The organism is Peribacillus saganii (assembly GCF_003429095.1).
GTDB lineage: Bacteria > Bacillota > Bacilli > Bacillales > DSM-1321 > Peribacillus > Peribacillus saganii.
In genome coordinates, this window is record NZ_QVTE01000015.1 from 57,672 (window position 1) to 115,342 (window position 57,671).

At 37.6% G+C, this 57,671-nt stretch carries 49 protein-coding genes, 1 pseudogene and 1 riboswitch (1 of these 51 only partly in view); of the genes and pseudogenes, 15 read left to right on the forward strand and 35 right to left on the reverse strand.

Features of this window, described 5'->3' with window-relative positions:
- Window positions 1-539 carry the 5' portion of a thiaminase II gene (gene tenA / locus D0469_RS06160; RefSeq protein WP_117325767.1) on the reverse strand. Its footprint begins 166 nt before the window's first position, so 539 of the gene's 705 nt are visible here — the first part of the coding sequence; the start codon lies at window positions 537-539; its stop codon lies beyond the left edge, outside the window.
- A 122-nt stretch (window positions 540-661) separates the two neighbouring features.
- Window positions 662-770: riboswitch (TPP riboswitch) on the reverse strand.
- Between the two features lie 102 nt (window positions 771-872).
- Entirely contained in the window at window positions 873-1,652 is a 780-nt protein-coding gene (locus D0469_RS06165) for a DUF4931 domain-containing protein (RefSeq protein ID WP_117325768.1), read from the reverse strand.
- Between the two features lie 405 nt (window positions 1,653-2,057).
- Here D0469_RS06165 and D0469_RS06170 point away from each other — a divergent pair, with 405 nt between their 5' ends.
- A complete protein-coding gene (locus tag D0469_RS06170; RefSeq protein ID WP_117325769.1) occupies window positions 2,058-2,615 on the forward strand; it encodes a hypothetical protein in 558 nt (185 codons plus the stop codon).
- Window positions 2,616-2,803: 188 nt separating this feature from the next.
- Here the strand turns inward: D0469_RS06170 and D0469_RS06175 are convergent, their stop codons facing one another.
- From D0469_RS06175 to D0469_RS06200, 6 genes are all read right to left on the reverse strand, one after another.
- Window positions 2,804-3,274, reverse strand: coding sequence for a YkvA family protein (locus D0469_RS06175; RefSeq protein ID WP_117325770.1), 471 nt, complete (start codon window positions 3,272-3,274; stop codon window positions 2,804-2,806).
- Window positions 3,275-3,759: 485 nt separating this feature from the next.
- On the reverse strand, window positions 3,760-4,551 hold the full coding sequence (locus D0469_RS06180; RefSeq protein ID WP_117325771.1) for an HAD family hydrolase: 792 nt from the start codon (window positions 4,549-4,551) through the stop codon (window positions 3,760-3,762).
- A 46-nt stretch (window positions 4,552-4,597) separates the two neighbouring features.
- Complete coding sequence (locus D0469_RS06185; RefSeq protein WP_158553367.1) at window positions 4,598-4,996, reverse strand: DUF2243 domain-containing protein; 399 nt, start codon at window positions 4,994-4,996, stop codon at window positions 4,598-4,600.
- A gap of 86 nt (window positions 4,997-5,082) precedes the next feature.
- Window positions 5,083-5,586 carry a GNAT family N-acetyltransferase gene (locus tag D0469_RS06190; protein ID WP_117325773.1) on the reverse strand — a complete coding sequence of 168 codons (504 nt, stop codon included), beginning with the start codon at window positions 5,584-5,586 and terminating at the stop codon, window positions 5,083-5,085.
- A 1,282-nt stretch (window positions 5,587-6,868) separates the two neighbouring features.
- Complete coding sequence (locus tag D0469_RS06195; protein WP_117325774.1) at window positions 6,869-8,386, reverse strand: sodium:solute symporter family protein; 1,518 nt, start codon at window positions 8,384-8,386, stop codon at window positions 6,869-6,871.
- 1 nt (window position 8,387) lies between these two features.
- Complete coding sequence (locus D0469_RS06200; protein ID WP_117325775.1) at window positions 8,388-8,570, reverse strand: hypothetical protein; 183 nt, start codon at window positions 8,568-8,570, stop codon at window positions 8,388-8,390.
- A gap of 350 nt (window positions 8,571-8,920) precedes the next feature.
- On the opposite strand from D0469_RS06200, the gene D0469_RS06205 reads away from it, so the two are divergent.
- On the forward strand, window positions 8,921-9,235 hold the full coding sequence (locus D0469_RS06205; RefSeq protein WP_117325776.1) for a helix-turn-helix domain-containing protein: 315 nt from the start codon (window positions 8,921-8,923) through the stop codon (window positions 9,233-9,235).
- 185 nt (window positions 9,236-9,420) lie between these two features.
- Window positions 9,421-9,639, forward strand: a complete 219-nt coding sequence (locus D0469_RS22085; protein ID WP_407675731.1) for an IclR family transcriptional regulator domain-containing protein — start codon at window positions 9,421-9,423, stop codon at window positions 9,637-9,639.
- A 135-nt stretch (window positions 9,640-9,774) separates the two neighbouring features.
- On the opposite strand, the gene D0469_RS06215 is transcribed toward D0469_RS22085, so the two are convergent.
- From D0469_RS06215 to D0469_RS06250, 8 genes are all read right to left on the reverse strand, one after another.
- Window positions 9,775-10,464: a GntR family transcriptional regulator gene (locus tag D0469_RS06215; protein WP_117325778.1), complete on the reverse strand. Its 690-nt coding sequence runs from the start codon at window positions 10,462-10,464 to the stop codon at window positions 9,775-9,777.
- A 72-nt stretch (window positions 10,465-10,536) separates the two neighbouring features.
- Window positions 10,537-11,844: an FAD-dependent monooxygenase gene (locus D0469_RS06220; protein WP_117325779.1), complete on the reverse strand. Its 1,308-nt coding sequence runs from the start codon at window positions 11,842-11,844 to the stop codon at window positions 10,537-10,539.
- Between the two features lie 350 nt (window positions 11,845-12,194).
- Window positions 12,195-14,534 (reverse strand): xanthine dehydrogenase family protein molybdopterin-binding subunit, encoded by a 2,340-nt coding sequence (locus D0469_RS06225; protein ID WP_117325780.1) that lies wholly within the window; start codon window positions 14,532-14,534, stop codon window positions 12,195-12,197.
- Window positions 14,531-16,828: a xanthine dehydrogenase family protein molybdopterin-binding subunit gene (locus tag D0469_RS06230; protein ID WP_158553368.1), complete on the reverse strand. Its 2,298-nt coding sequence runs from the start codon at window positions 16,826-16,828 to the stop codon at window positions 14,531-14,533. The genes D0469_RS06225 and D0469_RS06230 overlap by 4 nt, the downstream gene beginning before the upstream one ends.
- An 8-nt stretch (window positions 16,829-16,836) precedes the next feature.
- A complete protein-coding gene (locus D0469_RS06235; protein ID WP_117325782.1) occupies window positions 16,837-17,385 on the reverse strand; it encodes a (2Fe-2S)-binding protein in 549 nt (182 codons plus the stop codon).
- Window positions 17,386-17,416: 31 nt separating this feature from the next.
- On the reverse strand, window positions 17,417-18,295 hold the full coding sequence (locus tag D0469_RS06240; RefSeq protein ID WP_117325783.1) for an FAD binding domain-containing protein: 879 nt from the start codon (window positions 18,293-18,295) through the stop codon (window positions 17,417-17,419).
- A gap of 208 nt (window positions 18,296-18,503) precedes the next feature.
- Window positions 18,504-18,953, reverse strand: coding sequence for a CoxG family protein (locus D0469_RS06245; RefSeq protein ID WP_158553369.1), 450 nt, complete (start codon window positions 18,951-18,953; stop codon window positions 18,504-18,506).
- Window positions 18,954-19,427: 474 nt separating this feature from the next.
- The gene (locus D0469_RS06250; RefSeq protein WP_117325785.1) at window positions 19,428-20,747 is read right to left on the reverse strand and encodes a cytosine permease; all 1,320 of its coding nucleotides are present in this window, start codon (window positions 20,745-20,747) and stop codon (window positions 19,428-19,430) included.
- A 459-nt stretch (window positions 20,748-21,206) separates the two neighbouring features.
- Here D0469_RS06250 and D0469_RS06255 point away from each other — a divergent pair, with 459 nt between their 5' ends.
- Window positions 21,207-22,085, forward strand: coding sequence for a LysR family transcriptional regulator (locus D0469_RS06255; protein ID WP_117325786.1), 879 nt, complete (start codon window positions 21,207-21,209; stop codon window positions 22,083-22,085).
- A 508-nt stretch (window positions 22,086-22,593) separates the two neighbouring features.
- On the opposite strand, the gene D0469_RS20830 is transcribed toward D0469_RS06255, so the two are convergent.
- Complete coding sequence (locus D0469_RS20830) at window positions 22,594-22,875, reverse strand: hypothetical protein (RefSeq protein ID WP_142919166.1); 282 nt, start codon at window positions 22,873-22,875, stop codon at window positions 22,594-22,596.
- Between the two features lie 310 nt (window positions 22,876-23,185).
- Between D0469_RS20830 and D0469_RS21520 the strand changes: the two are divergent.
- Window positions 23,186-23,462 (forward strand): annotated as a pseudogene (locus D0469_RS21520) (hypothetical protein).
- Between the two features lie 263 nt (window positions 23,463-23,725).
- Here D0469_RS21520 and D0469_RS06265 read toward each other — a convergent pair.
- The 3 genes from D0469_RS06265 to D0469_RS06275 form a co-directional block, all read right to left on the reverse strand.
- Window positions 23,726-25,081 (reverse strand): TrkH family potassium uptake protein, encoded by a 1,356-nt coding sequence (locus tag D0469_RS06265; RefSeq protein ID WP_117325787.1) that lies wholly within the window; start codon window positions 25,079-25,081, stop codon window positions 23,726-23,728.
- An 837-nt stretch (window positions 25,082-25,918) separates the two neighbouring features.
- Window positions 25,919-26,338 (reverse strand): universal stress protein, encoded by a 420-nt coding sequence (locus D0469_RS06270; protein ID WP_117325788.1) that lies wholly within the window; start codon window positions 26,336-26,338, stop codon window positions 25,919-25,921.
- A gap of 18 nt (window positions 26,339-26,356) precedes the next feature.
- The gene (locus D0469_RS06275) at window positions 26,357-27,820 is read right to left on the reverse strand and encodes a SulP family inorganic anion transporter (protein WP_117325789.1); all 1,464 of its coding nucleotides are present in this window, start codon (window positions 27,818-27,820) and stop codon (window positions 26,357-26,359) included.
- Between the two features lie 177 nt (window positions 27,821-27,997).
- Between D0469_RS06275 and D0469_RS06280 the strand changes: the two genes are divergently transcribed.
- On the forward strand, window positions 27,998-28,540 hold the full coding sequence (locus D0469_RS06280; RefSeq protein ID WP_117325790.1) for a recombinase family protein: 543 nt from the start codon (window positions 27,998-28,000) through the stop codon (window positions 28,538-28,540).
- A gap of 286 nt (window positions 28,541-28,826) precedes the next feature.
- Here the strand turns inward: D0469_RS06280 and D0469_RS06285 are convergent, their stop codons facing one another.
- Both D0469_RS06285 and D0469_RS06290 read right to left on the reverse strand, forming a co-directional pair.
- Window positions 28,827-29,435, reverse strand: coding sequence for a flavin reductase family protein (locus D0469_RS06285; RefSeq protein WP_117325791.1), 609 nt, complete (start codon window positions 29,433-29,435; stop codon window positions 28,827-28,829).
- A 34-nt stretch (window positions 29,436-29,469) separates the two neighbouring features.
- A complete protein-coding gene (locus D0469_RS06290) occupies window positions 29,470-29,958 on the reverse strand; it encodes an SRPBCC family protein (RefSeq protein WP_117325792.1) in 489 nt (162 codons plus the stop codon).
- A gap of 206 nt (window positions 29,959-30,164) precedes the next feature.
- Between D0469_RS06290 and D0469_RS21525 the strand changes: the two genes are divergently transcribed.
- Window positions 30,165-30,296: an ArsR/SmtB family transcription factor gene (locus tag D0469_RS21525; protein ID WP_267897288.1), complete on the forward strand. Its 132-nt coding sequence runs from the start codon at window positions 30,165-30,167 to the stop codon at window positions 30,294-30,296.
- A 465-nt stretch (window positions 30,297-30,761) separates the two neighbouring features.
- On the opposite strand, the gene D0469_RS06305 is transcribed toward D0469_RS21525, so the two are convergent.
- On the reverse strand, window positions 30,762-31,631 hold the full coding sequence (locus D0469_RS06305) for an SDR family oxidoreductase (RefSeq protein ID WP_117325793.1): 870 nt from the start codon (window positions 31,629-31,631) through the stop codon (window positions 30,762-30,764).
- A 306-nt stretch (window positions 31,632-31,937) separates the two neighbouring features.
- On the opposite strand from D0469_RS06305, the gene D0469_RS06310 reads away from it, so the two are divergent.
- Both D0469_RS06310 and D0469_RS06315 read left to right on the forward strand, forming a co-directional pair.
- Window positions 31,938-32,288 carry a winged helix-turn-helix transcriptional regulator gene (locus tag D0469_RS06310; protein WP_117325794.1) on the forward strand — a complete coding sequence of 117 codons (351 nt, stop codon included), beginning with the start codon at window positions 31,938-31,940 and terminating at the stop codon, window positions 32,286-32,288.
- 1,201 nt (window positions 32,289-33,489) lie between these two features.
- Window positions 33,490-34,905, forward strand: coding sequence for a sensor histidine kinase (locus tag D0469_RS06315; protein WP_117325795.1), 1,416 nt, complete (start codon window positions 33,490-33,492; stop codon window positions 34,903-34,905).
- A 305-nt stretch (window positions 34,906-35,210) separates the two neighbouring features.
- Here the strand turns inward: D0469_RS06315 and D0469_RS06320 are convergent, their stop codons facing one another.
- From D0469_RS06320 to D0469_RS06340, 5 genes are all read right to left on the reverse strand, one after another.
- The gene (locus D0469_RS06320; protein WP_267897289.1) at window positions 35,211-36,413 is read right to left on the reverse strand and encodes an ATP-binding protein; all 1,203 of its coding nucleotides are present in this window, start codon (window positions 36,411-36,413) and stop codon (window positions 35,211-35,213) included.
- Between the two features lie 779 nt (window positions 36,414-37,192).
- Window positions 37,193-37,918 carry a TPM domain-containing protein gene (locus D0469_RS06325; RefSeq protein ID WP_117325797.1) on the reverse strand — a complete coding sequence of 242 codons (726 nt, stop codon included), beginning with the start codon at window positions 37,916-37,918 and terminating at the stop codon, window positions 37,193-37,195.
- Window positions 37,915-38,493 carry a LemA family protein gene (locus D0469_RS06330; RefSeq protein ID WP_117325798.1) on the reverse strand — a complete coding sequence of 193 codons (579 nt, stop codon included), beginning with the start codon at window positions 38,491-38,493 and terminating at the stop codon, window positions 37,915-37,917. The genes D0469_RS06325 and D0469_RS06330 overlap by 4 nt, the downstream gene beginning before the upstream one ends.
- Before the next feature lie 96 nt (window positions 38,494-38,589).
- On the reverse strand, window positions 38,590-38,880 hold the full coding sequence (locus D0469_RS06335; protein WP_117325799.1) for a hypothetical protein: 291 nt from the start codon (window positions 38,878-38,880) through the stop codon (window positions 38,590-38,592).
- A gap of 294 nt (window positions 38,881-39,174) precedes the next feature.
- Window positions 39,175-39,423 carry a hypothetical protein gene (locus tag D0469_RS06340; protein ID WP_117325800.1) on the reverse strand — a complete coding sequence of 83 codons (249 nt, stop codon included), beginning with the start codon at window positions 39,421-39,423 and terminating at the stop codon, window positions 39,175-39,177.
- A 1,204-nt stretch (window positions 39,424-40,627) separates the two neighbouring features.
- Here D0469_RS06340 and D0469_RS06345 point away from each other — a divergent pair.
- A complete protein-coding gene (locus tag D0469_RS06345; protein ID WP_233522960.1) occupies window positions 40,628-41,638 on the forward strand; it encodes a C40 family peptidase in 1,011 nt (336 codons plus the stop codon).
- Window positions 41,639-41,733: 95 nt separating this feature from the next.
- Here the strand turns inward: D0469_RS06345 and D0469_RS06350 are convergent, their stop codons facing one another.
- The 3 genes from D0469_RS06350 to D0469_RS06365 form a co-directional block, all read right to left on the reverse strand.
- Window positions 41,734-42,279 carry a GNAT family N-acetyltransferase gene (locus tag D0469_RS06350; protein WP_117325853.1) on the reverse strand — a complete coding sequence of 182 codons (546 nt, stop codon included), beginning with the start codon at window positions 42,277-42,279 and terminating at the stop codon, window positions 41,734-41,736.
- A 461-nt stretch (window positions 42,280-42,740) separates the two neighbouring features.
- Window positions 42,741-43,169, reverse strand: coding sequence for a DUF4275 family protein (locus D0469_RS06360; protein ID WP_117325801.1), 429 nt, complete (start codon window positions 43,167-43,169; stop codon window positions 42,741-42,743).
- A 562-nt stretch (window positions 43,170-43,731) separates the two neighbouring features.
- Window positions 43,732-45,042 carry an MFS transporter gene (locus D0469_RS06365; protein WP_233522961.1) on the reverse strand — a complete coding sequence of 437 codons (1,311 nt, stop codon included), beginning with the start codon at window positions 45,040-45,042 and terminating at the stop codon, window positions 43,732-43,734.
- Between the two features lie 815 nt (window positions 45,043-45,857).
- Between D0469_RS06365 and D0469_RS06370 the strand changes: the two genes are divergently transcribed.
- Complete coding sequence (locus D0469_RS06370; RefSeq protein WP_117325803.1) at window positions 45,858-46,703, forward strand: manganese catalase family protein; 846 nt, start codon at window positions 45,858-45,860, stop codon at window positions 46,701-46,703.
- Between the two features lie 704 nt (window positions 46,704-47,407).
- Here D0469_RS06370 and D0469_RS06375 read toward each other — a convergent pair.
- Window positions 47,408-49,120: an amylo-alpha-1,6-glucosidase gene (locus D0469_RS06375; protein WP_117325804.1), complete on the reverse strand. Its 1,713-nt coding sequence runs from the start codon at window positions 49,118-49,120 to the stop codon at window positions 47,408-47,410.
- A 173-nt stretch (window positions 49,121-49,293) separates the two neighbouring features.
- Between D0469_RS06375 and D0469_RS06380 the strand changes: the two genes are divergently transcribed.
- Entirely contained in the window at window positions 49,294-50,715 is a 1,422-nt protein-coding gene (locus D0469_RS06380; RefSeq protein WP_199478390.1) for a PTS transporter subunit EIIC, read from the forward strand.
- Between the two features lie 159 nt (window positions 50,716-50,874).
- Here the strand turns inward: D0469_RS06380 and D0469_RS06385 are convergent, their stop codons facing one another.
- Window positions 50,875-52,029, reverse strand: a complete 1,155-nt coding sequence (locus D0469_RS06385; RefSeq protein ID WP_325048930.1) for a M20 family metallopeptidase — start codon at window positions 52,027-52,029, stop codon at window positions 50,875-50,877.
- Window positions 52,030-52,156: 127 nt separating this feature from the next.
- A complete protein-coding gene (ggt, locus tag D0469_RS06390; RefSeq protein WP_233522962.1) occupies window positions 52,157-53,854 on the reverse strand; it encodes a gamma-glutamyltransferase in 1,698 nt (565 codons plus the stop codon).
- A gap of 420 nt (window positions 53,855-54,274) precedes the next feature.
- On the opposite strand from ggt, the gene D0469_RS06395 reads away from it, so the two are divergent.
- Entirely contained in the window at window positions 54,275-54,622 is a 348-nt protein-coding gene (locus D0469_RS06395; RefSeq protein ID WP_117325807.1) for a hypothetical protein, read from the forward strand.
- A gap of 555 nt (window positions 54,623-55,177) precedes the next feature.
- Here the strand turns inward: D0469_RS06395 and D0469_RS06400 are convergent.
- Window positions 55,178-56,059, reverse strand: a complete 882-nt coding sequence (locus D0469_RS06400) for an HAD family hydrolase (protein WP_158553370.1) — start codon at window positions 56,057-56,059, stop codon at window positions 55,178-55,180.
- A 239-nt stretch (window positions 56,060-56,298) separates the two neighbouring features.
- Here D0469_RS06400 and D0469_RS06405 point away from each other — a divergent pair, with 239 nt between their 5' ends.
- Entirely contained in the window at window positions 56,299-56,991 is a 693-nt protein-coding gene (locus D0469_RS06405) for a glycoside hydrolase domain-containing protein (protein ID WP_117325855.1), read from the forward strand.
- A 215-nt stretch (window positions 56,992-57,206) separates the two neighbouring features.
- Window positions 57,207-57,455: a hypothetical protein gene (locus tag D0469_RS06410; RefSeq protein WP_117325809.1), complete on the forward strand. Its 249-nt coding sequence runs from the start codon at window positions 57,207-57,209 to the stop codon at window positions 57,453-57,455.
- Window positions 57,456-57,671 lie beyond the last annotated feature (216 nt).

A 57,671-nucleotide genomic window follows, 5' to 3' on the forward strand; every position in this document is an offset into this window, starting at 1 on the left:
TCGAGTCGTTGGATCTGCTCTTCCACAAGACCTCTAAACCATTCACCTCCATATGCAGCAATCCATTCTTGGTAAATGGGCTCCTGTGGTGTGCATTGCTTCAGCCTTTCACCGATTTCGTAATAAAGCCAGTAGCATGGAAGCAATGCTGCAATTATGTCACCGATATGCCCTGTTGAAGCAGATCGATACAAATGTGACGTATAGGCATATGCAGTAGGCGAAGGAATGAAATCTTCTTTTTCCTTATCAGTAATTCCAAGCTGTTTTGAAAATTTTTCATGCAAGGCTAATTCGGCCTCATACGTCCCTTGAGCATGGGCAGCCATCCTTGAGGTTGTATGTAAGTCTTCTGCTTTTGCTGCGGCAAGTGCCTGAACTTTTGCAAAATGAGATAAGTAGTATGCATCCTGCTTTACATAATAATTAAAGCATTCAAGAGATAATGAACCATCCCCTATACCTTTCACAAATGGATGCTGAAAGCTCGCTTCCCAAACATGATCAGCCGCCAAACGTAATTCTTTAGTAAAACTCATATTTTTCTCCTCCCTCAGCAGAACATCCATCCATCTGATAAAAGTGCATGCAAAAAGCCACTTTCTTTTTATTTACCTAAGAAAGTGGCTTAGCTTATTAGGACATATAATCCGATGATCCTATTAACCAATTTCCACTTCCCTACGCTGGTTTAAACCAGATCAGGTTCTAAGAGTCTTAAAGTATAACTTTAATCTCAGCCTTTAATGAAGGCACCCCTAGTGAATGGTTCATGCTATTTAGTTTTGTATATGACTTAATCGTACCATTATCGAGGTGATTGTCAAATAATTCAGAAAAAATTGTATATCTTTAATATTATTTTTGCATTTTTATTGTGCAGTCTGTTCAGGAATATCAGTTAAATATTTTGAAACTCTGTTTGCTACCTCACGTAAATTATCCGGTACTTGTGGAAGTGAATATCCAATAAACAACGGAGTAGTGACGAACCGAGGGGTAATTTTACATATAATATCTTCACCTATTTTATAAAAGAAGAGATTATAGCTGTTACATTTAAAATGAAAATGATTTAATATAAAGTCTGCTGCTGTCTGAATGCAATCAGCCATTTGTTCTATGCAGGTAATATCCTTCAAAATGACGTTAAATTCATAAAAACCTATGCGGGGTTTTGTTGAAAGGTTAAATTCAACCTTTTCATTTTTGTGTATAGTTTCCCCTTCAAAATCTTCAAATTGAATATTTTTTCGATAATCTATATTTTTTAAGCCTATAATTTGCATGTGCGGATGCCGTATGGAACCCCCTGAAAACGGACCATGGTTCTTGGTAAGTATGACAGAAGCGTAATCTCCGCTTTTTTCATATTGCAGCCAATGGTGAATGGCAAAGCGCAAAACTTTATATAAATGTTCTTTACTATACTCACTTAATTCGGACGAACATTGATCCGTTTCAATCAGTACTGTCTGTAATGTATCCTTTAGAGTTTCATATTTATTTTTTAATAAAATAATGGAATCTTCCACAGCAATGATGTTTTCAAGCTTTTCAACTGCGCAAAAAGGGCATTCAGCGGTTGTATTCCTTATTGTTTCCGGCTTTTTTATGCCAGTTTGTGTAACAAAGTGCAAATGTGTATCCAAATGCAGCCCCCCTACTGAATCTTTCTGTAGTGGATTAATTATCTCCTATTTTTCCCTTTATTGACAACCAATGAGTAACCATTTTTATAAATTTTTCATGGCATACAGCCCGAATGACTAAAATACTTCTAGTCCAAAAGGGTTTTTTTCTGTTCATTCGCGTTACAATCTCTTTATAGTTTTGTCACAACATCCTCTTCTCAGTACATTTTTATTAGCTGCAATGTTCCTGTTGATGTGCATTAGAAGATAGGTATCTGACAGGTCCCACACCTTAAAATTACATGGACATACGTAAGGATAAGACATTTATACCTAAAGTCAAAGAAAATTTATCAAAAACAGGGCGCGTGTCCACTCTCTTACCCAAGCACATGAATACCTTACTAAAAAGGAGTGATGAAAATGATCAAAAAGAGCAGAAAAAGCAGGGTTCAATTAAATCCTAATCAGGAAGGATACAGTAATGAGGTGGCAAAGGATAATAAGGCAAACCAAGTCTGGCTCAATCCTAACGGGGGAAGTTATAAGCACCCAGCGTCAATGCAAACGGAAGTGCGAATTTTTAAGAATAAAGACAGCAAGGTATGGTTGAACCAGCAAGGAAAAGATGAGAATATTGAATTACATGAAAGTATTCTTCCAGAAGTTCAAGAAAGCCTTCAGGCGGAACTGCATGAATCGTTGAACCCACAAGGAAAAGATGAGAACCTTGAGTTACAAGACAACAATATTGTTCCAGAAGTTACTGAAGTTTTAGAAGTTCAAGAAAGCCTGCAAGATGAACTACATTCGCATTTGAAGGAAATGGAAGAAAACTCGCAGCCTGTTTTAGAAGATACTATACAAAATGATGATCAACATCAGCAAGAGGAACTTGTTTCGGATACCCAGAAGCATAATAGACGGTCGCGCTTACCATTTTGGATGAGTAAAAGACGAAAAAAAACAAACACCATGTAACAATGGTGTTTGTTTTTGGATGGCTTAAAAGCACACTTTTTTTCATCCATGTGTCTAATGGATATATTACAAAATGAAAATTTTGAATTAGGGTTTCTGAATCTGCTAAATAAATACTTGTTGATTGTTCCCATCAACAGAAGCAAATTTTGATCAAATATGTCCACATACACAAAAAGCACTTTGATTTACTCTTTATCTGTTAAGTCGCTATTTTTTAGATCATGTGTGTTTTTCCATTCTAAAAATTTATCGATATCCTCTTTTACTTTCTTAAGCGTAAAAGCAATAACCGCGGCGTCATCAGTAAATCCTAATGCAGCGATAATATCTGGGATGGCATCAGCTGGCATGACGAAATAAAGGACAGTGCCCACGATGAGAGCAAGAGATCCATAGGGAATATTTCTATAATCGCCCTTGATATAGGCCTTGATAAGTTCAAACATGTTCTTTAGGTTGTCCCATGTCTCTTGTACAATGCCATTTTTGTTTTGATTCAGGTCTGCCTTTTGTTCAGCTTCCTTAATTAAATTTTGCAATTTATCTTTATCATTTATATAATCTTGAGCTTTGCTCACGGCTTCTTCTTTCTTTTTTTCTATCACTGAGTCATCTTGTGTTAAGGTTGCTTGATCATTGTTACGTTTCCAGAACATTTATATCCCTCCATTTCTCCAATTTTGATAATTACCCAAATATCCAGCTTCTATTATTTTACCATAATTACAAACTTGTATTGCTCTCGGCACAATTTGAATTCATATTAAAAAGCCTTTCTAACCCTTTATCGATAATAAATTAATGAAAAGTTTCTTTGGAATTAATATCATTATGGATTAATTCGAACGCTCATTCCATATCAATATGTTTTCAACAAGTCATACCCACTCGCTATATCAAATTAACATATAAAATCAGCTTTTGGGATGGTATCCATTCAGATACGCACTTCAAACGTTTGGTACTTATTTCATTGCATCTTGCAGGAACTTATCTATCAGAATATTAACAAGTCATACCGCAAAGTAACTGCATTCTTTTGGGGGGGATTTTGAGACTCCGGTAAAACGTTTGCAGCAAAACAAGCCTGCAGACTCATTTCTATGTCTGCAGGCTTTTAATCATAATGGAATTTTACTCCCTACCTTTCCTTCAGTTCCTCCAAAATCGAAAACAGCTCTTCTAAATGATGAATTTCATATGCAGGAGCCACTTCTTCCAGCGGTTTATTATGACGGTTAATCCAGACCGATTTGATGCCCGCACGATTTGCACCAAGAATATCTGTCATTAAGTTATCCCCTACCATGATCACTTCATCTTTGTTTAAAGACATACGTTCTAATGCATGTTCAAAAAGAGAAGCATCCGGCTTTCCTCTTCCAAAATCACCGGAAATAACGATTTGGTCAAAATAAGGAACCAATTCTGAAGTTATCTCCAGTTTTGTGTTTTGGAGGTCTGGCGAGCCATTTGTCAAAAGCAGAAGCTTATATTTCCCTTTTAATTTATCAAGCGTTTCAAAGGTTTCCTCGTATACAAATGGAACCTGCCTTCGTTCCTGAGGGAATCTTTCCGCCAATTCATATCCAAATTCAGGATCATCAATACCCATCCTTTTAAGGCCTCTTGTCCACGCTTCTTTTCTGTAATTGGGAACTATATCTTTCAATTTCCTAAAATCATCATGATCATCTAAAAAATTACCCCATAATCCCTCAAACGGGTTAATGCCAATCATTTGTGTAAAAGGGAATGTCTCATAAGTGGAGTATATTGTTCGTGCTTCTTCCCGAACCGCTTCTTCAAGCTTGCCAGGATCTATCCCATAGCGTTCCTGGGCTACTTTACATGTAGCCACAAACGCTTCCTTTACACTTTTTTGATCCCATAGAAGTGTGTCATCCAAATCGAAAAATATTGCTTTAATCATGATAGCCTCCGTTTTTTTATCTTTATTAAGGGGAAATAAACTCCCATTATCCCTGGAACATATTTGTCGTTGTTTCAATCCTGGTTTTCTTTCGCTCCTTGATTATCCCGTACCACACAAAAAGGCTGCCGAATATAACCATTATGGGTTCCAGCCAATTCGCTTCAGGTCCATTCGTAATTCTGTGAAGCTGAAAAACCCAGTGGAATACGATGATATCAAAGCTTAGAAATAATCCAGTTGCCACAAGAAAGCCGTGGAAAAAAGATGAAGAGAAAAACCGCTTAAAAAACCACATTAGAGTGGTTAGTACAACCATTCCGAATACTACTGCACCAATTCTTTCTGCAGGGCTTTCAGCTTTTAATCCTGCTGCGAAACCATCCACTATATGAAAAAATGAATCTGCCACAAGAAAGCCCGCTAATACTCCTAAAAATCTCAAAGAATCAAACCTCTTCCTGTTATGTAAAATCATTTACCGCTAAGAAATGAAAAAGAAAATGGCAGTAAAAAATCTGCCATAATAACTTATTTTAAAGTAAGTCGATAGGCTTTTACAATAATGCCATCGTTTGCTGGCTCAAAATCAAATTGCGGTTCCCTGATAAACCCCATAGATTCATACAGTCCCATGGCACTAGCCATGAATTCTCCAGTATGCAGTCCAACGGATGAGAACCCTTTCGCCTCAGCTCTCCTGATACACTCTGAAACAAGACCCTTGGCTGCACCTTTTCCACGAGCTTCAGGCGCAACAGCAAGCATTCTAATTTCAGGATAATCGAGCTCATCAAGATACCCTTCGTATGCATCACTCTTTGCAGGAAACAAAGCAACACTGCCGACAATTTGACCATCGACCTCAGCAACAATCAGTGCAACGCCATCGTGTGAATCCGCATCAGATGATATTGCTTTTTTTAAGGCATTCCAATGATCTGCAGGTATTTTTGCTGCATGTTCTTCGTATGCGCTGACTCTCTGCTTGCGGATAAAAGCCAACTCCCGGGTCGCTGCGTCACGAATAATCATAGCTTTCCCCCTCACATTTAATTGTTATCTGATTAAAACTTTTTCTGTCTTCCCGCTTAATGCTTGACGATTATGTATTGCTTGAAGTCCTGAAAGGTCAGGCCCCTTTGGAAAAATATTCTTGCTCTAGTGGTAATCACTTGCTATATGGTTTGATAGATGATAATGGACCTTTAATGCATAAAATTAGGTATATTCCCAAAGCATGTGTTCTTATACATATCCCTTACAAAACCCCATAAATTCGGGGAACTCAACAAAACGATTCCTGTTAGCCTAAATGGCTGATAAATATGCAGCATCAAAGCGGATGAGTGTGGCATAGACCTGACATCTGAATCTGTAATATAGTCACCAAATAAAATACGACTTTCTGATAGAGCTGCTGCTCTAAATCATCTAATCTGGCATACAGGGTATAGCCAGATTCATTCTGATGTCTTAGATTCACCTCCTGATTTTTATCCTAATATTACACTAGACTGGGTTGTTTAGCTACATTTAAAATGATATCCAAAGTATGCTTCATAGTCATTTATTTCCAGTTTTATATCCAAATTAGCTCCACCTAGAAGGTTTATTTTTCCTATAGTCATGTTCATTTTACACGATAGGACATTGTGTGGAGCCAATTTTTTTAGGGTGATAATACATGTATAGGAAGAAACAGATAATTAAATCCAAAAGACACAAAGGGGTAAAGTTTTAAGGTATGAGAGATACCAATCTAATCAAATAAACCGTTTCTTGGATCGAAATACTGATAAGTAGTATTTTGCTGCTTTCAGATCAATGACTTCCGTTAACAAAGTAATAAGTGACAACAAACTGTCTCCCCCCCAAACCGAATACTAACTAAAAAACACCTCCACAATTATATAGAGGCTGCTGAAAAACTTACGTTTTTTTTAGTGGTAATACTTCCCTATTTTTTAAGTGATGTGGCGTCTAACAAAAACCAGAGCGCAGCATGAATCTTTATAAATGTTGAAGTTGTATAGCAAATGACGGTTACACCTTTACCGTCGAGCATTAAAAAGGTCTAATTCCAGATTAGGCGCTCCACAGACAGATATTATTATTCATAAAACTAATAGCAACTAGCTCCTAAAATGGGCCCAACTATAGACAGGCATCTATAATTTACAGTATTGAAAATAAAAGCGACCTACCAAAAGTAGATCGCCTGCGTAATAGTATATAATTTTTTGCTTCCCTTTTTATTATTTCCTCTTGGATGTATACAATAAGTCTTCACTTCAATAAATCCTAATTCTTAAATCTATGAAATTTTCTTGCTGGAATCTTCCGCTCCATTTCTAAATGTAGATTTTAAATTACTTTTCAATTCTTTACTAATATAATTCATGAATTCTGTTGCCTTTTCTGTTGGGGCTTTTGTGATCAAACTGACTCCCACAAATAAAATGGTAGCTACAGCTATTGCCCATACACCTGAGCCAAGCCCCAATGGTTTGAGTTTCAGCATTTCTAAAATGAGCACCAGTAAACCACTAAATATAACACTCGTTAATACACCAGCAGCTGTTCCTCTTTTCCAGAAAAATGCACCAATTAACGCAGGGACCGTTACACTTAACCCTGCCGATGAGGCAACTGATAACACAGCTATTAGATCTAATTGGAGTTGTGCAAAAGCATATGCCATGATTGCAATAATAGGAATCACTATTTTTCCTATGGCGAGCTGACGCACGTCATCCGAACCTTTTTTAAAATTCCCATAGACATCACGAGCAAAAAGGGAAGCAAGAGTCAATAGGATTGAATCTATAGTTGAAATTGCTGCTGCAATAATTCCGACCATTACAATAACACCCAGGACTGGCGGAACAAGGTCCGAAGATAATAAGCTTGGAGTGGCTACATCTGGATTTTCAAGATTAGGATACATGATAAGTGCCGAGTATCCCCATATTACTGAAACCAATGTGTAAATTAGACCAAAAGCCAAAAATCCGATTAACATATGTCGCAGACTGGTTAACGATGAGGGCATAAATAATCGCTGGCTTACTTGCGGATTAGAAAGACTGAAGAATAGCCATGGGATTGTTAATGATAAGAATGTAGCAAAATTGAAAAACCCGTTGCCAGGGACAACTAATGATTCTGCTTGTTTGGCTTCCAATGTTCCAAAAAATTGACCGAATCCTCCTAACTGATGAACGATTACTAACACTACAGCAGTGGAGGCAATGATCATCATCAAGGCCTGTAATGAATCTGTCCACATTACAGAACGTATTCCAGCAACAAAAGAAAATACAATGGCTAATACCGTTGCTACAATAACTCCTGTAGTGAAGGAAATCTTACCTTCGGTCATCCCTTGCAGCAAGTAACCCACCCCCGCTAACTGCACAGCACTATATGGAATAAGGAAAATACAGCTTGCTAGAGAAATAACTGTAGCCACTGATTTATTGTTATATCTATCACCCAGCATTTCAGACGGTGTTACATAACCATATTTCTTTCCTGCCAGCCAAAACCTCGGGCCAAAAAAGGCTACTAGTGTCACACCAACAAAATAAATGATTTCAAAACCTAAAGCACCTACCCCGCCCCGATACGTTAAGCCTGCTAACCCTACCAACATAAATGCACTATATGTTGTTGCACTATAGCTTAAAGCTGAAACAAATCCATTCATATTACGATTTCCAAGGAAATAGCCTGACATGCTGGTTTCCTTGCCACTTCGAGATAAGTAAGCAATATAAAGTGAAACTGCAGTATAAATAGCAATACCCCACCAAACAGCACTTGTTGTCAACTTAAGCCCTCCATTCTCTTGCTACAATATAATTCACGCCAATGATTACTACTGCTATTACAACCCACAATAGAAAACTGCCATACCACCGAGCCACCCCTGTTAAAATAGTATACGGCAGTATATAAGCAAGCAGAATTAAACCCATACTTACCAGACCCCAAAAAACCTCATGTTTGCTCATTTGTTTCCTCCTTTTAAATTTTTGTAATATTATGAAAATTATAAATTTAAACTAGCATAATGAGAAATACATATTCTTTATTTAAATATAAATTTTTATAATATATAAATAAGAATAAATAAGAGTCTTTGCATTTTTCCCGGTTAAGCTTGCTGTGGAAATTTATTGCTTATATACTTAAAATAAAATATAGCTATTGCTACTTTTCTAAATTCTCTGTCTTCTTTCAAAGACGCTTGACCAATGTATTAAATGCAGTAAAAGTCCCAGCAATCCGCCTATAGCCGAAAATGTTTTGCATTTGTACTAAAACAAAAATCATCTAGCAGAGGAGTATCTAGAATCGTAAAATGAAAACTGATATCGAAATGACTGCACAGGGTATCCAATCTTTGGAGCTTGGTCTTTCTATACTTAAGAAAATAGGTAAAGCTGAAAAGCCTTTATCTATAACTGAAATATCCGACTTGTGCGACATTTCTAATAGTAAGCTTCACCGATACCTTACCAGCTTTTGCCGGACAGGTTTCTTAAAACGTGATTCCTCCCTTCAATATTCAATTGGGTCGGATCTAATTACTATAGGAGTTAACGCCTCAAAAAGATATAACATTAAAGATTTAGCAAAACCTGCGTTGATAAAATTAAGAGATACTTTTAAATGAAACCGTTTTCCTAACTGTTTGGAGAGGTAATGGCCCCTATCCCATCGATATAGAAGAAAGCAAACGGCCAATAAACATCGGGATTAGAGTAGGTTATCACACGAGTAATGTACTTACCACATCCGGAAGATTGTTTGCCGCATATTTGCCCGAATAGTTAACCAAAAGAGATCATTGACAGAGAAATTCTTGAACATCAGTTAGATCTAGAAGAGCTTAGAAAAGAACTTTCAGAAGTAAGAAAAAACGGGTACTCAATTTCTATGGAATCTCTCATTCCTGGGATAGTAGCAGTCGGTTGCCCAATATTCGGCTGTGATAACAAAATTATCGCGACGATATCAATAGTAGGTATATTAGGCGTATTGGATTTATCAAGTAATTCTAAAATCATTCACACTTAAAAAAATCTTGTAAAAACTTATCAGAATCTTTGAAAAGGGAATGTGAAGAAGTACACGAAAGTTAGAATTCCAGTTTTGGACCCCTCATATTGAGGAGTTTTTGTTTATCTATTTTTTGCTATCGATTATTATTGATCAATCAGTCTGGTAATTCTCTGCAGTGCAAGATTGTAAGACTAATTTAACTGAATCCCAAATATGCTCATGGGTCCGTTTACGAGCCAAAATTGGATCTCTAGCCATAATTGCATCCAAGATCAGCCTGTGTTGGTTTAAAGTATCAAATGATCGTCCGCTGTTTCTTTTGATTGACATTACTCGTATTAAATCAATTCCGGCACGAAGATGAAAAAGCGCGTTTTTGAGGGCGTGATTTCCACTTACTTCTATAAGGAGGTCGTGAAATTCATTATTGAACATTAGTAATTCCGAATCCTGGATATGGCTAGTTTTTTCTAGTTTTTGTTGTGTTAAAAGAAGGAGCTCATCCATTTCCTTAAATTGGTCTAAACTGCCGCGTTTAGCTGCAAGTTGGGCTGCCAGACCTTCCAATTCAGCTCTAAATTCATAAATATCTTCTATTTCTTTAATAGAAAATTTTTTTATTCGCACTCCATGATGCGGTACGGATTCTAATATACGTTCTTGAACGAGCATCTTTAAAGCCTCTCTTATAGGTGTGCTGCTCACTCCCAACAATTCCTTGATCTGCCTTTCTCTTATCCATTCCCCTGGCTGAAAATAACCTGTTACGATGCGGTCGTATAAATGCCTATAAACCGCCATCGATGTAGTTTCCTTCTCGAATTTTCTGGATGTAATCACCCTTCTCCCTCGTTTCTTAAAATAATTAGAAATTCACTCCCCACAAAATAGCATTTTTGCCATTCATTGAGATTAAACAACACTGTGTTCGGGGTTATTGCCTGTTACTGCTTTGTCCTGAAAGATAAATACTTCATCAATATCCAGCGGTTTTTCTCTTGTAAATAATTTCTTATATACAGTAGTGATGTCAGGCATTTTGGTTGCAATACTGAACATAAGAGGAGCTAAATCTTTCTTAATTGGTTCCCTTGTCAAAAACTTTTCCAATGTTAATTGCAGGTTTTGTATCATTTTAACTTCTTCTTTGCGCCTTTCTTGTACTTGTTTCAGCGTATCAAGCGATAAATCATTTTTCTTAAAGCCTTTATAAATAACATCTGCTGCAATCACTGCTGTTCCCATTGCCAGTGTGCTTCCTACTGCTCCCCATGGAGTAACACAATGGGCTGCATCACCAATAAGTAAAAGGCCGTCCTTTGCCCAATCCTTTATATACCGCATCTTACATAAAAGTAATACAAAGGATTTAAAGTCTGTAACCGATTCAAAATGGGCTCTTAGAATAGGCATATCTTCAATAATTTTTTCTTTAAAGGATTCAATGCCCGCCTGTTTAATTTTCTGAAACTCTCCTTTTGTGAGAGAAATTCCACATTGAATAAATCCGCCCAGCTTCGGTAAGAAAAGGTAATTATAATTTTTTTGGAAATAGAAATGGTAAATATTATAATCCCATGATTCCGGCTTTTCGAAAGAAAACCATAATAGGTCGTTATCATAATAATCAAGATCTAGTTCAAAATTGCCCAGTTTTTCAATCGTTGAATTTCTTCCGTCAACACCTACTGTTACTTTGGACTGTATGTTCAAAAGTCCTTCAAACACCCCGTCCTCAGAAAAATTAATTTGTTCGCCTGGCTTGGTTTGGGCAGCTACACCGACAACTTTTCCCCCTTCTCTAAGCAGATCCTTCACTTTAGAATTAAATAATAATGTGAAATTTGGATATTGTTTCGCTTTCTCGAGTAATGCTGCAAGCAGGGTAGGCTGAGTCAATCTTGCACAGTAGCTTTCTTCTTCAATCAGTGTATTAAATGCGAGATTCATAATTTCAACATTATTATGAAAAACGGTCACTTCAGGAATTTTCACGTGAGAATTTGATTCAATATAATCCAATAAATTTAATTGTTTCATCAACTGAACAAAACGCGGCTGGGTAATCTCACCCCGATACTCCCTGTGAAAATCGATATTTTTTTCGAGAACTGTCACTTCCAGCCCCTGCTTTGCCAATAGAAGCCCTAATAGCATTCCAGCAGGTCCAGCACCAACGATACACACATCAGTTTTTACTTCATTTATCAAGTTTTCCATTAGTTACATCACCTATTTTCTTACTATATTTTCATCATTAATAACAGACTGATCACAAAGCAAATTACAGCTTCATTGCTTTTTGTGTATTTATGCTTAAGAGCAAGTGCATAACTGGAACAAATATTCTTCTATGGTAAGGTATAGATTTATTTCAATATTAAAGTGGAGGATATTCTCCTGCGTTCTTCTATCCTCAGGTGTTAACAGTTATAATCTTTTATATAAAAGTGTTATTTGCTCTTTTCAGCACAACTTGAAATCGGGTTTATTTTTGCTTAAAATTTCTGCTTTTTTCTTCTTTTTTTAAGTGAATTATCAACCACAAACAATTTTCAAGATGCCTTTTACTACCGAATGCCGCTAGCGGTGACCTGTTTTTTATGACGAAGAAGCTCCCTTAGCTGCGCCGGTTTGACGGGGATATTTTCCACCTTAATATTCCATTCTCGCAATGCATCTTCTACAGCTGATTGTATAACCGCTGGTACTGGAATTGTTCCGCTTTCCCCTGCTCCTTTCATTCCGAGCGGATTTAATGGGGATGGTGTCTCGACATGCCCAATTTTCATATCTGGAATCTCACAGGATGACGGAACCAAATAATCCATTAACGTACTCGTTAAAAGCTGACCTTGTCGATCATACACAATTTCTTCATACAACGCTGTACCGATTCCATTCGATATGCCCCCTTGCACCTGTCCCTTGACTATAAGAGGATTGAGCAGTTTTCCATTATCATGTACAGATGTATAATCTAAAATTTTAATTGCGCAAGAATTAGGATCAATTTCCACTACTGCAATATCAGTCATTCCTGTCACTGAAGCTGCTTCAGGTGCAAAATAATCTGTTACTTCTAATCCAGGTGTAATATGGTAGGGGAAAGTAGTTCCTGGAAAAAGGCCTCTAGCTTCATGAGCTAATTCGCCGAGACTAATCCTTTTCGATGGTTCATCTACCATAAAAACATACCCGTCCTTCATCTCTAATAATTCCAATGCGCAATTTAATTTTGCAGCAGCAATAGCTTTAGCCTTATCCTTTACTGCTTGAGAAGCTTTGTATATAGCTGTACCGACAAGAACGCCCATTCTGCTGGCAAATGTCCCCGTTCCATAAGTGACAAGCCCTGTATCCCCTTCACGTACATTAACCTTTTCCACTGGTACATCAAATACTTCTGCAGCTACTTGGGCAAATGTTGTCTCATGTCCTTGTCCTTGAGTAGCAGCACTTGTCAGCACTGTAATATCTCCTGTAATTTCAATACGAACAGTTGCCCCTTCAAAAGAACCGAAACCTGTATTTTCAATTGCCGACGCAACACCTATTCCAATATACCGTCCCTGCTTACGGTATTCTTGCTGCCTTTTTCTCCACTCGGTATATTTCGAAATTTCAACGGCCTCGCTCAATACTTTGGCATAATTGCCGCTGTCATAGATCTGCGGTTTGCCATCTCGGGACATCAATCCGGTTCTATATGGGAATTCATCCTCTTGGATAAGATTCCTGCGACGGATTTCTACTGGATCAATGCCAAGTTTTTCAGCTGCCTGATCGAGTAAGCGATTTAAAATTAATGCTGCCTGCGGGCGGCCTGCTCCACGAAATGGAGCTAAGGGAACAGTATTCGTATATAAAACCGTCGCATCGCAAAAATAATTTGGCACTTTATAAGGTCCAGGTATTAAAGTAGAAGTCATAATAGGTACGATGATCCCCCATGGAACATACGCACCATTGTTAGCTAGCATCTTATCCATTACTGATAGGATCTTTCCGTCATTGGTTACTCCAAGGGAAGCTTCATGATACTGCTCACGTTCATGAATGGAACTCATCATATGCTCCATCCGGTCCTCAATCCATCGGACAGGCGCCTTAACCATACGTGCAGCCCATGATACAAGAAAATCTTCCACATAGAAAATAGCTTTCGCACCAAATGCACCTCCAACATCTGGAGCAATTACCCGAACATTAGTTTCTGATACCTTTAACAATTTAGCTAAAATAGATCTCATTTCATGCTGGCTTTGGGTTGCAGCAAACACTTCAAGTGCTGGTTCCGCTCCATTATAATCCCATTTAGCAAGCAATCCTCTTGTTTCAATTGGCAGACAGCTTACACGGCCGATTTTAAATCGATGATGAACCACGACCGGGGCTTCTTTCATAGCTGCTTTGGCATCCCCTACCGACTGCTGAAAATGAGCAGCTACATTTGACTCCAAATGTTGATGTGCTAGAGGAGCATCAAATTTAATGGCGTCATCCAATTGGGCAACCGCTCGCAAAGGCTCATAATCAACCTTAATTAATTCAATGGCATCTTCCGCGATATAGCGGTTTAAGGCAACGACCATTGCTACCGGCTCGCCTACATGATGTACAATGGAATCTAGTGGACGCTGTGTTACCGGGACTAACTTCGGATGTGGGAACAGTACAGGAAGTGAATCGAAGTCCGTTCCATCATCTGGACCAAATACCGCAACAACACCAGGCAGCTTTCGAGCCTGCTCAAGATCGATGCCCAGAATTCGTGCGTGTGCATGCGGACTTCGCAAAAAGGCGGCACATAACGTTCCTGGAATGTTTAAATCTGCGATATAGCGTCCATCGCCGCGAATTAAACGGGGATCGATTTTTCGCTTTATGGGTTTCCCTATGTACTTCATGTTTGCTCCTCCTCATTCCTGACAGGGCCTTTTTTTATCGCATCTCTTATTAGCTCAGGCCGTATTGGTAAAGAAGTAATATTGATCGGGTATTTATCCAGAGCATTCGTGATTGCGTTGGCAATTGCCGGTGCAACAGCAACAGTTCCTCCTTCACCTGCTCCTTTGACGCCAAGCGGATTTAACGGCGACGGGGAATTTTCAAAAATTTCAATATTAATTTCAGGAACTTCCATAGAGCTAGGTATTAAGTAGTCCATAAATGAACCCGTAATTAGCTGTCCCGTATCGTCATATCTGAGCTCTTCATAAAGTGCTCCTCCGAGTCCTTGAGCCATACCTCCAACAAGCTGCCCTCGAACCAATAAAGGGTTAATTGCCCGGCCGATATCATAAGCAATATAGTATTTTTCAATTTTGACTTTTCCTGTTTCTGAATCAATTTCTATTTCAGCAGCGTGTATACCTGATGGATATGACATATGATCGATAGAGAAGGTATATTTTTCATGCAGATCAATTCCTTGATCTTTGCATTTCACAACGATGTCTTCTAATGGACCTAGTTCTATACTATTTGAGATTTGGATAATTTTTTGATTCTGTATGTCCAGTTCCTCTCTCGGAATGTGATAATGGGCAGCAGCACCCTCCAATAATTTCTTTTTTAGGGCTGCTGAAGCATACCAGGCGGCAGATCCACCGACCACTGTTCCACGGGTTGCAAAGGAGCCGTTTCCTTTTTCAACTGTATCTGTGTCCCCATGAATGACTGTAACTTTAGAATAAGGAATACCTAATTGATCAGCACAAATCTGGGCCAGTGCAGTCTTCACCCCTTGCCCTACATCCGCCAGTCCGGTTTTGCATATTAATTCTCCATTTTCCTTCATTTCAACTTCACAAAATTCCCAAGGACCGAGCCCTGACTTTTCAACAAACATCGCAAATCCTAACCCGAGTAGCTTTCCCTCTTGTTCAGCTTGCATCTTTCTTTCTGTAAAATGATCCCAATCCATTGCACGCCGTGCCGCATCTAGAATAAATGGATAATCTCCACTATCGTATTCCACCACCTGTCCGAGAGCAGAGATTCCATTTGTATAGGGCATTTGTTCCGGTTTAATCAGATTCCTTTCTCTAACCACTGTCGGATCCAGATTAAGTTTCTTTGCAACCATATCAATAATCCGTTCTCGTACAAAAGTACCTTCAAACCTGCCTGGACCACGATAGGTTCCAGTGGGGGTTTTATTGGTTGCCACTACATGTGTAATGAATTCTAATGCTTGAATATCATATGGGCCTGGCAGCAAACCTTGTGTCAGAACTGGAACCGTTACTCCGTGCGTTCGAATAAATGCACCGGTATCGACAAAAATTTCATCTTTCAATGCATGTATTCTCCCGCTCTCGTCAAACCCCACGACTACATGGTGTTTTTGTTCACGTGAATGATTTGTCGCCTTCATATGCTCAAGCCGATCCTCAATCCATTTCACTGGCCGGCCAAGCTGAAGAGCGGCATACGGAATTAGGTAATCCTCCGGATAGAATTCACCTCTCGGCCCAAAACCACCACCCACATCTGTTTCAATGAATCGAATGTCTTTTGGTTCTTTCTTTAAAAGGGTAGCGAGAATATTGTGGTTGAAATGAACAACTTTTGTAGGTCCAAACACCGTAAGCCTATTTTTCTTATCAACAAATGCAAGGAGTCCCCTTGTTTCGAGTGGTATGCCTGAATGTCTCTGTACATATAAATCTTCTTCTAAAATATACGGACAACTTTTCAATTGCTCCTCGACAGATCCTCTTTTTGAATGAATAAGAAAGAGATCATTGCTTCCGATCTCAGGATGCAATACAGCTGTATCCGGGTGAATCGCTGACTGTACATCAGTGATAGGAGGTAATGGTTTATATATGACTTCTATCAGGTCCGCTGCATCCTCTGCTGTATATCTTGAAGATGCCACAATTAGCACAACCGGTTCCCCGACATAGCGCACTTTTCCTTTTGCAAGGGGGTATTGCAATGCTTTCGTTAAAGCTTCGTTTGGAGCCAGACGCATCGGGATCGGAGAAAGATCTTTTGGCAGATCCTCTCCAGTCACCACCATCAGTACATCCGGAAGATTACGTGCTTTTTCTGTATCTATTCGAAGAATATTTGCGTGAGCATGTGGACTGCGTACAATGACAGCTTCACATTGTTCAGGCAGCTTAATATCTCCCACGTATTGTCCATTTCCTGTAATTAACCGAGGATCTTCAATTCGCTTAACGCTCATGCCAATGCTCATACATTCACGGCCCTTCCGGAGTGTACCCCCTGCTCTTTAGCAGATTCTGTATCGCTGCTTTTATTTTTATTTAACGTCTCAGCTGCCAGCTCTACTGCATCAACGATATTCTGGTAACCGGTACAACGGCATAAATTGCCGGATATTCCTTCGCGGATTTCCTCACGGCTTGGATTAGGGTTTTGCTGAAGGAAATGGCAGGCAGACATAAGAACTCCAGGTGTACAAAATCCGCATTGGAGGCCATGCTTTTCCCAGAATGCTTCTTGCAGCGGATGAAGCTCTCCGTTAGAGTCTGCTAATCCTTCAACTGTAATCACATCAGATTGATCAGCCTGAACCCCAAAAACTAGACAAGACCTGACAGGCCTCCCATCCAGTATCACCGTACAAGCTCCGCAAATGCCGTGTTCGCAGCCAACATGGGTTCCTGTTAATCCAAGTTCATCGCGAATAACATCGGATAATAACATACGAGGCTCAACTGAAGCAGTATAGGCTTTACCGTTCACAGTCATAGCAATTTTTTTCAAATTTCTTTGCATGTTGATTCCACCTCCGAAAAATACTAGTAATCTATGGTTGTTGTTTTAATGCTCTCTTAGCTGCAAGTTCCAATACACGCTTTGCATATGTGATACACAAATCCCGGCGATATTCAGCACTTGCATGAATGTCCGGCTCAGGATCTACCATATCTCCAATTCCCATACAGCATTCTGCTATAAGATTTTGATCCGGGATCTTACCAATAAGACCATCCGTAACTTCATCTAAGAGAACTGGGACACCATCAACCCCTCCTAAGGCGAGTCTTGCTGCTTTCACTTTGCCTTCCACATCCAAGGTTACTGATGCTGCAGCCAGGACGATTGCAAAATCTCCTTTTCTTAAGGTAAATTCATCTATTGCGTATCCTGTATTGGCTGGAGGTATCGGAATCTCAACCGATACTAATATTTCATTCATTTCAATTGTAGTTGTTAAATATGTCATGAAGAACTCTTCTGTTGTAACGGTCCGTTGCCCCTCTGCTGATGCAAGGGTGATAGTTGCTCCAAGTGTACTAAGCATCACTGGCAGTTCTGCTGTCGGGTCCGCGTGTACGACACTGCCCCCAATTGTTCCCCGGGACCTAATCTGAGAATGTCCAATCAGTTTCATTCCTTCTGTAATTAACCGGCATACTTGTTCAATCTCCTTTGATTCCTCTATCTGATAGTGCCGGGTCAATCCGCCGATTTGAATAACTGAATTGTTAATACGAATATAATTAAGTTCTTTAATTTGATTGATGTCGATAACAACCTTTGGTCGAGCTAGACGCATATTCATCATAGGGATAAGGCTCTGGCCTCCTGACATGATTTTTGCATCGTATCCAAACTCATTCAATAAATGCAATGCCTCTTTAAGCTCTGATGGAGAATGATAGTCAAAAACCGCTGGTTTCACGTTATACCCTCTTTCCTTCCTAGTTTATAAGAACAGTCAAGTGAATTGAGCCGCCACAAAAGCAAATGTTTTTCTAGCTAGAATGTCAATTTATCAGTTTGGTTGGCGGTGAATGTTCCGAAGGTTAAATTATTCTTTTTTAGGCGAGAAGTATTGATATTTTAATGGAGATTGAAAATTATGAGAATGATTTTATTCCTTTTTTCAATTAACTTACTGATCTACTTTTTGTTTCTTTGGCGATTTTTTTAAAGAAGTCTTTAACAATCATCTTGGCAATGCCTGATAAGATTCGCTGTCCAACACCAGCAATAAGTCCGCCAACCTGTGCTTCGCCATCATATCGGATAGTCGTATTTGGATGATTATAGTCCAGTTCAACGACAGCATTGCCTTCTAAAAATCCCATGTTGCTGTCTGCCTTCATAACTAGCCGATACCTGTTCGGTTCAGATTTTTCGAAGATATTAATCTCAGCCTCATATTCACCACGCACCGCTGCAATACCTAGTACAATTTCCGCCTTATAGCTGTCTGGCGCAATTTCGTTCAACACTTTACACCCAGGTGTTGCCTTCTTTAGGACCTCAGGATCATTTAGAGCATTCCACACATCTATCTGATTTGCATCAACAATAACTTCACCTTTTACATTCACAATTAGTACCACCTTTACTGTTATTTGTTTAGTCATGAAAAATTCTAATATGGAATGTTTGTGCTATCAGAAGAGATGCTGCAGCCGCAAGTGACTTTGTTATAGATATTTATTAGAATTTTCATTTTATTATAAAAATTATAAAATATATAATATATAATTGTGAAATACGTAAATTTAATGAAATAATAAAATTTTTTTATTTATATAGTTATTTATCCATCGGCTATCACTCGAATAAAGACATTTTAATTAGACAATATAATGTAATATGGCCTTATCCCTTTACAGATTGAGGTGCACAAAACAGATAGCAAAAGTTTTTCATCTAACTGTCTGCAGAGATAGATCTTTATTGGATAACCGGGACAGACATACAAAAAAAAGGCTACTTTGAGATCAATGGATCTGCTTAAGTAGGCCTTCTTAAACTTTCGGCTTTATTTATATTTCGCTATTCTGAACCATGTGTTCTTAATATGGTATTGTCTTAGCATCCTGCTCCGTTTTTGTCTCCACATTTTGCGAATTTTGTTGACCTGTTAAGGTATTTATTAAGATATAACATAAACCTGCGGACACAACACCGATTACTGCTGGTATAAAAAATCCAGCCTGCAATGAAATATATCCTAATACACTTCCAACCAGCCAGGATATCATCGCTTTCTGGTTAACCATTAATTCGGCTTGCTGTTTTTTTACAAAAAATTCTTGAGCAATGATAATTCCAGGTACCGGTGGTATTAACACTGATAAAAATGTAATGATCGGAAGAATATTTGAGTAGATTCCCCCTGCAGCCAATATGGCAGCAATCGAGGCTATAGCCACCGCGATATGCTTATGTTTGATTTTCCCTTTGTATTTCGTATCTTGTATAATATTTTGAATAGCAAGACTAGCACCATAAATATTGTTATCCTGTGTTGTCCATAAACAGAATACTGATGCAAAGAAGGCAACCAAGACTAATCCTAGACTTGCCATTGCTAATGCGAAGTCTCCTTGGCCGGTACTAATGGCAATTAATACACCGGCAAACTGGAGTCCAAAACAGCCAAGAATAAAAGCTATTATCCCAGCAATAAATACATGCGATTTTTTATTAGCATACCTGCAAACATCAGGCGTAATTGTTGCACCAAAAATCCATCCCCCAACAATAGCTGCCGTTGCAGTTGAAAATGCAATCGGGGAAGCAGGTATATAGCTTAAAACTCCTTCAAATCCACCTGACGATTGTCCGACCTTGTAAACCCCGTAAAAAGATAATATTAGCGCTGCTGGAACGCCAACACCACTTATGATTTCCAATCCTTTGTACCCCCTTACAGCAGACTGCAGCCATAATAATATGGCAACTATAGCTGTAAGGGGAACAGATAATGGCCACCAGTCAAACGTTTGAATAACCAGACGAGAAAAAATGTCTCCATTAAGTGCAACCCATGTTATTGCTGATAAGGCAAGCAGACTTGAAAATATGTAAGAACCACTTTTCCCAAATGCCCTTTTCGACAGTAATGAAGTTGATAACCCGGTTTTATAAGCTGCAATGCCAGTTAATATGACAATGCTGATCAAAACTAAGTTTCCTATCGTTAATGCGAGAATAGCATCAGTAAACTTTAAACCGACACCAACGGTACCTCCGATTACAAAATTTGATAAAGCAATGGGATAACCTGCTAAAACTAAAATCAAACTAAATAGATTTTTCCTCTTGTGTTGTGGAACTTCACCAAAAGCAAACTCAACATTTTCCTCATTGGATGGTTTGATATTATTCATTTAATCCCCCTATACTTGTATTTTAAAAGCAAAAAATTCTAAATACACAGATTATTACATATTATACTGTGCTTATTTGTAAGAGTGGAAATACGTAATTTTTATGTAATTATCTAATTTCTTTATATCTTTTTTATCTTAAAAAATAACTCGCAACATACTCGCCTGCTCATTAATACAAAACGGGAAATCTCATAAATTATAGAAAAAAATAAAATGAAGACCCAAAAAGTTAATAAAAAGAGCCTTCGCACATTAACATTCTATATGTAACTATGAAAACAAATGGGTAAATCATTACAACCTCCATATTGGCCCGATGAGAAATCAATTTCGGATCAAATTGGAATAAGTTATTATTTACTTATTGTGATTAACAATTTACATATAGTGAATACATGTTATAATAAATTTTATATATAAAAATATTCATAAAATTCAGTCGATATTAGAAAGGGGATGTTTTTCATTAACCTATTGTATTTAGAAACATTCTTAATTGTTTGCAATAATGGAAACTTTACAGAAGCCGCAAAACGTCTTTTTGTTCCCCAACCAACCATTTCCAACAGAATTCGTTATTTAGAAGAAGAACTAGGGCAAGAATTGTTTGTTAGAGGAAAAAAAGGCAAACGAAGTGTAGAATTAACAAGAGCAGGAAAGATGTTTCTTCCGTATGCGGAACAAGTTATTGCTACTATTAATGCAGCGAAAAGCGAATTAAACCAAGACGCTAATGAAAATTTGATGACCATAGGCAGTTCTATTGCATTAACCCATCCTTTCATCTACGAAAAAATCAATTTACTCAATGAAGTTCACAATAAAAATATTAATCTCCTTATAATGGACCACTCCCTGATCGCTAAATCACTTATTGATGGAGTTCTTGACCTGGCTTTCGTGACTGAACCTATTATCAATAAACATTTAGAATCTCACCCAGTATTTAATGAAAAATATGGATTAATTGTCGCTGAAAAACATCCCTTGTCCAAAAAAAAATGCTTGGAAAGTGTTGATGAACTAGAAGAGGAATTTTTAATTTTTTACAAAGCCTTATCTAAAGATCAAACAACATTAAGAAACATTAAATGTAAAAAAAGAATTATGACCAATCAAATTGAATTAGTGAATGACCTTATTCATAATCACAATGGTGTGTCATTTCTCCCTTCCAAAGCCTTCGAAAATCAAATAAAGAAAGGGAAATTAGTTCACGTCCCTATACATGATGATTTACTAATTTGTGAAATTCAATATTTTGTAGCATACAGGAAATATGAAGTATTCTATGAGGATATCTTCTTATCCGAACCAACCTCAGTCAATTATTAAGCGATAATGGATACTCAATAGAAAGAGCCCTTTAAATGGAAAAGAACTTAAAGAAGATTTTGGGGCAATTTGTTGAGACACGAGGTGATTTTACAAATGAGACTTTCTACTCCCTTTCGTTATCTCCCTTTGCTCCTTATTTTACTGCAAGGCAAAAATTTACATATAAAATAGGTTTGCTATGTCTCAAAGTTCACATTTAGTGGACTAGTTATCAAAAAAGCCTATAAACAGAAAAGTTACCTCCATATAATCTATAGACAATTCGAAATCAGTATCAGTGACAAATTTCTCTGTTTCAATTAACTTCTCTAGTGATGAAATAAAAGATCTTTTTTCAAGGTTTATAACTCAGCTACTAATTGTAGTTTTACCTTACGTGCTGAAGTATTTTGCATCGAAGAGATCTATTATTATTCCGTAAAAAATTATAACTTTCTTGAAAGCGAGTATATGCATAAGAATAAAAACAACTCACGTTTTTTCTCCTAAATTAATGCATATAAATTCATTTTAAATATTCAGCAATACCCCTTCCGTTGTATTCCCCAACAATTTCATGCTTCAAAATTTTCCTAAAACCTCTTTCGTAAATGGAATCCCCTATGTTATTAATAGTACCTATGGCATTGGATCTGTTTTTGTACATTGATGAAAGAACACTTTCCATCCCCCTTATTGATTTCATGATTGAATTTAGCAATGAATCCTGTGGAGTTATCTTGTTACATAACCGATAGATAGATAACACTACATCTACAGATAAAGAATGATTTTTGAAATCACTCATTGTCCTCTTTTCACTGTTTATGCCTTCTTCATAATTCCTTTATCCTTGTTTAAAACTTGCCAGAGTTTCCAATTTCAAAGAATCAGGTGAAATTAATTGATTCATTTCTTTTTGAGAAATGCGATTTTCGGGTCTTAACAACTTTCCTTCCAACTCTCGTAAAAGTTCTTTTAGTTAAGACTGACTCTCCATATAAATCATTGCTTCGAGGCGGGATTCTGAAGTTTTTAACATTACTTGGTGTGTATTAGTTTACAGCTTCGTTTAAATTTTTTGTGTGATGGACAAATTATCTACGAGGTGATGCAAAGTGCAATTCCCCATCATACATACAAACATTTGGGATGTTGTGTTAGTAGTTCCGCTGATCATGGTTCTTACTCAGCTATTAAAAATCTTTTTACATATACCTAAAAAATTTGTTCCGTCCATTTGCCCTAACATTAGGGTTTATCATCTCCATTTTTATCAGCCATCGTTATAGCCTGACAGCTGGGATTTTCATGGGCTGGTTTTATGGCTATGGAGCTATTGGAAATTATGCTGTCCTGAAAACATCTATTAAAGCATATAGAAGCAGCAAATAACAGACGATAATTTCTCCTCGTTTTGAAGCCTTTGAATTATGGCCATTCCTCATAAATCAACCATTATCTTTTCAGATTTAGAACCGTGTTTTAAATGAAGTTTTTCTAGAACGCTCAATTAGGAATTCAGTTTCTGAGTTACAATAACTTCCCTTCTTTCCCCTTTTTATCATAAATTTCCTTTTATAAATAAAAAAAGATCCCCTGTTTTGCGGGGGATCCTTCAGTCTCTATTTTATACGCTTCAGTTGCCTATACATCATTTATCCGATTATAATCCGCTCTTTTGGATAATGATATGTATTTTTCTCAGGTTTTCCTCCCATAAAGAATAAGAAGGTGAACATCCCAATTTTGCCTATAAACATTAACAGCATGATTACGATCTTCCCGCCAGTGCCCAAATCAGGTGTGATACCCAGCGACAGACCGACAGTGCCGAATGCGGATGAAACTTCGAATAAAATTTGCATTAGTGAAAAGGCCGGCTCAATGTTCATAAGGATGAGTACTGCCACAGCACAGAGAAGCATGGCTGTTGTGAAGACCACAAATGATTTGATGATATCTTCTTCATCGATTTCCCTTTTGAATATTTTTATTGTCCTGTTCCCATTCGCATAATAATAAATGGTAAGCAGCATCACTGCAAACGTGGTTGTCCTTATTCCACCTCCGGCGCTGCTAGGAGATGCTCCTATAAACATGAGGATGCATAGAAAAAAAAGTGTAGGTGCCGAAAATTCACTGATATCATTAATGGACATTCCGCCAGTTCTCGATGATGTAGAATAAAACAAAGAAAGAACGAAAGATTCGTGCCAAGTCTTGTCTGCATAGAAATGTCGGTACTCAATTAGGTAAATAAAAATGGTTCCTATAATGATTAATAAGAAAAATGTGACGGTGGTGATCTTTGTAAACAAAGTAAACCGGAATGGAAGATTCCCCTTATGTCTAAACCACTCACGTACCTCCATTAATACCGGGAATCCAAGTGACCCGATAATAAAGAGTACCAAATTAAAGCCCACAACAAAATAGTCGTTTGAAAACGGGATTAACGATTTTCCTGTAATATCAAAGCCAGCATTTGTCGTCGCGCAAACAGACGCAAAGAACCCCTGTAAATAAGCCTCTTGCCAGGTGGGAAAAAATTTTTGGAAATATGTACCCAATATAATAGCCCCGATAAGTTCAATAACAACAAAGAAAAAGAGAATCATTCGTATTAGCCTAACGATTCCGGATACCGTCGCTTGGTTTTGTTCAGTTGTCATGAGCATTCGTTCCCTAAGCCCTATTTTCTTTCCGGCTAAGAGCCAAAGCATTGTTCCAAAAGCCATGATTCCTATTCCACCGAACTGAAGGATGCCTGCAAATATGAACGTCCCTGGAACACTAAGGACCTGACTTATGTCAATTGTAGATAAACCAGTTACAGTTACCGCACTAATTGAAACGAATACTGCATCAATGAATGTTAACTCTGCATTGGGCTTTTGAGTTATAGGAAGCAATAATAAAATGGTTGATAGAGCAACTGCTAGTATATAATAAAATACAATTATTTGAGCTGCTGAAAATCGTCTTGTAATGTTCGCTAGTAGAGTGTTCATGTTTCTCCAGTTATATAGAAGTTGTTGAAAAAATTATACCTAACCAACAAATAAAGAATTGTGCCACGTTAAGTTTCTTTATTCATTTTTAAATAAAATTTACCGGTGCAGCTTATATTCTCCAATTATATTTGAATGTATAGTATCTAAAGATCTTTTTTAGAAAAATTGATTGTTAAGATAATGCCTTTCAAAAGCTATTTAATGCAACCATATCACTATATCTACTTCACTTCAACTGACATTATTTTTATAGAACGGATATTTGTGCATATCTATATCCGATGACCTCTTAAATCCTCTCGAATCTTGTTTAATTATGTCGGGAAATCGATATATTTCCGAAAGTGCTTGATAAAATCTATAAGTCGCTTATAAAAATGCGAACTTGATGATATATTTTCGTGGACGAAAAAATATGCAGATTTGACGATACCTGACGGGGGCTCTTTCCATAGTTTTTGTCTCATTATAAAGTCGCTGATATCTTTGTAAAATTGCTGCTTTCACTATTAAAAGCTGATAATAACTCAAAATATATAAATAAAGCCTTGTATGTTAATGAAAAAAGATAATGATTACAAAGAGAGTTAAACTTTTAATAAAATAAGTGAAAACCGTTAGAAATGAACCATATTCACGTTGTACTCCGCTAAAAATTTACTTAGGCATGATACGTTTTAAAGTGAAACTGCTCAGGTTGATTAAATGATTAATACTAAGAATATCCCATATATCTCCCATCTAAAAATAGCATATACGAATACCACAAGCCAGCATTGGACCATTGTGAAATCAAAAAGAACTGCTTCGGTAAAAGCGAAGCAGTTTTCTTTTTTACTTTACTATCAAAACAGGACATTTTACTCTTTTAACGACTTTATGACTAACACTGCCAAGTACCATTTCTTGCAATGTGTTAAGTCCCCGGCTGCCAATGATAACTAATTGAAAGGATTCTTTATTTGCATAATCTACAATGGAGGGACCCGGTTCCCCTCGAAGAATTTTGATATTGTAAGTAATGTTTTTCGATTTCATATGCTCTTCAATTGGCAGTACCTTTTTCCGCCGGGTAAGTTCTAGTTCTTCTTTCCCCATTGAATGAATAACTTCATCCTTTGCTTTCGAATAATCCACCACATACACTACTTCAATCGTACAATCACCGACTAATGACGCGATCTTAACTGCCTCTTTCGTTGCACGCAGGGAATGATCAGAACCATCTACAGCTAATAAGATGTTTTTATACATACTTCCACCCCTAAAAGGTTAATGAGTCGATAATTTCGGATCTGCCTGAGTATAAATTGCCAGTTTTTCCACCAGCCGCTTACTGGCTGAATCTAAACCTTTAATCGTTACTTCGTTATCATTCTCACGGTATTTTAAGACAACTTTATCAATAGCACCTACGGCCGAATCGTCCCAAATATGTGCTTCAGAGAAATCAATGATGATATTTGTATTTTTAACTGTAAAATCAAAAGAGTCGATAAACCCTTCAACAGATGCAAAAAACAATTGTCCATCTACTTCATAAAGGGTGCCTGAATTTTTATCTTTTGCTGTTACTTTGATTGTTGAGATTTTGGCTACAAATAATACAGCACTTAGAATAACTCCCGCAATAACTCCTTTGGATAGATCATGAGTAGCCACGACGATCACAACGGTAACCAACATGACAATCGCATCACTCTTTGGAGCTTTATAAAGGTATTGGAACGACGACCAGTCAAACGTGCCAATGGAAACCATTATCATAATTCCTACAAGCACAGACATTGGAATTTGTACAACTAAGTCACCCAGCACGATGATAAGGAAGATTAAAAATAACCCTGCAGTTAAGGTAGAAAGTCTGCCCCGTCCGCCAGACTTTACATTAATGACGGATTGCCCAATCATCGCACATCCAGCCATACCTCCAAAGAATCCTGTAATGATATTTGCAATCCCTTGTCCCCTGGATTCACGGTTTTTGCGGCTTTCAGTACCTGTCATGTCATCAACAATCGTAGCTGTTAATAAAGACTCTAATAATCCCACGATAGCTAATGCTATGGAATAAGGTAGGATAATTTGAAGTGTTTCAAATGTAAATGGAACATCTGGTATAAAAAACGATGGTAAAGTTTGTGTTATATTGCCTAAGTCTCCAACAGTCCGTAAGTCTGCACCTGAATAAATAGAAACAGCTGTTAATAAAATGATAGCTATCAAAGGAGCAGGAACAGCTTTAATAAATCTAGGCAATACATAAACAATCAGCAGGGTAATGGCTACAAAGATATATGTTAAATTTGAGATTCCAAGGAAGTACGGCACCTGAGCCATAAAGATTAGAATCGCTAATGAATTAACAAATCCAATCATTACGGCTCTTGGAATAAACCTCATTAACTTCGCTATTTTTAAAACACCAAAAATCACTTGAATAATACCTGTTAAAATTGTCGCCGCTAAAATGTAATTCAAGCCGTGTTCCTTCATTAAAGGTGCCATCACTAACGCCATAGCACCTGTTGCGGCAGAAATCATTCCAGGGCGGCCGCCTGCAAAGGAAATAATCACTGCTATTAAAAAAGATGCATACAAACCGACCATTGGGTCTACTCCAGCTATAATTGAAAAGGCAATAGCTTCCGGTATTAATGCTAAGGCTACAACAATACCCGAAAGGATATCTCCCCTAATATTCGAGAACCACTCCTGTTTTATTTTTTCACTCACTCTTTTTCACCTCAACTGTTTAATTTCAACTGTAATTTAAATACCAAGATAATATTAAATTCACAAAGCATAGTGTAACATCTACTATCCCAAAAAGGAACCCTTTTGAGACTTTTCTTTTTACTTTATCGATATGTTATTATGGTAGCAGGGTATCAACTGTAAGGGAGAGTCTAAATGTTAATTGGGTATATGAGACCGTACGAAGATGACCTCGATTGTAAATACCAGCTAAATAAATTAATTGATTTGCATTGTGAAACCATTGTATCTGAGGAACATTCTTCTGCTAAAAAAAGAACACAGCTTACTGAGATGATAAACAACTTGAACGAAGGTGATAAAATAGTTGTGACAAGACTTTTTGCACTGGCAGATTCTACACGCCACCTGGTTGAACTGTTAGAAGAGATTAATTTTAAAGGTGCTTATATTTTCTCTCTGCATGAGGCAATAGATACAAGTGATAAAGCAGGATACCAATTCTATGATATAGTGAAACATCTGCTAGATTTCCAGAGTGATGTGATAAGTGAAAAAACAAAAAAAGGATTAACGGAAGCAAAACAAAAAGGAATTACAACAGGACGCCCAAGAAAACCTGACGAAAATGTGCAAAAGGCTATCATAATGTATCAAAGCAAAAAATACAGCTTGGCTGAAATAAAAAAGGAAACAGGAATCAGTAAATCCACATTATATCGCTACCTGGAAAATTAATGTTCCTAAATACTACAACGTTTGAAAACCAATCCATTGATTAACCGGAAAATGAAAACAAGCCAGTGTGCGATGAAGAGCAACACTGGCTTGTACTGGTTATTTTTTCTCCGTTTGAGAAGTTATTTGCAGCACTGAAAACGTTAATCCCGTTCTTTTTCTGAATTGGGTGTTATACTGATGCTTTATTAGTATTGTTCTTTCCTTTTTTGCTTATGTAATGGACACAGTATTCATTATGCCTTAAAATTCAATCCGTCATTTTAAAATAGGTACTCAATAATGATTATTTGGGCCTTTTAATGGAGAACACTTCCCCTGTTTCTGCATAATTGTTTCCTGCCAATCTGCTGACGGCAGCTAATCCATTGTAATCAATTCTTCCATTTTCATATATGTTATTTTCTATATGAAATTGAACAACTTTTCCTATGATAAAATCACAGCTTGGAGAATCCAAACCTCCTAACTCTACTGAATGTTCTAAAGAACACTCCATTCGAATTTTCGCCTCTTTAACACCTGGAACAGAAATTATGGCACTCTTAACGGGTGTTAAATCTGCAAGTTTAATTTCACTTTCATCAGGAGGAAGGCTTGCTGCTGTTATATTTATTTTTTCTACATTTTCTTTATCAACAATATGAACAACAAATTCTTTCGAATCGAGGATGTTTCTCGCTGTATCCTTTTGCCTTCCCTCTGACCGTTGAATAGCCAATGAAACCATCGGTGGATTTGAGGACACAATATTAAAATAACTAAATGGAGCCCCATTCAATACCCCGTCCTTTGAAACCGTCGTGACGAACGCAATAGGCCTTGGTATAATACTACCTGTTAAAAGTTTATAATTTTCTCTTTCGGTATTGTTTGTCGGATCAATGGAAAGCACAGCAATCATCCTCTCGTAATCGTTAATAATATCGTCATTTATTCTCGAATGTGTTGACTTCGACAATATACTTCTCATGCCATTTTTTCCATTCCTCCATAGGAAAGTCAATATGCTGACCATTCAGTAAAGAACTCAACATATAGAGGCAAACATGCCATCCCGCTAAATCTTTTGAGGTATGGTCATTTAATGTACTGATAAACTCTTTAAACACTAATAAACAGCCATCAGATTTGGGATACAACTCGAAACGAACACAGCCATCGCCCCATTCGAATTCTAGAACGGAATTCTCTGCCAGGTCGATTATTTTAATATCAAATGATGCGCCAGTTCCATCATTCATATTGAATTTAATGGTACCTCCCTTTCGAAGATCTTCAAATTGAAGATTAGACATCCATTTTTCCAGCTTTTCATTTACTGTTAAAGCAGCCCAAACCTTTTCTGCAGAATGCTTTAATGGACGCTCGAATCGAGCGATATGTCCACCTTCAACTTTTTCAATTACTGCTAGCATATGCTATTTCTCCTCATCGTCAAAAAATTGTTCAAGTGCATCAAGCCTATCGGACCAATATTTACGGTAGGGCTCTATCCAGGTATCAATTTCTGCAAGTGGTTCTGCACGCAAATGATAAATGTGTTTCTGTGATTCCTTTTTAATTGTACTTGTTTGAGATAATTGCTGAACCAAACCGAAGAAAAATTATTGACTTTCTATGAATACGTCCAAGAGCTGTTGGAGAATTAGTCGAATGTACTCAATTGAGTCAGCCAGGTGTTTCGAAGCTTCTGCGAATATTACGTGAAGCTGGCTTAGTTCACAGTCCGCATTTTCAGTATATTTCCATATAGTTATATTACTTTGTGGTATATAAATGTCAAATGCGTAAGTTTTTTTAAATTGATAAAACAGATTTCTAAAACCATATAAACCCTGAACCATTACACGATCTTTGTCATCTGGTTCTATATGATGGTTCCCCTGGTCCCCCGTCCAAACTCGAAAACATCTTCCTTCGTAAAAGTTCTTTCCCACGTAAAAACATCACTTGTTTTTAAAATCATAGCTCCCTTCTAAATTTTAAATATTCTGTATTTAATTTTATCACAGCAATGAATGAGCCGCTAGCCACCGTATTTCCATTATATTCCTTCAATTAAATGAAGAAAAAGCTCCGAACAACAGCCTTTATCTTTAACTTTTTGTACCCTTTTGTTCAAGCAGCATTATTTCACATTCTTCAGGAAATTTTCCTCATAGTCCCTCATTAAAAAAACGACCTCTATGTGAAGGTCGTTTCTTGGCTAAGCGTCATTTTATTTTTCGGAGATTTCATTAACAATTTGGCTCAAAGCTTCATTTATTGGTGTTGCAGGGCGACCAAGCAGTTTTTCAAAATCATTGCTCTCGATTTCTAAAGCTCCATCCCGAATGCCTTTCTGGATGTCAACAAGCATAGGAATCAGGAATTCAGGTAAGCCAGCACCTTTCATAATATCGGCATAAGCGGCGTCATCAACCTGTTGCACAGGTACTTCTTTACCTAATACAGTGCCAAGAGCAGATGCAAACTCTTCCTGAGTCAATGGCTTCCCAGAAAGCTCGTAGATCGTATTTTCGTGTCCGTCTCCGGATAGTACCGCTGCAGCAGCCTCTGCATATTCTTGGTGAAGTGCCCAGCCTACTTTGCCATTCCCTGCAGACGTCACCCATGGAGCTCCTGCCAGGACACCTTGTATACTCGGGATTTCATTCTCCAAATACCAGTTGTTCCGTAAAAAGGAGTATGGAATGCCTGTTTTCAAGATGGCTTCTTCAGTAGCACGATGTGGTGGAGCAAGGAACATGGTGCTTTCACTTGCATTCGCTATACTTGTATAAGCGATGAATTTAACTTTAGCACGCTCGGCCGCAGCTACCGCATCGGTATGCTGACGAATTCTTGTTTCATTGTCTCCATCCGCAGAAATAATTAATAAACGATCGATACCTGCAAAGGCAGCATCCAAGTTTTGCGGCCGATCAAAATCTCCCTGGCGTACTTCTACTCCACGAGATCGTAATCCTTCTGCTTTCTCTGGATTGCGAACACTGACAGCCAGTTGACTCGCTGGCACAGTTTTCAATAAGGTCTCCACAACTCTCGTTCCCAATTTTCCCGTTGCTCCTGTAACTAACATTTTCATTTTCTATTCCTCCAATTAATTTTTTTGCGCATTAAAAAATGGGCTAAAGCGAAGAAATGCCATTCCATTATCACAACTAACCATAATATTTACTTTTTGTGTATGTATCAACACACTTAATTAGCTGTTTTTAGTTATTTTCAAATTGACCTGCCAGCCCCCATCTTCTCCAGGTTATTTATGTTTCACTTGTTGAATAATCATTTACAGGTATATAATATATCCATAGTCGTGATAATAAAAGTAGGCATTTTTTTATGACATAGTCACAAAAATAATACCATTATGTAAAAGAGGGATATAACGATGGCTCGCTATAAATTTCAAGGAGAAACCCCTCCAGAAGGACAGGAAGAAGTATGTCCTGTGACATATACTCAAAATTTAACTGCAGGCAGATGGAAAATTATTATTTTATGGCATCTAAGTAAGCAGACAAGAAGATTTAACGAACTTCAAAGGTTGTTACCTGGTATTTCAAAAGGAATACTAACACGGCAGCTGAGGGAATTGGAAGAAGATAAAATGGTCCACAGAGAAGTATATAAAGAAGTTCCTCCCAAAGTAGAATATTCACTGACACCCGAAGGAAAAACCTTTATCCCTGTATTGGATATTATGGGCGAGTGGGGCAAAAAACACATGCAGCGTAAATAAAAGGAACACAAGAACAAAAGGGCATATGGTTTCGCCCTTTTGTCCCCCCCTAGAACTGATACTCCCATTATACTTATATCGTTTCTTCTCATTTAACTTGCTCCTAAAATAGACGTGAAGACTGGCCCTGTCCCCTCCTGCTTTGCCTTCGAATGGTACTGGCTTAACTTCTTCTTTAACGTACAATGGCTCCTTCATATCCGAACCATCATCCATACACCCTGCCGTTAATATGACCGCAAATCCTATCGCTATAATCCGTTTTATCATAGCGCACACCCCTCCATTAACTTCACTTAATGGTAAAAACGTTATTGTAAAGATTAAAAGCCACAAGAGTAGTTTAGGAATTATGCTTGTTTAAAAAACTCTTAAAGAGTTACAGACCCCTTCATGCTTGCTTCCTTTGCCAATATTCTACCAATCATCGTAACAATCCCATTGGTGAATGGTACCAGACGGTGTGCCGCTGATAAATTGGATGTTCGCAGTTTTATCTATAAGTTCTCTTTTTCAAACTGCACAAAATACTGGCTATAATATCCAAAGTTCTCACTACCAAAAATGGGATTATATAATATAAAAGCCCATTAAAGGATTAATTCTATATAGAATCATTTCCCTTTAGGGATTTTAATATGTAAAATATTAAAAGTCTGCTCCAAAAAAGCTTATTCAGAAAGTTTAATTTAATCACTAAAGTCATTACAAAAAAAGCAGCGTTATTCTGCTTTCCGCATGGGTTAAGAGAGAAAAAGTTAATCTATAATAGTTTTATTACACGAAACTACTGAAAATTACACCCTATATGAGCTGAGAATATAGCCTGGCTAAACTAGTCATACCGAATTTTTTAAAAAAAGGATGCCATATTTTTTCTAAACTCTTATGGGAAGCAAATAAAACAGATTTACTTTTTATAACGGGGATGATTCCCTCTTGGCAAGAGCTGTAGCAACCGTTATTCTTGAAACACAAACAGATGGAAGAACCTGTGTCATCAAAAAAAATTGAATTGTCCTTTGATTCTGTTTCTATTATGTGATCTGATGCTACAGGTGAAATCATGTATAGGCTTTAGAAGAACCCCATCTTGACGAAATACAATTTACAAGAAGTTAAATAGAGTGAAGTAACAATTCAGGAATTCGCAGGGCATTACGGTGCTCTTTATCTAGAGATATATAGGGGGTGACTGTAAGTGATACTGCTACTAGTTGGCTTTATAATATTCATATTGGCTTCGCTGCTAGTTTATATTTTTAAGTTTTCTCAAAAAAGTATCTTTACATATAGTTTAATAGGGATTATCATCTGCCAAATGTTATGGCAGGGATATATCGGGGTGTTATATGCAGTAGATTTGTTTACGGCTGAACAGGCAGAAGTGTTATTCCGTTTGCTTCGGATAGGGGCATTGGCTACACCTACTATGTTCTTCTTAACCATAACGGAAACATTGATTCACTCTCAAGAAAAAATTTCATTTATGAATAAGATTTTTACTAGAAGGAACTTCAATGTTTATGCAGTAATAACTGTGATCTTCTACATATTAAACTGGACAGATGTAACCGTAACCCATCTAATTTATTTGGAAGGTAAGATTCTGCCTCATTACTATCCAGAGTATGGACCAATTGGTTTTATCCAAATGCTGCAAACATTTTCTTTATTGATTTGGTTAGGATGCGCCTTTCATATTGCAGTCAAAATGAATAATGAGTATTTAAAAGCCTTTCATATTCGCTTTACGGTGTATGCAGCCATTGCGTCTGTACTTGGATTAATGAACTTTAACGATGAATATGTCATTATTACAAGTCTTACTTCTTGTACACTCTTTACAGTGGGGGTGTTATATTCTTTTAACCATTTCCGTGAAAAAGTTATGGAATTTGAAAGAAGAGTAGAGATTGAAAAAATGAAGATAGAATTTGTGGATTACACCACTTCAAGTCTTATTCATGAAATTAAAAATCCTCTAACTGTTTTACTAGGTTATTTCAAACTTGCAGAATATAGTGATAAATTAGACCCTGACTTAAAAAGAAAGGCTGAAATCATGCATAATTCAACTTTACATATTCAGAAAGTCATTGATAACTTTGTAGATTTTATTAGTACCAGGGAGATTCAAATTGAATATGAGTGTGTGAATGAAATCATAGAAGCCTCTATTGATATGATGCAGTTAAAAGGTCAAGAGCGTGGAGTTTGCATAGAACCTATAGAGTCCAAAGAGGATGTGTATACAGGCTTAGACTCCTCAAAATTATCTCAAGTCTTTATGAATTTGTATAAGAATGCAATAGAGGCGATGACAGAAAAAGAAGGCGAAAAGAAAATTTACACCCGTCTTGAACAAAAGGCCAATCATATTGTTATTGAAATACAAGATACGGGAATGGGAATACATTCTGATATTGCTAAGACTATTTTTCAACCGTTTAAAACGGGTAAGCAGGATGGTATGGGACTTGGACTATCTATTTGTAAAAACATTGTGTTAGCCCATAAGGGTACGATTGAAGTACAAGAAACCAGCGAAAACGGAACTACTTTCAAAATTATCCTTCCTATTCAAGATTATTCTGATATGTTCGTTAATAATTAGTCTCTTTTATGGTTTGAGCTAATTTTAAGCTTAGAAGAAGGAGAGGCCCAGTACTATCCCGGAAATTCAGTTCCTGCCATTAGCGTTTCAATTTGTATATGGTATTACTAGCAGGGTTAATACTACTGGTGGTGTTGGACTACCTATAGGGGCAGTTCATCACCGCTTAACACTTTCCACTATATCGTTCACTCTCCTGATAACAACTTTACCATGTTTTGCTACCATCTTCTGGTCTAAACAATAAAACGGTTTATTGACAAAATAAAAAAGGGCTAAATCATATAAATATTTAACCCATACCTTTAGCAGTTTATAGCTCTAAATTGAATGGTAAACACGGAGCCCTTCCCAATCTCACTATCAACGTGTACTTTTCCTTTCATTGACTGAATCAGCTGAAAGGAAATCGTTAGACCGACACCGGTGCCTTTCTCTTTGGTCGTATAAAATGGTGTTCCTAGTTGTTTAAGTTGGCGGTCTGTCATTCCCTTGCCATTGTCAATAATCTCGATCATTACTGCACCGGCCTTTTTATAGGTATTGACAACAAGTGCCCCTCCTGCATTCATAGATTCAATTCCATTCTTTATGATATTAACCAAAACCTGCTTTATCTCATCTTTGTTTCCTTTGATATAGAGGGACTCCTGTATGGACGAAGTAATGCTTATGTTCTGTATATTTGAATAAGATCTCATCAATTCTACAGTTTTCTTTACTTCATTGGAGATATTTATAGGATGTTGGTCTTCCGTATGCGGCTTTGCTAATGATAAATAATCAGTAATTATTGATTGAGCCAGATTCAGTTCATCAAGTGCGATATTGGTGTAATAGTGCTTTTTCGAGTTATCCAGATCTTTATCGTTTTGGATTAGCTGTAAAAACCCGCGAACCGTCGTCATTGGATTCCTAACCTCATGGGCTACAGACGCCGCTAGTTGGCTGATAACATTTAATCTTTCAGCTCTTTGGAGTTCCTTTTGTATCGCTGTATGGTGATTCACTTTTTCGATTATTAGGACAGTTACCATCAAACATAACCAAGTAATGAAATAAAACATCACCATAAATGCAATTTGGTTTTGTTGATTAATAGTGTACAGAGTAAGACTGCTGAATAATGTGAAAATCCAATAAAGCACGCTAACTAGGATTACTTTCTGTTTCATTCTTACTGCTTCATATTTTCGAGTTACAGCAAAAAGAATCAAAGTAAGAATGGAAAAACTGAACAGAGTTACATAAAATCCCTCTCCACCAATAAAGAATCTATAAATCAATAGTGCTGCTACTGTTATGAAACCTGGCTTTACTCCACCATACAAAAAACCAACAATAACAGGAATCATTCTAAAATCGTATACATAATCTTTTGAAAATACAATAGGAAAAGACATCGTGAGTAACAACATACACAGAAGAATAAGTAATAGTATTGAGTTTGGCTTACTGCTCTCCCTAAAATCTCTCTGAAAGATCAAGTAATATATCAAGATTGGCATAAGTACTATTGAAACATGATTTAAAACTTGCTCAAATTCAATAACCACGTATTCCCCCCCAAATTGAAATTGCTAGATTACAAACTTTTGGATCCAGGATTAAGGCTTAAGATATATTCTACTGTATCGAGTATGTTTACTATATACAAAAATCTCGACAAAAACCAACAAACTCATTACGGAAGTACCACTTTGAAACTTCTTAAGATGTACAAAAACAATCAAAGCGTTTTACCGATCTCTCATATACTTGTTAAAAGGTATCTTTTTTACGACATATTTTTACAACTAGTGTGAACGGAATCAAGAACCACAATACTGAAAATTTATTATAAAAATGTAAAAGAACAGATTTTTTAATTGCTTTAGAGTAGCAGATCCTATCCATACAGGACGAAAACCAACATATTTTACCGATTCTGTTTTCGGGCATACAGAAAAAAGAGTCTAATGAAAAAAGGGCTAAATATAGTTAGCCCTCTATTGCCGAGAAAGTGAATCTGGCATATTTATACAGAATAATGAATCACTGTCATTAAATTCTTTCTAAACAATCAAGCAATTAACGGTTTTATTTATGTCAATTTAGTTGTTCCGTTAACGGGGCAAGTTAGCTTTATTTCCATACTCAGACCAATAATCAGGATCTGCACATGAGGAGTCTAATAATATAGTGTATTATCTTCTTTTTGTCTATGTTGGGAAGACTCATATCAAATAAGTAAGCGGCATTACAATTCCCTCGCTCCTCATGTTCTTTTTCCTTATCAATTGATTTTCTACCATCCTCTTCCTGCTCCGCCTCCACCTGATGAGCCACCTCCACCTCCGCGTGGTCCTCCTCCGTTTCCTCTGCCAAATGATAGCATGGAGATCAGGGCATATGACAGCGTCCCGCCAAAAAACTTAAAATCCAGTATGACCACAGCTGCAATGATTACAACCAGCAGCCACCCCGGCAGGGCAGACTCCTGCCCTCTATCCTGGCGTCCATCTCCAGCGTTTTCGTTTGATACAGCATCGGCAAGCTCGGAATAAGTCTGCATGATGGCAATATTGGGCTTACCTTCCTGCAGCATCGGAACTGCTCTTTCATCAAGAATCCTGCCTGCTCTGCCATCGGGAATTACTCCTTCTAACCCATAGCCAACTTCTATCCAAATTTTCTTTTCCTTCATGGCTAACACCAGCATGACGCCGTTATCTTTCTCAGACTGTCCAATACCATAAGTTCGAAAAGCTTCATTGGCGAATTCCTGAATTTCAGCACCGCCTGTTGTTTCCACAGTGAGAACAGCAACCTGATTACTTGTTTTATCTTCAATCATTCGCCCCAGACGCAAAAGCTCATTTTCCTCTTGCTGGGATAAAATATTAGCAAGGTCCTGAACGTAAATATCTCCAGCCGGTTTCGGTATAGGAAGGCTGGCAGCCGCTCCGCCCATGTCCCAAAAAACTAATACAAAAAGGACTAAACATAAGCTGGAAACCGTTCTTTTTTTCATTGTCCACTGCCCCCAAAATCAACATTTGGTGTTTCTATTGCACGCGGGTCAGCTTCAAAATATTCTTTAGCATCAAATCCAGTGATACCAGCAACTAGCGCACCTGGGAATCTTTTTACCTTCTTGTTATACTGTGCTACCTCCTCGTTATAATCTTTCCTTGATACAGCAAGCCGATTTTCTGTACCAGCCAGCTCATCCATCAGCTGTGTAAATTGTTTATCCGCTTTTAAGTTCGGGTAATTTTCCACCACAACCAACAGGCGGGATAGGGCATTTGTAAGCTCAGCATTTGCATTCGCTTCTTCTTCAGGTGAAGTAGCCCCTGCTAATCTCGCCCGAGCATTAGACACAGACTCAATTACTTCCTTTTCATGTGCTGCATATCCCTTTACTGTATTAACGAGATTCGGTATCAGATCCAGCCGGCGCTGCAGCTGATTTTCAATCTGGGCATAAGATTTATCAACATTTTCTTCAGCACTGACAAATCCATTATAACTGCTCGCTAACATAATTACGGCTCCGATCACGATCACGCCAATTATAATTAATGGTCCTTTAAATCCTTTCATGCTGTCACTCCTCTTCTCCAACGATGTTATATGTGGTATGTTCCCATACAACAAACATTCTTAAACAAAAAAGACGAGTGGATTCCCTAAAATTTATTATGATGATGATAACCAGGCCACTTTATCGAACAGCCAAATGATATTGATAGAATTCCAGGAAACTAACAGATATAGGAAATAAACGATTTTCAACTCCATTTCCTTTATATAAATGTAAGGCAGCAAAAACAGTCCCTCAATTTTTCTCTTGAAGTAATCTTCGACCTCTTGAACAGAGAAAAAGATAGCCTCTTCCTCCCGTTCAAACACTTTTCGATTATTGTATTCTTCAATTTCATCAGGTATTTTAAATGGCTTGGATGAAGCTAGGAATATAATTTCACTCATGTATTTCAATATCCCCCTAACCTATCATAGAGCTATTCCATTCATAATGACGCGTGATTTCTATCTTCAGAATGAAAGGACTATGTATTAAATTAAATATTCTTGGTCCTTTTCCTTCATAAACTCTGCGTTAGCCAACAAGAAAGCATCTTAAAAATAGCAGCGGTTTCACCTGGGGAAAGTTCCTCTTTTTAAGAATTTTCTTTTTTTAACATCTAATATAAAAAACTGATTAATTTGCCGTTGGTGAGAGAACAAAAAGCCGCACAAGACGGCTTTTATCTCTGCTTTATCTTACTTGTCAGTTTTCTTTGACATAAGGGTAGACTTAGTTTTTTCGAAATCGAAGTTTTTTTCAATCCTAATAAGTGTATCAATTAATTCCTTATCTGCCTCTTCAACAATATTATCTAACCTATTTATTATTCTCTCTGTTGCCTGCAAATCGATTCCTTTATCCTGTTTCCTTTCTTTTATATACGATTTCAGTTTGCCTACTTCATCCAAAATCTTTGTCATTAATTCGAATAGCTCTTTATTCATATGCCACATCTCCTTAGCAACAAATATTTAATGCCCTTCAATCTACATAATAGTGAAGAACATTAATTTCGCTTATTTGCGAAACTTGTGCATCACATATTTTCTATTTATCCCATTTCAATGAACGCGTAGGACAGTAATGCAATTAAATATTTGTCCAACTATTGCATCCAATTCTCTTAATTCAAAACCTTTACCCGTGTAAACAAATTGAAAAACGTTTTTTAATAGAAGAAAAAAGGTACAAAATACCGAGGGTGTTTGCAGTTTCCAAGGTTTTAATGGTTCGTTAAATTTAACTGTCATACTCATTCGATAAAAAGCCGTCAAATATGACAGCCGGTTTTGAAGGAAAGCACTTTTTGTTTGTAACAGGATTTCTATTTATAGAGTAAGTCTTTAAAGTTAGATGCCTTTATCGTTTCCAATTTCGTGCAAGGATTAGTTCAAACGTATTAATAGACCGAATAAACCACAAGGCAGCTTATGGATTATTAGCATCTGGAACATATGTATAAATTAAGCATTCTGTCAATTGATGGAAAGGGTCGTTAGGGTTGAAGTGACCGTCTTTCTAAATAACCCACCATAGGCTTCTTATCTCTTTCGTTTCACATTATCTCCTCAGCTGCCATACCACCAGTAGCAGGTGTGATAGTTACTCTATGTATGAAAATGTAGTCAAGTCATCCCGATTTCCAATCACGACAAGCATATCATCTTTTTTTAGCTTCTAATCTGCATCTGGAGAAACCGCGTTTACAATCTATTGAATCCCCTGACTGACGCCTCTTAATCGGAAAATAATCCTTTCTAAAGGATGTATGCAGATGCTTATTGCCGGTATTATTTTTAAATGTTTCTGACAAAGATTACTCCTTCACTACGTTTACAGTTTGTAATTGGAAATGTAAGGATCAATTTAGTCGAATTATAGGCTGCGTAATCTCTTTAATATCATGTAAAATGATGATCATCATATTCTATGTTATTAAATAGTTAAGAGACTTTCCGATATAAATTAAAAGAAAGAATCCTTACTTTTTTGTACAATATGCTCTGCTAGAGATTCCTTGTGGGACATCTATTATGCCTGTACGATTAACCGGGTTTAAGTACCTTTCTTCAGACTAGATAGCAATTAGGCCATGAAAGATACTACAAAAACAAAACACTTAAATTACCAATTTATGAGGTGTGTTGATTGAAATTAAAAAAGTTAATGATTGCAGCACTTTCTTTATCCATTTTGTTGCCGCTAACTCCAAGAGAAGCTGATGCTGCAGCCCCTGCCTGCTACAATCCAAATCAGTCTAATAAGACATATGTAAATGTTTCGGTAGCTACTCTGTGGAAAGAACCCGGTGCAAAACGTACAACTGATAAATACTCTCTTTCTAATCCTGTTGATATGAGAACCTGGACTGCAAAAATGCCAACAACATCTTCTCGTATTTGGCTGACAGGCAAAACCGAAACACAGGGCTTATATGGCCAGGAAATTCAAGTACTAAAAACGAGTGGCAGCTGGGTACAGGTTGCAGTTAAAGACCAATATACTCCAAAGAGTAAGTATGGGTATCCTGGCTGGATGCCAAAAACACAAATCATTACGCAAAAAGCCGGGTATGAAAATTGCCAAACAGCAAGTGTCAAAATAAAGACTGCTTATCTATATAATGATAAAATCAAAAAGTTTCTAGAAGTCAGTTTTAATACAAGATTACCTATCATAAATGTACAACAGGACTGGGTACAGGTTATGACTCCTGCTAATCAGGCTAAATGGATTAAAAGAAGTGACATTAATATATATATGACACTTTCTAAAATTCCAAAGCCAAAAGGCTCCGATTTGGTAAACACAGGAAAAGTGTTTTTAGGATTGCCTTATTTATGGGCCGGCAACTCTGCTTTTGGGTTTGATTGCTCTGGCTATACACATTCTATTTACAAATATCACGGGATATTATTGCCACGAGATGCCTCTGAGCAAATTAAGAAGGGCAAGTTTGTTAATAAAACTCAATTACAGCCTGGGGATTTAATGTTTTTCGCTTATAACAAAGGAAAAGGCAGAGTTCATCATGTTGCCATGTATGCTGGAAACGGAAAAATGATTCACTCGCCAAAAGCAGGGAAAACCGTAGAAATCATTTCAATTAATACTTCGCCATATAAACAAGAATACGCAGGAGCGCGCAGATACTTATAATAAACCCTTGAAAAAAAGGTATTTACATGGAAAATTGTAAATACCTTTTCGCTTTTAATATTCGGTTTTATAATCAATATTGTTGATCGTAAAAGCTAATGAATAAATCTTCCCATGATAACCGTGTTGTAATATTTTCCGTCTGATAGGACTCTGTCATTCTTTAAAACGCCTTCCTCTTCAAAGCCAAGCTTTTCATAAAGCCGAATGGCTTTTTCATTAGTTTCCAGCACATGTAAAGTGATCTTTTTTATGCCATTGGCATCAGCCCAGGCTATCGATTGTTTTAAAAGACTCTTCCCAATTCCAAAGCCCCAAAATTCTTTTAGTACGGCTATCCCGAATTCTACTTTATGTGAGAATCTATTTAAATGGCTCCCTTCACATCTTGAAAATCCAACAATCCGGCCATCCACTACAGCTACCAAAAATATATTCCTAGGATTCTCCGTATCCTTTTTTATAATTTGCTCAAAACCTTGAGCATCAATAAATGCCTCTCCTTTTGCTCTATCTAAATTTTCTGTTTCTCCATCAATTTGCAGTCTTAGATCAGACAACTGATTCGCATCTTCTGCAATTGCAGATCTGATTGTATGCTTTAGTCCATTAACAATAAATTCTTGTTTGTTTATGTACAAGATGGTCACTCCGTTCAAATGATTAAAACTTTCATCCTGGGAACCACCTGACTCCATCAGGTGATAACCTTTCATTTTAGTTCAACTATCTCTTTCACGTTAAGAAATGATCCTTTCTTTGTGGATATCTATAATACTACCAGGACTTTTAACTCCCCAGTAAAATTACTTACAGAAGTGAATAGTCACTTTTTAAAATATGTATTAGTATAATCTTAAAAAGGTGTATTATATTCTCCGCTTACGTTTGAAATGAGGAAAAGAGCTGTGATCAACTCATTCTTCGGAGATTAAAATTGATGATTTTACTTGACCGGAAGTCGCTGAATTGATTGCGGATCACCTACATGGTATGAAATTGAATTCCCCGCCGGAAAGTATACATGCACTTGATCGTGAAAATTTTCGAATGCCGGATATGATACTAGCTCCCCAATAATAAAATCAACCTGACATTCATTTTACTTCCGACTAAAATACGGGCCGCACCAGCCAGTTTCGTGTGTTTTTACATAAGTCCAGCTAAATTCTTTATCTACAACATACACATCTTCTTCGTTTATTAAATCATCAGCAGAAAATAATCTTGCATTCTCTATAAGCAACGCGTGATCGGAATGCTGATAAAAGATATAACATTTATCTTTCTGTTCGTTATTAAATGCTGTTTGGGCTTGTTCATCTTTTTTACAGCTCTTTTTACCATAGCTAAATAAGTGCCATAAATATCCACAGGCACCGTCTTGATCATACAAATAAATTGATTTTTTATCATTAAAGCTAAGATGATTCGCAAAATTGAGTTCCCATGGTTTCCGTAAATATGTACCCCAGCTTGGAATTTCAGTTACCTTCACTTTTTTGCTTTTTAAAATATCTTCTATGTCCATAAAATGCCTCCATAATTGATATTCTTATATTATCAAAAATATTACTTTTTCATTGTCCTCAATACTTCATAAGCACAAAAAAGACTGCCAATAGATGGCAGCCACAGATTGTCGACAAAAGGGGTTCGGAATGGTCTGCGACGAGGAGGCTCACCGCCCGCCCCGCTGAATGCGAAGCGCCTGGAACGGAAATCAACTTACCCCATTAACAGGCCAAGGAGAAAGGGTGGGTTTTCCCTGAATATTCTGCGGCCGTTTGTGACTTTAATTATTGTAAATAGAGATGAGATAAATTTCCCCTTCTCAGTTCTGAAAGTGTCGGATCAGGAATTTTAAAATGCAGTAAGGGCTTCGAATGTCTCGGAAGCTGGTTCTGAATGATTTGGAATGTCTTCCGAAAGTATTCTTAGTGTTTCGGAAGCAGGTTCCGAATTTTTCGAAATGACTTCCGAAAGTGTTCTGAGTGATTCAGAACCTATTGATTTTATTGATGCCAATGACTTAATCTAATATCAGTTAATTTGGAATGAATGGTTCAATAATTTATCTTGTTTGTACAGCTTTAGCCAGCTTGAACATTTTTGTTCTTACTCCAAAGCCAGAAAACAACAGGTATGATGACCAATGAGAGAATGCCTCCTGCAATTGATAGAGCCGGGTAGCTGGAATGGGCTACGATCAGACCGGATAGTGCCCCGCCCGATGCTCCGGATAAAGAGATGAATACATCAACAGATCCTTGTAGTTTGGCCCGTGTTGATGCTGTTGTTGAATCAATTATAAGTGCCGTGCCACTAATTAAGCCAAAGTTCCACCCAATACCAAGCAGTGCTAGAGCGACAATAAATCCTGCCATGGATTCCACAGGAGCAACAGCGGCCACTATACCTGCAGCCAATAAAGTGGTGCCTGAAGCAATTGCCATAACAGTACGTCCCAACCTGTCTACGAGGATTCCTGTAATGAGGGATGGCAGGTACATGGAACCGATATGGATACCAATGACGAGTCCTATCTCCCTTAAATCATAACCGTGATGTCTCATTTGTACTGGAGTCATCGTCATAATCGCAACCATTACCATTTGGGTTAAGACCATGATCAAAGCTCCAACCACAATTCCCCGCTGATTTTTTGCATGATGATTTGACTCAGTGTTAGCAATGCCAACTCGTTCGTCTTTGTTCATGTCTTCCATTGCTTTCGCAACGAGTAGTGGATCCGGACGCAGTAAGATTAATAATATAAAGCCGGCAAGTGTGTAGGCAAAAGCTCCGAGAATAAATGGTCCCGCAAGAGAAGGCACCCCCATTGATTTAGCGAATTCCCCCATAACATTGACCAGGTTTGGACCTGCTACAGCACCGAATGTAGTTGATACCATGGCAATGCTAATCGCTGTTGCCCTCTGATTAAAATCGGCTAAATCAGTGCCAGCATAGCGGGCCTGCAGGTTAGTTGCACTTCCTGAACCATAAATTAACAAGGACGCAAAAAGTAGTAAAACACTGTCAATTGCAGCAGCCATCACTACTCCAACAGCACCTGCACCGCCGGCTAAGAATCCAGATGCCAGACCTGTCCGGCGTCCAAATCGCTGGGAGAGCCGCCCTACCAGCATCGCTGCACCCGCAGAACCAAAAGTAAGCAATGCAGATGGAATACCAGCATAACTGTCGCTTCCCAGCATGTTTTGCGCGATGAGAGCCCCCACTGTTATGCCGGCTGCAAGTCCCGCTCCTCCAAAAATCTGTGAAAGAACAACAATAAAAAGAGTACGCCGATGTAATTGCTTCAGTTTTTCAGGACTATTCAAATATTGCTGTACTATTGGATTGTTATACTCGCTTGAATTATCTTCTTGATTTAACACTATTCATACTGCCTTCTGTTTAACGGTCGCATCGCTTTTATTCCCCCTATATTGTTACTTTTCCATTTTTCAAAACCTAAATCAGTATTATTTAAAGGATAGTAATTTAACTTATGAGGAAATATTTCGATTATTATTTTTTCTATAAAAATTCCAAAAGAAATAATATTTGAGCCAAACAGAAAGGGCAGTGATTAACCTAATTTATATTTTTCGATATGTTTAGTAATATTTTTAAGGCATGAAAAAGTCACGCGGATAGACTGTACTTATTTTCCACTTTAAACCGCTATCGACGCTAAAAAAATGTATGTTCAAATACTTGGTTTTGCACTATCGTTAAAAGTAGTAGATTGAAGTTTCCTAGGAAATAAGTTTGACTTACTTTTCATCCTGAGCTTCCAAATGTTTAGATACGGGCAACACCAAAGAGGATAGATAATGTTATAAATCCTACAATTAATAAACCATACAAACTTAATATAATTGTTGTCAATCGTCCTCCATAAAAATAATGATGGACATAACCTCTAAGTATTTTCTCGATTATAAAACTTCCCTCTTTCATTAACACTTCCCTATAAAAATCCAAACTTTCCGTATCACCAATTTCACTTGTATTGTCCTTGTTAATAATAAAAAAGTACGCCACTAGGTGATGAACTCACAAAACATAAATAAAACTTTGCTTGCACTATTAAACCAATTAATTTTCATTAACTGTGACTGATGCGTCCATAATTTTCAAAAAAATGATTAATAGAAAGAAATCATGGGTAACAAAGTATAGAATTTATTTACTAAAGGAGGATGTTATGTTTCGTCATCAAAAGCAATTACAGTTCGAGGTAAAAGTAGACCGTCCAGATCCTATGCTCGCCCGTCAGGTACAGGAAGTACTTGGTGGCCAATTTGGAGAAATGACTGTTATGATGCAGTATCTCTTTCAAGGCTTTAATTGTCGTGGTGAAGAAAAGTATAAAGACATGTTAATGGATATTGGAACAGAGGAAATAGGGCATGTTGAAATGCTATGCTCACTTATCAGCCAATTGCTAGATGGTGCTTCTCCAGAAGATCAGGCTGAAGCTGCTAAAGATCCTCAGATTGCTGCGATAATGGGTGGAGTCAATCCACAGCATTTACTCGTAAGCGGTCTTGGGGGCTTACCAACTAATTCAAATGGTGTGCCTTGGAATGGTGCTTATATTGTAGCTAGTGGAAACTTATTAGCTGATATGCGTTCTAATCTGCACGCAGAAAGTCAGGGGCGACTTCAAGTAGCTCGTCTATATCATATGACAACAGATGAAGGTGTCCGTGCAACATTTCGTAAAATGCTTGCTCGTGACCGTTACCATCAATACCAATGGATGGCTGCGATTGCAGAGTTAGAAGAGAAAAACGGTGTGGTAGTGCCAGCTTCCTTCCCTCCTGAAGCGGAAAAGGAAGCGCAGCCACAAGCTTATGAATTTTGGAACCTTTCAGAAGGCAGTGAGTCTTCCGAAGGCCTTTGGGCTACAGGAAGTGCACCAGATGGTTCCGGAGAATTTGTATATATACAAGAACCTGTAGCAAAAGGACAAGTTCCTAATCCTAGCATACCTTCTGATAAATTACATCATGACTTAGATTTAACTAAATTAACCTCTAAAGAATAAGGCTTATAAACAAGATGTGCTTCTAATAGTGCATCTTGTTTATTTTCAAAAGAAAATCGTGAAGACTGCAAATATACATAGTTTTAGATAAAATAAAAAGACACTATTCAAAAGTGTCCTACTCTCACTCACCATCTTCAACATCAAAAAATTGCGGTTCCCTGTTGATGTATAACTAAACTTCATTTAAGAATCAGACCTAGTACTTTATAACTTTGTTCTAATCAGTAACTATCAGAAGTACTCTAAAGAGTCACCGGTTTCTCACTTTATTCAATACATTTTTAAAAATTATATATACAGCTGCAATTAAAATCGTAAGCAAAAGTACTTTCATTATAAGTTAAGACGCCTCCATATTGTATGTATATCTTTTTATTACCCTAATGCGGTTAATAAAAACACCTACTCATTAAAAAGGTATTATAGATATATTTAATAAATGACGATTAATTCCATAATTGTCCTCTTTTTCCGCAGTCATTTCCCATTTCGAATATTACATTTCAAAAAAACCATTATACTTGAGTGCCTTGATGACATGGGGAGTTCAATGTTCTCAATGCAAGTTTTGTAAGTAAGGTTACATTTTGAAAATAGGTTGCCGAGATTGGGGCAATTGAAAGATTTGCTATGCAGCGAAGAATGAATTTTTAAGCAATAAAAATAAGCCGCTCCCTTTGAGCGGCTCTTTGAACTTCTAGTTATTTATATTGAGAAACAAAATGGACAAATGTGCTTGCGGTCCAGGTAAAGGATTTATCCCGCAGTGCCCTTCCGGTAGTGGCTTCATAGTTTTCCGGGAAGCCGTTTAGACGGGCCATTTCACAGAACCTTTCAGCTATATCACCAGCAATTTCATGTTTCCCGCAGTCTTTCAGTGCTTCCACAAATAAAAGAGTCGATGGAGCCCAAATTGGTCCACGCCAGTAGGCGTCTGCTTCATAATCAGAACTATCAATTGCTTCGGTAGCAATTCCCCAATTTGTCAGAAAGCGTTCACTTGTGATAACCTCAATCATTTTCTGTCGGATTTGATCAGGCAGCCTTTTACCTAAGATAAGCGACACGAATGGCAGTACTGCATTGCTTTCGATGATTTCGTCATTTAACATACGTTTGGCGACCGGCAGACCATCCTCAATGAAATAGTCAATGAACAGCTCATTAAGCTTGTCGGCTTTTTCAATCCAATACCTTTGCTGATCTTTGTTGTTGAATTTTTCTGCAAGTGATGCCAATAGATCCATGCCTTTAATGATAAAAGCAGTTAAATCAGGGCTGTTCACTACAACAGGCTGACTAAAAACAGTACTGTTGTCCTGGCCAGAGTCGTTTCCGTGGTGATATTCACAAATCCCATCCTGGTTAGAATCTTTGTACTTTAAATAAAAGTTAATCTGTTTTTCAATGTATTGATATGTTAATTTCATTTGTTCTTCTGTGAAAGGCATTTTCTCCATCATTTTTCCAAAAAAGTAGCCATGAACAGGAGGTTTTGCAAAGTTCCAGCGGATGGTGGAATCGCTGACTGAGCCTGGAATCTGCCCAAGCTCATCTTGGTGATCGAATAGAACGGCCATTTGATCCCAAGCCAAATCATTATCCACACCGGCAAGTCCCAAGGCATTGAAACAATGATCCCAGCTCCAGGCACCCGGGAAATTTTTATTGGAGCAATACATCGTATATCTCTTTAAGTTTCCTTCAGGCTTCACAAAAGTCGACCAATTAGTATAGGCTGCAAGCATGAGTGCCTCATGATATTTTTCTTCAACAGCAGGAATTTTAGAATAATAATCTAAAAGGCTTTGCTTTGATTCAGCAACAATCTGATCAAAATCATATTCCAATTTATCAGGAATAGCAGCATTTGTAGGAATATCTTCAATTATGCATAAGAATTGTTCCCCATCAGCTTGTACTTGAATAATCGAAGAGTTATTTGCTTTTTCTGAGCTTCCAGCTGCATCATATTGGATATCCTGATTAAGTGAAACGCTTCCTTTAGGACTGTAAATCATGAATTTTGTAAGGTTTTTATAACTGTTGATAAGGCAATATTCTTCCCCTTTCTTACCAAGCAGGAAGTTATATTCAAAATTATAAACTGGCTGCGTATCAAAACGGATGCCTACATTATCTCCAATACCTTTTACAACAATGCGGGAATCTCCATCAAAGCAGATACTAATCTCCCCGCCAGGCAGTGTTAATACAATCTTTGAGAAGTCAGCTTCGTACTGATACGGAACGGGCTCATTATTTTTTAAAGGAATGAACTTCATTACATTCATATGGTTTTTGGATTTGCCTCTTAGGCTATTTAGATACAATCCTGACTCTGTTTCCTTTTCTTGAAAATTAATGGACATATATGAACCGTAAAAACTAAACGGTATATCTGTTAAATTCACTTTTAAAAAACTCCTTTAACATAATATGTATATACAAGTTATCCCTAATTTATCATAGTATGAAAATTAGTCAAGAAAAGAAAGGGCTATCATTTTTCTGCTTGACAAGTGAAACAATTTAAAATATTGTAGCTCTTGTATATACATGTTAAAACAGCGAAGAGGTGTCCATCGTGTCTGAATTAAAGGAAAGCGTTTCACAGATTATTAGTTACATAGGCGGTGCGGACAATATTGAAAGCGCATCCCACTGTGTAACCCGATTGCGTCTGGTCCTCAAGGACAAAGATCAAGCAGATGTTAAAAGTATTGAAAATCTTGATATTGTGAAGGGAACGTTCTTTGCAAGCGGCCAGTTTCAGGTAATCATAGGACCTGGCTTAGTAGAAAAGGTTTATGGTGAATTTATCAAGCAAACCGGAATTAAAGAAAGTTCTATGGCAGAAGTAAAAGAAAATGCCCGTGCAAAAGAAAGCGTTATCCAGAAGGCGGTTAGAACGCTGGCCGATATCTTTATCCCTATCCTTCCGGCGATTGTAGCATCCGGTCTATTAATGGGCTTTAACAATCTTCTTGCAAATCCTGGCCTATTTTATGAGAAGTCAGTAATTGAAGTACATACTGGCATTGCAGGAATCGCACAGATTATCAATCTAGTAGCTAATGCTGCCTTTACATTCCTCCCTACCTTAATCGGATGGTCTGCAGTGAAGAAATTCGGCGGAAATCCTGTTTTAGGTATTGTTTTAGGTTTAATTCTAGTTCATCCAGCTTTAATGTCAGCTTACGATTATGCAGCTGACCCAAGTAAGGTTAAGCATTGGGATGTGTTAGGATTTAAGATTGAACAGATTGGTTATCAAGGACAAGTCCTTCCCGTTTTAGTTGCTGCTTATCTTTTGGCACAGATTGAAATTTTCCTTAAAAAGAGAATTCCTGATGCCATCCAATTGATTATTGTATCACCTATAGCCCTATTGCTGACTGCGTTTTTAACTTTCACGATTATTGGGCCTATTACAATGACCGGGGCCAACTGGATCACTGATGGAGTGGTGTACCTGTTTGATGTAGCTCCAGTTTTTGCGGGTGCATTTTATGCCTTTATCTCTCCATTGCTGGTTATTACTGGAATGCATCACTTATTCCTTGGTGTAAACCTGCAGATGGCAGGAAGCTTAGGCTATGTAACTCTATGGCCAATCGGCGATACTGTAACATTGGCACAAGGTACGGCTGCATTAACAATGTTCTTTATTCTAAGAAATAAGAAAATGAAAAACGTTGCCTTTACTTCATCCTTCTCAGCATGGCTGGGTATTACAGAGCCAGCTATCTATGGAGTAAACTTGCGGTACCGCTACCCATTTATTGCGGTCATGCTTGCAAGCGCTATCGGCAGTGGATTCCTGGCATACTTTGATGTGAAAGCCACATCAATTGGTGTAGGCGGACTCTTCTCCTTCCTGTCTGTCTTCCCTGAATATTGGGGCGTATACTTCACAGGCAACATAATGACCATTATCTTAACAGCCTTAATCACCTTCCTTTTTTCAAAAAGCAAACGCTTTAAAAATGAGGATTTGGAGGCTTAAATTTAAACAGATTCCTATAAAACAAGGACAGGCTGGACCTGTCCTTGTTTATTTAAATCTCACGGTATTGGAAAAACTTAGTCGTAGATTGGCATTGATTTCGTTCTTTATTTATTGCTTTCTTAAATAATAAGCAGAAATAAGATTTGTTTTATCAAGTTAATGCAAATGGCTGCTTAACCGTTCAATTGTTTTAGCTAGGAGAGCCGTTCGTTTCGGGAATGATTTCAAATCCACGTATTCGTCTTTTTCGCTGTGTGAGAATTCTCCAAGCGGTCCCATGCCGTCAACAGTTGGAACTCCTTCTGTCGTGGTATATGCTGCATCGGAGCCGCCTCCGGTACTGACTTCAGTTATCGACATTCCTAATTCTTTACCAACAGCTTTAATAGTGTTTAGAAGAGTTTCTGCTCCTTCCACTTTTTCCATTGGCGGCCTGCCGATTCTTCCGGAAATTTCGGTTTCAGTACCCTTAATATGTTCGTCGTGAGCTATTTCTGTTATTTTGGCTGTAATTTCTTTTGCTTGTTTCATATTTTTCACCCTTACGTCAACTTGTGCTTTGGCTTCGGGTGCGACTGTATTTGACGAAATTCCCCCGTCTATTAAGCCTACATTAACTGATAATCCTTGTTCGTAATCATTTAAATTTTGCAGACTGATTACTTTATGGGCGAGTTCTACTATTGCGCTTCTCCCTCTTTCCGGCTCTACTCCAGCGTGCGCGCTTCTGCCTTTTACATCAAAAATGAACCTTCCAACTCCTTTTCTTTCTGTAACAACTGCATCATTCGGTCTCCCTGATTCAACGACAAGAGAGAAATCCTTACCCTCAGCTGCTTCTTTAATAATCGCCTTTGAAGTGCGGGATCCTATCTCTTCATCACTATTAAAGATAAGATGTACATTTTTGTACGCATCCGAGCCATTTTCTTTTAAAGCCTTTAAAGCATATAGCACAGCAACATGGCTGGCTTTTTCATCACTTACTCCAGGCCCATAAGCCTTATCGCCAATGATTTTGAATGGTCTTTTTTCAGCCTCACCCACACCAAACACTGTATCCATATGGGCAATAATAATTATCTTAGGCTCACACTCCTTGTCACACTTGATCTCAAGGTGGTTTCCATATTCGGTTTCCCTGTGAACTTTCACATACATGCCCAGTTCTTCAAATTTTCTTCTGATAATATTGCCAACTTTATCTACACCTTCTTTATAATAAGAGCCGCTGTCAATGTTCACAAGTTCTTTCAATAAGCTGTTCATCTCAGGCATTTTGCTTTCAAGGTATGATTCTATTTGGTCCATATCTGAATCCTCCTTTAATATAATCCCTATTTCCATTCCTCACTTGGATTTCACTTAAACTTGAAATTTGAGAATAAACGTGAAAATAGACCGTATAAAAAAGGGAGTTTTTCATCAAAATCCGGAGTTAACCGAACTTTTTTGAAGTAACATTGTTAATGCCTATTGCGCTTCCAGGTCTGCTGGAATCAGCGGCCCCATAGAGGTTCCCGTTTTCCTGGTCAATTAATATTGCTTGGACATTTCCAATTGTTTTAGCATTTTCCAAAAATTCAAAGCCCATTTTACCGAGCTTATCTCTTATTTCCTTACTTAATCCTTCTTCCCACCAAATGTATGGGCCCGTGCTGTTATAAATTCTTGGTTCCTCAATAGCATCTTTCACATCCATTTTATAATCAAGAATGTTTATGAGAACCTGCGAAACTGAGGAAAGAATCGTCGGGCCACCTGGGGAACCTAGTGTCAGCACTGGTTTTCCATCTTTAAAAACAATGGTCGGCGTCTTTGAGCTGCTTGCGAATTTTTTTGGTTCAATGCTATTCGTGCGCTGCGGTTCCGGCCAAAAATCAGTTAAATCATTATTTAGTAGAAAACCATAGCCAGGTACCATAATGCCGGACCCCATGACATGTTCTATCGATGAGGTGCAAGCGGCAATATTGCCCCACCTGTCTACGGCTGTGAAGTGGGTTGTTTCTCCACCTGTTGTTTGTATTGCCTTTACTTCACCTTTTTTGTTGCTGCTACCCTGGTAAGGCCAAGGATTTCCACAGTCAATTAAAGGATTTCTTGCCTTCCAATTAATCAAATTTTGTCTTTCTTTTATATAATCATCATGCAGGAGCCCCTCAATAGGGATATCAGCGAATTCAGGATCTGCTAAATAAGCAAGCTTGTCTGCTGATGTTAATCTCATTGCTTCAGATAGCAAGTAATACTTTTCCCAAGAGGAAATATTGTGTTTTTCTATTTGAAAACCTTCCAGAATTTTAAGCATTTGGATTACACTTAGTCCTCCTGCATTTGGAGGCCCCGGAGCAGCAATTTCATATTGCTTATATTTACCTGTAATCGGCTCTTCTATTTTAACTTCATATTGGTTGAGGTCCTCTATGTTCATTATCCCATCCATTTTTTGCAATGTATCCACAATCGCTTTTCCTATTTCTCCCTCATAAAGTGCCTTTACGCCCTGCTTTTGAAGAATACGAAGAGTTTTTGCAAGGTTTGTATTTGTAACCCAATCTCCTTCAACTAACGGTTTTCCTTCTGGGATAAAAAATCTTCGCCCATCATCGCCTAATCGATGCCCAAGTTTTTCTATTGCCTCCTGCCAATGCCAATTTACTGTAAAACCGTTTTCCGCAAGTTGGACAGCTGGTTCAATCAATTTGTCTAAAGACATGGTTCCAAATTCTCTTAATGCGGTATCCATTGCCTTTATTATTCCAGGTATAGCTACTGAACTGGCTACGGTTGATCTATGAAAATGAGGAATGATATTCCCTTCGTTATCTACAAACATGTCTTTCGTAATGCCTTTTGGCGCTTGAGAGTGACCATTTATGACCTTCATTTGCTTACTTTTATTATCATAATGAATAATAAAACCACTAGCTCCAATTCCTGTGTTGTATGGCTCTACAACACTTAATGCAAATTGCACTGCAACAACGGCATCCATCGCGTTGCCGCCTTTTCTTAATACCTCGGCGCCTACTTCCGTTGCCTCATTCATCGCACTGGCCACCATTCCATACTTCCCCATGGCCCTTTGTTGATTCAAATCTTTTGTTTTCTGGTTTTTATAAACATTTTTCATATCCATGACCCTCTTCTGCTATGACTTAAAAACTTTTTTAATTACATGCAACACGTCACCCACTCATTAGTTGGGTTATAATGTTATACATTTCTTTCCCTTTAAAAGATGTATGTAAAACAAGTTAAATTCTTCTATGTGAACACAAAAAAAGATAGAATCAATATGATTAACTATCTGAAATGGGTATATTTCAACCGTAGATGAGTGATTTACTATCCGAAATCTCTATTACTGTCTGACTTGTTTTTAAAGGCATAATAAATCTTTATTTAGCATTTATCTTTTTTACATGTGCTAAAAATTTCTTATGAAAATGTGTTCCACGTAAATAAAAAAACAGTTATTAGTTGCAATTGTATATTTCCAATCGAACTTGTAAATGTTATCCTTAGTTGAATTCAACTGGAGGCGTGCCATATGGACAGTATGAAATTGCGATTGGAAATTAAAAACTTGTATCTGCGAGTCGGAAATGTAACGCGGGACAATGAAAGCTATGTATTAATGACAGCTTACGATGATTCAAACAATGAGATTGTGTTAGAACTTACCCATGAACAAGCCGGATTCCTTGAAGATCAATTCCTGGCAGTTAATCGCAGATGGGAACAGCGTCTTTCCGCACCAACTCCTCAGCCGCAAGTTCCTCAATATAATCAGCCATACATCAATCAGCCAAGCATTGCTAGTCAGTATCAGGATACTCAATATGGTTATAATCAGCTTCAAGTTCCTCCATACGGTGCGAATCAATATACTCCTTGATTAAATCAAGGGGTATTTTTAATAAAACAACCACTCCTCCGGTTATTAAACGAGTTAATAGAACTACAAAAATCACATCTTTTCTATACTTAGCTGACTATAGAGAATGATCAAGATGAAATTGAAGACTAATGGGGGTATATGGGAATAAAACTGTATTTCCTCTTAAAAATATAATGTTTATAAGGAGAAAACTGACTGTTTGAATGACTTTTTTTCCTTTAAAGGGGCAATTTTTATTTCCGGTTGGCAACAATGGGTTACTTTCAACTAGTATTAAGCGAAGAAATGGAATTTAGAGGGTTACATACTCATACCCTGTACCCTATAGACTTCTATATTTCTTTAAATTGGTTACTTTATCAGCAACTTCAAGGATATATCAGCAACTCCCCAAATTTTATCGTCGACTTTCGGTTTTTATCAGCGACTTCCGAATTTTATCGGCAATTTTCGGATTTTATCACCGACCATCCTGTCTTGTTTCACTAATGTGATTTCTGAAAATAATATAAGCAGTACTTTAAATCGGTTGCGTCCAAAAATCTAACCAGCTTATGTCGGAAAAGCGGTATCAGCTGCTGACTCCAAATGATTCACTACAGGAAGCCCTTTTAACAAAGGAATCAGCTCTGAAATGTTTCTAACAACCTCATCAGCATCGCTTTTTTGTCCAATTTCATGTGGATCGATGAGGATTGTCGAACAGCCCAGCTCTTTCGCCGGGAGAATCTCATTGACTAAGTTATCACCAATGCTGAGTAACTCATTGTATTTAACCTGAAAAAATTCACTGATTTCTTTAAAGCGCTCGGCTGTATGGGTTGGTTTTTGCGCTTCAAAAACTTTTTTGTCAAAAACCGATTTAAAACCAAGCTTTGTGAGAATAACTTCACTATCCTTTTCTGGACTGTTTGTCAGTAATACTATCTTGAAGCCCTTATCTTTTAATGCGTAGAGAGCTTCCCCAAAACCATGTATTCTTGCCATCACGAATTCAGGACTCATCATAAAACTTCTCGTCTCGAGGAATGCTTCCCTTCCACTTGCAGCATCCAGCCCATAATGCCTGGCGATTGAGGCTGGCAGCCACCATAAGTCACCAATACTTATCGTATTCTCCAAGTCCATCTTAATAGGTCCCGGATACATTGGCAGTATATCTTCATTACTCAGTGGACTGCCATCCCACATGAAAGCCTCTTTTACGAGATTGTGCTCCTGCTGTAAAATCAGGTCTTTTTGCACATCGTATACTCTGCCTATTTTCAATGGATGTTTCCCATGGAGTGCTAATTGGTAATCATCCCAAAAAGCATTTTGCTTGGCGGCAAGCAGCTTGCTTTGAAGCCGTCTTGCATAAAAATCAAAATGATGTGTGTCTTCATAAAGTGTTCCATCCAAATCGAATATAATCACTTTACTTTTAGTGTACAAGCTGACTGCCTCCCTCTCCCGTGTTAAAGTCCAAAAAAAAATTCCATCAACTTATTTCTCTTTGTATGATGCACCATTTAGTCTCAGAGAATCCATTACTTGAGCACCATATAGTATTTTAGCATTGATAAAAGTTTATTCGTTGAGATTGTTTTTTTTAAAACGTCTTCCAATTTTGTTATTTTATCCGGTAAACCGCATCTCATTTCACGTACCGGTTACACTTAATTTTTATGAATATGTACATACAGCAAAGTAATACAGTTATAAGTGAGGTGATAAATGTGTCATTTTTATGGGGAGTGGATTCAGCTTTATCCGTTAATCAAGAAATATTAAACTGCGTAACAATTAGCTATGGAAAGCCGCTTTATTGGGGAAGATATCTATCCAGAGTGGAAGGTGCAGCAGAAGGCTTAACCAGAAATGAAATTTTATTCCTTCACAAAAACGGTATTCGAGTCATGCCGATTTATAGCAACTTTCGTTCGGCTGTTGGTCTGCGAAGCGGAAATATCACCGCTCAAAATGCTGTGGCACACGCAAGGAGATTGAATATTCCTGAAGGTAAAATTTTGTTTGCTAATATAGAACGTTTTTTTCAAGTGGATAGTGCGTGGATTGAGGGATGGTTTTCAACGATTCGAACCAGCGGGTATAGATGCGGTTACTACCACGATCCTCTGATAGGAGAATTTAATAGAGAATTTTGTGAGGCAGTGAAAAATAATGAAAAAATAGCTATTGAAAGTATACTTTGGAGCGCGGAGCCTGAAACAGGTGCTACAAAACAGCAGAATGCACCAAGGTTTGGGCCAAAAACAGTTAATTGTCAATCGAACACATGGGGCTGGCAATATGGAAGAGATGCCACTGCTTGTCCAATTGACACAAATATCATAAACGATAAACTTTACAATTTTTTATATTAAATAGAGTTTATCTATTTTAGTAAGCTCTTTCAAAGATCTTAATTCTTATTTAAAAATACACATGAATTAAACCCCTGCTTGCTCCCGTCAAATGATGGGGGCAATTATTGAATTTCGCATGAATTAGCGTTCGTGTAAACCCTATCCGGCAATCTGCTAGTTTACTATCTTTTAAAATGGGCAAACAATGGCACTCAGACAAGGGGATATATTTTATGGTCATCACATCTTTTGTATTAAGCTGTAATCAGAAATATGTACGATCACTGCCTATGGAAGGATCTTCGATACATTTAACAAGCAATATTTTAGAAGCTAACCACTTTCAAGATTTAGAATTTGCTAAACAATACCTTAAAACGATTTTCTGTAATTCAGCATTTGTTACAGAGCCCGCTATTAAGCCTGACGCAGTAAATATTGTTAAAGTAGTATTAAAAAAAAATAGTGAACAGCCGCTGTAATATCCGGCTGTTTTTGGTAAGTACTCCACCCTCATTCGGATATGCTGCAAAAAGGGTGCCTCAAATTGAGGCACCCTTTTTGCAGTTGAGAGTTAAGCTCTTTTAATGGCCACTCAGTTTATTTGAATTCGATAATACACTGAGTATCCTGGCATTCTTCTACCTCTTTTATTTTAGTACAACAGCCAAAATATTTTGTCTTAAATGGAAAAGCTC

What these genes read in the sequence shown, in the direction of transcription:
- D0469_RS06170 (WP_117325769.1), top strand. Translation starts at nt 2,058, where the DNA reads ATGATCAAAAAGAGCAGAAAAAGCAGGGTTCAATTAAATCCTAATCAG.
- D0469_RS06175 (WP_117325770.1), bottom strand. Translation starts at nt 3,274, where the DNA reads ATGTTCTGGAAACGTAACAATGATCAAGCAACCTTAACACAAGATGAC.
- D0469_RS06180 (WP_117325771.1), bottom strand. Translation starts at nt 4,551, where the DNA reads ATGATTAAAGCAATATTTTTCGATTTGGATGACACACTTCTATGGGAT.
- D0469_RS06190 (WP_117325773.1), bottom strand. Translation starts at nt 5,586, where the DNA reads ATGATTATTCGTGACGCAGCGACCCGGGAGTTGGCTTTTATCCGCAAG.
- D0469_RS06200 (WP_117325775.1), bottom strand. Translation starts at nt 8,570, where the DNA reads ATGAGCAAACATGAGGTTTTTTGGGGTCTGGTAAGTATGGGTTTAATT.
- D0469_RS06205 (WP_117325776.1), top strand. Translation starts at nt 8,921, where the DNA reads ATGAAAACTGATATCGAAATGACTGCACAGGGTATCCAATCTTTGGAG.
- D0469_RS06220 (WP_117325779.1), bottom strand. Translation starts at nt 11,844, where the DNA reads ATGGAAAACTTGATAAATGAAGTAAAAACTGATGTGTGTATCGTTGGT.
- D0469_RS06225 (WP_117325780.1), bottom strand. Translation starts at nt 14,534, where the DNA reads ATGAAGTACATAGGGAAACCCATAAAGCGAAAAATCGATCCCCGTTTA.
- D0469_RS06230 (WP_158553368.1), bottom strand. Translation starts at nt 16,828, where the DNA reads ATGAGCGTTAAGCGAATTGAAGATCCTCGGTTAATTACAGGAAATGGA.
- D0469_RS06235 (WP_117325782.1), bottom strand. Translation starts at nt 17,385, where the DNA reads ATGCAAAGAAATTTGAAAAAAATTGCTATGACTGTGAACGGTAAAGCC.
- D0469_RS06250 (WP_117325785.1), bottom strand. Translation starts at nt 20,747, where the DNA reads ATGAATAATATCAAACCATCCAATGAGGAAAATGTTGAGTTTGCTTTT.
- D0469_RS06255 (WP_117325786.1), top strand. Translation starts at nt 21,207, where the DNA reads ATGTTTTTCATTAACCTATTGTATTTAGAAACATTCTTAATTGTTTGC.
- D0469_RS20830 (WP_142919166.1), bottom strand. Translation starts at nt 22,875, where the DNA reads ATGAGTGATTTCAAAAATCATTCTTTATCTGTAGATGTAGTGTTATCT.
- D0469_RS06265 (WP_117325787.1), bottom strand. Translation starts at nt 25,081, where the DNA reads ATGAACACTCTACTAGCGAACATTACAAGACGATTTTCAGCAGCTCAA.
- D0469_RS06270 (WP_117325788.1), bottom strand. Translation starts at nt 26,338, where the DNA reads ATGTATAAAAACATCTTATTAGCTGTAGATGGTTCTGATCATTCCCTG.
- D0469_RS06280 (WP_117325790.1), top strand. Translation starts at nt 27,998, where the DNA reads ATGTTAATTGGGTATATGAGACCGTACGAAGATGACCTCGATTGTAAA.
- D0469_RS06290 (WP_117325792.1), bottom strand. Translation starts at nt 29,958, where the DNA reads ATGCTAGCAGTAATTGAAAAAGTTGAAGGTGGACATATCGCTCGATTC.
- D0469_RS06305 (WP_117325793.1), bottom strand. Translation starts at nt 31,631, where the DNA reads ATGAAAATGTTAGTTACAGGAGCAACGGGAAAATTGGGAACGAGAGTT.
- D0469_RS06310 (WP_117325794.1), top strand. Translation starts at nt 31,938, where the DNA reads ATGGCTCGCTATAAATTTCAAGGAGAAACCCCTCCAGAAGGACAGGAA.
- D0469_RS06320 (WP_267897289.1), bottom strand. Translation starts at nt 36,413, where the DNA reads ATGCCAATCTTGATATATTACTTGATCTTTCAGAGAGATTTTAGGGAG.
- D0469_RS06325 (WP_117325797.1), bottom strand. Translation starts at nt 37,918, where the DNA reads ATGAAAAAAAGAACGGTTTCCAGCTTATGTTTAGTCCTTTTTGTATTA.
- D0469_RS06330 (WP_117325798.1), bottom strand. Translation starts at nt 38,493, where the DNA reads ATGAAAGGATTTAAAGGACCATTAATTATAATTGGCGTGATCGTGATC.
- D0469_RS06335 (WP_117325799.1), bottom strand. Translation starts at nt 38,880, where the DNA reads ATGAGTGAAATTATATTCCTAGCTTCATCCAAGCCATTTAAAATACCT.
- D0469_RS06340 (WP_117325800.1), bottom strand. Translation starts at nt 39,423, where the DNA reads ATGAATAAAGAGCTATTCGAATTAATGACAAAGATTTTGGATGAAGTA.
- D0469_RS06360 (WP_117325801.1), bottom strand. Translation starts at nt 43,169, where the DNA reads ATGGACATAGAAGATATTTTAAAAAGCAAAAAAGTGAAGGTAACTGAA.
- D0469_RS06370 (WP_117325803.1), top strand. Translation starts at nt 45,858, where the DNA reads ATGTTTCGTCATCAAAAGCAATTACAGTTCGAGGTAAAAGTAGACCGT.
- D0469_RS06385 (WP_325048930.1), bottom strand. Translation starts at nt 52,029, where the DNA reads ATGGACCAAATAGAATCATACCTTGAAAGCAAAATGCCTGAGATGAAC.
- ggt (WP_233522962.1), bottom strand. Translation starts at nt 53,854, where the DNA reads ATGAAAAATGTTTATAAAAACCAGAAAACAAAAGATTTGAATCAACAA.
- D0469_RS06395 (WP_117325807.1), top strand. Translation starts at nt 54,275, where the DNA reads ATGGACAGTATGAAATTGCGATTGGAAATTAAAAACTTGTATCTGCGA.
- D0469_RS06405 (WP_117325855.1), top strand. Translation starts at nt 56,299, where the DNA reads ATGTACATACAGCAAAGTAATACAGTTATAAGTGAGGTGATAAATGTG.
- D0469_RS06410 (WP_117325809.1), top strand. Translation starts at nt 57,207, where the DNA reads ATGGTCATCACATCTTTTGTATTAAGCTGTAATCAGAAATATGTACGA.